The following is a 57,671-nucleotide window of genomic DNA, read 5'->3' as shown; positions in this document are numbered from 1 at the left end:
ACGCGGCGAGGTCCTGCGCCGGCGCCGGGCGCGGAGGGAACCGGGGCCCGTGCGGGGGTCTCGGCTCGATCCGGTCGGCGCGGAAGGTGCGCCAGTCCTCCCGGTCCAGGTCCCAGGCCACCAGGTACCAGCGCCGCTCGCTGCACACCAGCCGGTGCGGCTCGACCACCCGGCGGCTGACCCGGCCCTCGTGGTCCCGGTACCCGAAGCGGAGCCGCTCGCCGTCCCGGCACACGGCGGCGAGCTCGGTCAGCACGGACGGGTCGACTCCGGCCGGTGCCGGGTCGCGCAGCATCGGCACGGTGAACTCGTTGAGCGCGGACACCCGCCGGCGCAGCCGGCCGGGGAGCACCTGCTCCAGTTTGGCCAGCGCCCGTACGGAGGCCTCGCCGATCCCCTCGACCCCGTTCCCGGCAGCCGTCCGCAGCCCGACGGCGACGGCCACGGCCTCGTCGTCGTCGAGCAGCAGCGGCGGCAGCTCGGCACCGGCGCCCAGCTGGTAGCCGCCGCCGGTGCCGGGGCTGGCGTTCACCGGATAGCCGAGCTCCCGCAGCCGGTCCACGTCCCGGCGCACCGTCCTCGGGGTGACGCCGAGCCGCTCCGCGAGGTCGGCGCCGGTCCATTCACGGTGGGCCTGCAGGAGCGACAGGAGACGCAGCAGTCGGGCGGAGGTATCCAGCATGCCGAGCAGTCTGCCAGCGCCACTTCACCCCACCGCCTGCCGCCCGCACCGCCGCAGCCGCCGCTCTCACCGAGGCCAGGGGAGCCGGGGAAGCCACCGGAGCGCCGGTCCCACCGGGGCCACCGGCCTCGCGTGCCTCGCGGCAGCCGCCGCTCCGGCCGGACCGGCCGGCTTCGCCGGGGTCGCCGGGGCCGCCGGCCTCGTGGGGGGCGGCGGTTTCGGCGGAGCGGTCACCGAAGCCGTCGGCACCGGGGCCTGGGTCGCCGGGCCCGCCGGTGCCACCGGATTCGGCGGAGCCGTTGGGGGCGGCGGTGGGGGCAGGGTGAGCAGGGTGCCCACCGTCAGCGTCTGCGGGTCCGGGCCGATCAGCTCCCGGTTCGCCTCGTACAGCGCCTGCCGCCCGCCGTTGACCCGGCGGCGTCGGGCGATGCCGTCCAGGGTGTCCCCCGCCCGGACCACGTGCATCCGCCCCGCCAGTCCGTACCGCTTCGAGCAGACCGGCCAGGCTTCCCATCCCTGGAGTCCCAGCACCTCCTCCCCCACCCGGATCTGCTGTTCCCGGGTCGCCAGGTCGGCCCGCGCCGCGAAGACCAGGCCCCCGTGCCCCTCCCATGTCGGCTGCCGGAACTGCAGGCCTCCGTAGAAGCCGTTACCGGTGTTGACCGACCAGCGGCCGCTGCTCTCGCAGTCGGCCACACAGTCCCAGGGCCACTCCCCGCCCGGACCGCAGTCCCCCGGCCCGCTCCCGATCATCCCGGGCGAGCCGGGGTGCGCCGCCCCGGCGGGTCCGGGCGCCGGGGGCGGCGGAGCCGCGCCGGCGCCCGACGGGAGTACGAGGACGAGCGCCAGCGCGGCAGCGGCAGCGGCGGCCGCCGGGACGGCCCGCCGGATCCGGAGGTCGGGCATCGCGTCACGCTACGCAGCCGCGTACCTCCTGCCCTCCCCTGCCACGCCGCCCGCCGCACGGCCCACCCGGTCGGCCGACCCGCCACCGCCCTCCCACCCCGTCCAAACGGCCAGCACCGAGCATCAACTGGGCACAAAGAGAAAAGAGTTGACAGGAAAGCGAAGCGGCGGTCGGACCGTTCACCCCTCCGGGGGCCAGGTTCGATTCCGTTCCCTCAAACGGCGTGACCCCGGCCGCCGCTCCGCCGTTGAGCCCGGCGAGCCGGGAACCGCCCGGCCGCCCCTGCTCGCCTAGTCCGAGGAGCCACCCCGTGCCCCGCATGCTCGACGTCAGTGATGAGGTACGTGCCGAGATCGGTGACGAAGAAGCCGAGAGGCTGCTCACCGGCGACGACGCACCGCGCAGCTACGACTGCACCTCCTGCCGCACCCCGGGGGACCCCGAGACCGACCGCACCAGCACGGTGCTGTTCGTCGGCGAGGAGACGGCCGTCCTCGCCTTCGCGCACGCCGGATGCATTCCCTCGCAGGTGGTCTCCGTCTCGGAGGAGCAGCTGCAGGGCGCCGTGCGCAGCATCACCGGTGACAGCCCGGCCGCCGCGGGCGAGGCGCCCGGCGGCGGCGCCCCGCAGAACGTCCCCGGTGGCCAGGCCGTGCTCGGCATCACCAGCGGCCTGATCCTGATCGGCGGCGAGCTGCACCCGGCGCTGGTGGTCGAGCCGACCGCGCCGATCGCCCGCCCCGGCACCACCGGGCCCGGCGACGACTTCCTGCCGCTCCTCATCGAGCAGGGGTTCATCCCCGTCACCGACACCACGGAGCTGCCCTCCCCGCTCGGCGGCTGGTCGATCCTGCTCGCCGCCGGGCAGCTGCACGCCGTACTGCAGCCCGGCTCCGAGGGCGGCGGCCAGGTCGCCTGGTGGCAGGCCCACCAGGCGCTCTCGGTGACCGACGGCTGGCGGGCCGCCGTGAACAAGACGCAGCGCGTCCTCGTCTACGCCGCCCCGGTCGGCTCCATCGGCCAGCAGCCCCGCGAGGACCTGCTGCGCGACGCCCTGGACAAGGCCGCGGCGGCCGGCAAGCTGGTCGCCGCGTCGATGCCGCTGGCGGGCACCCCTGGCGCCTGACCCGCGGAACTTCGGGCCCCGCTCCCCGACGGCCGCCCCGCCCCCTGACGAGGGAGTGGGGCGGCGTGCGTCGGGGGGCGGGGCCCCGTCCCGTACTCCCCCGGCGACCGCCCGGACAGGCCCCGGCGATCTGCGTTTTCTGCTGCCTGCCCCGCATCCGCAGGGCGCCGGGTTCGTTGGCTGATACGTGCATTCATACGACCCCTCCCGCGCCCCTGCCCATCCGAGCACCGTCTCCCCGATGCGCTCCGCACGGGACCGGGACACCGCTCCGGCCGCCGTCTCGCACACCCCGATCTACGACACGCTGTACTCGGAGTACCTGCGGGCCTTCCGGGCCCTGCCGGGCGACCGCACGGGCGAGGAGGACCTCGGCTTCACGGCGTTCTCCTACGGGGGCGCGTACGCCGGCGGCAACGCCTACGGCAATGGTGCGTACGGAAGCGGATGGAGCGGCTCCGGCAGCTCCGGCGCGTCCGGCAGCTCGTCGTGGCAGCCGGAGCCCTGGCAGCCCGCGTACACGCCCGCGCCGCAGCCCTCGTACGCCTACGCCGGCAGCACGACGAACGGGCGGCAGCACCAGACCGGGATGCAGCACATCCCGGCGGCCCTGCCGCCCGCTCCGCGCCGGGGCTACTGACCCCGGACCGCCCTACCGCACGACGGCGCCACCGCCGTCCCGCGCGCTACTTCTTCTTGTGCTGCGCGCCGCGCTTCTCGCGCACCCGGACGGAGATGTGGATCGGGGTGCCCTCGAAGCCGAACTCCTCGCGCAGACGGCGCTCGATGAAGCGCCGGTAGCCGTGCTCCAGGAAACCGGAGGCGAAGAGGACGAACCGCGGCGGCTTGCTTCCCGCCTGGGTGCCGAACAGGATGCGGGGCTGCTTGCCGCCGCGGATCGGGTGCGGGTGGGCGGCGACGACCTCGCCGAGGAAGGCGTTCAGCCGGCCGGTGGGGACGCGCGTCTCCCAGCCCGCGAGAGCGGTCTCGATGGCCGGGACCAGCTTCTCCATGTGACGGCCGGTCAGCGCCGAGACGTTCACCCGGGGCGCCCAGGAGACCTGCTGCATCTCGGTCTCGATCTCGCGCTCAAGGTAGTAGCGGCGCTCCTCGTCGAGCTCGTCCCACTTGTTGTAGGCGATCACGATGGCGCGGCCGGCCTCGACGGCCATGGTGATGATGCGCTGGTCCTGGACGCTGATCTTCTCGGTCGTGTCGATCAGGATGACCGCGACCTCCGCCTTCTCCACGGCGGCGGCCGTGCGCAGCGAGGCGTAGTAGTCCGAGCCCGTCTGGAGGTGGACCTTCTTGCGGATGCCGGCGGTGTCGATGAACTTCCAGGTGACACCGCCGAGCTCGATCAGCTCGTCGACAGGGTCGCGGGTGGTGCCGGCCAGCTCGTTGACGACGACCCGCTCCTCCTTCGCGACCTTGTTGAGCAGCGAGGACTTGCCGACGTTGGGGCGCCCGATGAGCGCGATCCGGCGGGGCCCGCCGACGGGAGTGCCGCCGAAGGTCTGCTCGGGCGCCTCCGGGAGGGCCTCCAGAACGGCGTCGAGCATGTCGCCCGTACCGCGCCCGTGGAGGGAGGAGACCGGGTGCGGCATGCCGAGGCCCAGCGACCACAGGGCGGCCGCGTCGGACTCGCCGCTCTGGCCGTCGACCTTGTTCGCGCACAGGACGACGGGCTTGCCGGCCTTGCGCAGCAGCTTGACGACGGCCTCGTCGGTGTCGGTGGCGCCGACCTTGGCGTCGACGACGAAGACGACCGCATCGGCGGTCTGGATGGCGTACTCGGCCTGGGCGGCGACGGAGGCGTCGAGGCCGAGCACGTCCTGCTCCCAGCCGCCGGTGTCGACGACCTTGAAGCGGCGGCCGGCCCATTCGGCCTCGTAGGTGACGCGGTCGCGGGTGACGCCGGGCTTGTCCTCGACGACCGCCTCGCGGCGGCCGATGATCCGGTTCACCAGGGTCGACTTGCCGACATTGGGGCGGCCGACGACGGCGAGCACGGGCAGCGGCCCGTGGCCGGCCTCCGCGATCGCGCCCTCGACGTCCTCGACGTCGAAGCCTTCCTCCGCGGCGAGCTCCATGAACTCCGCGTACTCGGCATCGCCAAGCGCTCCGTGGTCGTGCTGGTCGTTCATGAAGTCCGTTCCTCGTCGTTCGTGGTGGTCGGTGGTGCCCGCGCAGCGCGGTTCCACTACTGGGTTACTGGGTCAAGTCTCGCTCAGCGCCCGGTGAGGCGCTTGGCGTCGGCCAGGTGGGCGCTCAGCCGGCTCTGGATGCGCACGGTGGCCTCGTCCAGGGCGGTACGGGTGCGGCGGCCGGTGCCGTCGCCCGCGTCGAAGGCGGAGCCGAAGACGACGTCGACCCGGCTCTTGAAGGGCGGCAGCCCCCGTACGAGCCGTCCGCGGCGTTCGGTGCTGCCGAGGACGGCGACCGGCACGACGGGTGCGCCGCTGCGGACCGCGAAGTACGCGAGGCCGGCGCGCAGCGAGGCGAAGTCGCCCTCGCCGCGGGTGCCCTCGGGGAAGATCCCCAGGGCGCCGCCGTTCTCCAGTACCGCGAGCGCGCGGGTGATGGCGGTCCGGTCGGCCCCGGAGCGGTCCACCTTGACCTGCCCGATCCCCTCCAGGAAGGGACCGAGCGGGCCTATGAAGGCTTCCTTCTTGATCAGGAAGTGCAGCGGCCGGGGCGCGGTCCCCATGAGCATGGGCCCGTCGATGTTGTGCGCGTGGTTCACGGCGAGGATGACGGGGCCCGAGGCGGGGACGCGCCAGGCACCGAGCACCCGGGGCTTCCACAGCCCGTACATGAGCCCGATGCCGATCCGCCGGCCGACCGCCGCACCCTTGGCGGAGGGCGTTGCGCTCACGAGCGCTCCGCCCGCTTCTCCTCCACCAGGGTGACCACGCACTCGATGACCTGGTCGAGGGTGAGCTCGGTGGTGTCGACCTCGACGGCGTCGTCGGCCTTGGCGAGCGGGGAGGTCTTGCGGCCGGAGTCGGCCGCGTCCCGCTTGATCAGGGCTTCCCTGGTGGCCGCGAGGTCCGCGGCCTCCTTGCCGCGCAGCTCGCCGCTGCGGCGGGCGGCACGGGCCTCGGCGGAGGCGGTGAGGAAGATCTTCAGGTCGGCGTCGGGCAGCACGGTGGTGCCGATGTCCCGGCCCTCGACGACGATCCCGCCGTCGGCTTCGGCGGCGATGCTGCGCTGGAGCTCGGTGATGCGGGTGCGCACCTCGGGGACGGCGCTGACGGCGCTGACCTTGGAGGTGACCTCCTGGGTGCGGATCGGGCCGGACGCGTCCAGCCCGTCGACCGTGATGGTCGGTGCGCTCGGGTCGGTCCCGGAGACGATGCCGGGCTTGCCCGCGGCCACGGCGATGGCGTGCGGGTCGTCGGTGTCGACGCCGTTGGTGATCATCCACCAGGTGATGGCCCGGTACTGGGCACCGGTGTCCAGGTAGCGCAGCCCGAGCTTGGCGGCCACGGCCTTGGAGGTGCTGGACTTGCCCGTGCCGGAGGGACCGTCGATGGCGACGATCACGGCGGACGGAGCTGCGGTTTCCACGGTGCGGGCACCTTCCTGGTTGCGCGTACGTGTCCGGGCGCGCCAAAGCGCCCCTGCCCAAGGTTACCGGGCCCGGGCGCACCCGCCGCCCAAACGGTCCCGCCCCGCTCTCCGGCGGCCCGGCAGCGGCCCTACTGCTGGCGCAGCGCCCAGCCGCGCTCGCGGAGCTCGGCCGTCAGGGCGGCCACCGCCCGCGGCTCCACCATCAGCTGCACGAGCCCTGCCTGCTGCCCGGTCGCGTGCTCGATCCGGACGTCCTCGATGTTGACCCCGGCCCGCCCCGCGTCCGCGAAGATCCGCGCCAGCTCGCCCGGCTGGTCGCTGATGAGCACGGCCACCGTCTCGTACGCCATCGGCGCCGCCCCGTGCTTGCCGGGCACCCGCACCCGTCCGGCGTTCCCGCGCCGCAGCACGTCCTCGATGCCCTCGGCGCCCCCGCGGCGCTTCTCCACATCGGCCGACTGGAGCTTCCGCAGCGCGTCCACCGTGGCCTCCAGGTCGGCCGCGATCCCGGCCAGGACGTCCGCCACCGGCCCCGGATTGGCCGACAGGATCTCCACCCACATCCGCGGGTCGGAGGCCGCGATCCGCGTCACGTCGCGGATCCCCTGCCCGCACAGCCGCACCGCCGTCTCGTCCGCCTCCTCCAGCCGGGCCGCGACCATGCTCGACACCAGCTGCGGGGTGTGGGAGACCAGCGCCACCGCCCGGTCGTGCGCGTCCGCGTCCATCACCACCGGTACGGCCTTGCACAGCGCCACCAGCTCCAGCGCCAGGTTCAGCACCTCGTGGTCCGTGTCCCGGGTCGGCGTGAGCACCCACGGCCGGCCCTCGAACAGGTCCGCCGTCGCCGCCAGCGGCCCCGACTGCTCCTTGCCGGCCATCGGGTGGGTCCCGATGTACGCCGTGACGTCCACGCCGAGCGCCTCCAGCTCCCGCCGCGGGCCGCCCTTGACGCTGGCCACGTCCACGTACGCCCGGGCCAGCCCGCGCCCGATCGCGTCGGCCAGCGCCGCGGCCACGTGGGCGGGCGGGACGGCGACGACCGCGAGGTCGACCTGGCTCTGCGGCGCCTCGTCCGTACCGGCGCCGAGCGATGCGGCCGTACGGGCCTGGGCCGGATCGTGGTCGGCGAGGTGGACGGTGATGCCGCGCGCGGACAGGGCGAGCGCCGCGGAGGTGCCGATCAGTCCGGTTCCGATGACGACGGCGGTTCTCACGGGGCGCTCCAGGGGTGCGTGACGTAACGGCAGCTCACGGTCAGGGTAGCCAGCTCGGGCCGCGCGGGGCCCCGGCGCCCCGCCCCGCGGGGCTGCGGCGCGGCCGGGCACGGCGGGACTGCGGCACGGTCGGCGTGGCTGCGGCGCGGCGGGGCGGGACTGCGACAGGCAGAGGAGGGCGCGCGGCACCGGGGACGTCACCCGATCCACCCCAACCTGCCACCCGACCCGGGACCGGACGGACCGGCCGGGGTACAACACTGGACATGATCTTCCACCTGGTTCCGCTCGCCGACTGGAGCGCCGCGCCCGAGCTCCCCTACGCCCCGCCCTCGCTCGACTCGGAGGGCTTCGTGCACTGTTCGGCTGACCGCCCGACGGCGCTCGCGATCGCCGACGCGCACTACCGGGACGTACCGGGCACCCTGCTGGCCGTCGAGCTCGACGAACGGGCCCTGACCTCGGAGGTCCACCGGGAGGGTGAATCCGGCGGCCGCTATCCGCACGTCCACGGGCCACTGGACCGTGCGGCCGTGGTCCGCGTGTGGGAGGTCGTCCGTACGGCGGGCAGTCCGGCGCGACTGGCCCCGTGGGCCTCCGGCTCCTGAGCCGGGCGGCGCGGCGTTGCTTCACCTGGGGCGCGGGAAACGCCAGGATGCCTCTCGCCGACCGGCCCCGAACGAGGAGCAGCCCATGAGCGATACCACGCCGACCGCCCGCCGTACGCTCCTGGCGGCAGGCGCCGCCGCCCTGGCGGGCGGCACGCTCACCGCCTGCGGCGGCAAGGAGGAGACGAAGCCCGGGCAGAGCGAGCCCGGCAGCGCCCCGCCGCCGGTGGCCCAGTCCGCCGAGGCCGCGGCCCCCTCGGCCGCTCCGTCCCCGGGCACGGGGAAGGCCCTGCTGAAGTCGTCGGCGGTGCCGGTGGGCGGCGGCACGGTCCTCAAGGAGGAGAAGCTGGTGGTCACCCAGCCGACGTCCGGCTCCTTCCGCTGCTTCACGGCGGTCTGCACCCACCAGGGCTGCATCGTGTCGAAGGTGGAGAACGGCACCATCGACTGCCCCTGCCACGGCAGCAAGTTCGCGATGACGGACGGCGCGGTGACCCACGGCCCGGCCACCCGCCCCCTGGCGGAGAAGAAGATCACGGTGGCCGCGGACGGCAATATCTCGCTCGCGTAGCGCCGGGGCGGGCACCTACGCTCCCCGGATGAACGAGCTGACGACGCCCGGGGAATCCCTCGACGAATCCCCCGACCTCACCCTGGTACGGGACCACACGGTCTACGCGTGCGTCATGGGCTCCCGGGCGTTCGGCCTGGCGACGGAGGCGAGCGACACCGACCGGCGTGGTGTCTACCTCGCCCCGACCCCGCTGTTCTGGCGCTTCGAGAAGCCGCCGACGCATGTGGAGGGCCCTCGCGAGGAGGAGTTCTCCTGGGAGCTGGAACGCTTCTGCGAACTGGCCCTGCGCGCCAACCCGAACATTCTGGAGTGCCTGCACTCCCCGCTGGTGGAGCGGCTGACCCCGGTGGGCGAGGAACTGCTCTCCCTGCGCGGGGCCTTCCTCTCCCGCCGGGCCCACACCACCTTCACCCGGTACGCGGGGTCCCAGCACGCCAAACTCGCGGCGGACGTCCGCCTGCACGGCGCCCCGCGCTGGAAGCACGCCATGCACCTGCTGCGCCTGCTCCTGTCCTGCCGGGACCTGCTCCGCACGGGCCGCCTGACGATCGACGCCACCGCGCACCGCGAGCGCCTCCTGGCGGTCAAGCGCGGCGAACTGACCTGGTCCGAGGTGGAGGCCTGGATGGCCCGCCTCACGGAGGAGTCGGAGGCGGCCCTGCAGAGAAGCCCCCTCCCGGAGTCCCCGGACCACGCCCGCGTGCAGTCCTTCCTGACCCGCACCCGCCGCGCCAGCGCCTTCGCCTGAACGGCCGACCTGCCCTCCGGTCGTCGTCGGCTCGGGAGGTTCGAGCAGCCCTGCCTCATACACCTTGATGATGTCGTTGATGAAGTGCCGGGAGTCGTCGGGGTTCAGGGCTTGCGCTTGGAGGTGGGCGTACATCACGTGGTACGGGTGCCGGTCGATGTACTTCTCCAGGTAGGGGTCGCTGGTGAAGCGTTCCAGAGAAACGACTCCCGCATCGTCGTCGGGAAACCCGAGGATGGAGAACTGTCCCAAGAGCCCGGGATGGCTCCGGCGGAGTGCGGCAGGACCTGCACGGTGATGTGCGGTTGTGCGCCGAGAGTGTTCAGGTGCTCCAGTTGTTCGCGCATGACGTCGCGGTCACCGACGGTTCGGTGCAGTACGGATTCGTCCAGGACCGCCCATAAGCGGAAGGGGCGGGCCGGGTGGTGTGCCCGGTGTTGGCGCCGCAGCCGCACCTCCAGATTGACGGCGGCCTGTTCGTCCGTGATGCGGGGGACCGTCTCAGCGGTGACCACGGCCGCGTAGGCACGGGTCTGCAGGAGGCCGGGGATCACCAGCGGCTCGTAGGTGTGAATGGAGGCGGCCGGGGGGGGCGGCACGACGGCAGAACAGCCGTCGGGGAGGAGCGCGGAGTGGGGCGCCATCTCGGCCCGGATGGTCCGCGAGCGCGGCCGAGCCGTGTCTTCCCATGGCCGGTCCCGCTCGCACGGGTAGCGGTCCGTTGCCGTTCCTGCGGCGACCCGTACGTGAGGGCCGCGGGCACCGGAGGTGGTGCACGTCATGGGGGCTTCGGCGCTGCGCTGCCCAGCCGGGTCAGGGCCTGGTCAGTGCGTGCTGGTGATCCATCGTCGAACGGCCGCGTAGGTGGTGTCGTCGACCGTGGCGAGCACCTCGATGGCGTGAAGGTCGCCGGCACGTGGGGGCACGCCGGCGGTGGTCAGGCAAGCGTGCAGGTCAAGGCGCCGACGGTCTGCGGGGTCCACACCGCCCGGAGGGCGACCCAAGGCGGGGAGGGGATCGGACAGGGGGCCCAGGGGGCTCCGGGCGCCGGCTTCCGCGTCGTCCGGGAGGGCCCGGATGCCGGGGAACCGGTAGGGGTCAGACCGCCATGCATTCATGCAACGACTCCGAATTCATCACGGGCGGCGGGGAGTTGCGTTGCGCCCTTCGGCTCGGGGGTGGTGAGGGCGCCGACCGGATGGCCTCCGGTTCGACCATGGGGCTCACAGCCGCTGACCTTGCAGGGCGTGGGCGCCGGCGGCGATGACTTCGGCGAGCCGGTTGGCGAGGGCCACGCTGCACCCTCCGAGCCGGACGAAACCCCGACAGCCCACCGGTCCGTCGTTGGACAGCGAGGGAAGGGCCAGGTCAGCGAGCGCGAGTGCGGCCTGCAGGTTGGTGACCGCTTCCTCGCCGGCCTGGTACGCGGCGTCCTGGTGCCGCTTGTACCGCAGGCGCTCGGCGTGGGTGAGCTCGTAGGCCATGATGTCGTCCTCTCGGTCTGGGTGGAGTGGATGAAGCGCGCCGCCGACCGGGCGGTCAGGGGCCGTTGACCGGGGTGCGGTCGTTGAAGCCCGGGGCGTGGCTGGTCAGCGCGGGATACTCGTAGGACTGAGGCTGTGCACAGCCCGTGACTTATGGGTTTCGATCTTCGTTCCTGAGATGCACGTGATCACGATCATTGACATCCGGGGGAAGGACCGAGGTGCCCGAGAAGTTAGCGACGCTCGACTGCATCACGTCGGGTGCCGACAGCGCCGCTCTCGGCGATGCTGCTGTTCCGGACTCCTACGGCACCGCCCCGCCCGCGCCCCTCGATCCGCCGCAGGCCCCCTTGCGGGGTGAGCGGGCCGATCCGAGACGGCGCCCGCAGCTGCGCTGGGCGAACTCGTCCCGCTCGTCGTTCCCGGTACGAACCGGCCCGGCCGGCGCCTGGCAGGACTGCACCACCCTCATGATCCGTAGCGGAATCTGTACCCGGTGGAGGCGCGGAGGGGATCACTTCGCTCCCCCACCGTGTAGTCGGAGGGGGCGGACCCGGGGCTGCCCACAGTGGCCGTCGGGCGGAGCGGGGAAGGCCGGCGGCTGCGGTGTCGTGGGGCGGGTTGGCGGGGCGGGCGGGTCAGGGTGATCTGCCGGACGAGTTGTTGGAAGCAGGCCAGCGCGGCGATGGGGGGAAGGGTGGCCGCCGCTTGCGCTGCCAGCGTTCTGGGCGCCTGCGCCACGCAGAGGAGGGTGGCCAGGGTGGAGAACAGCAGGACGATGGACCAGGAATGCACGGCTCGGCGTTGATGTAGGGCGGCCCGCAGGATGGACAGGGAGGCGACCATCCAGGGTCCGTAGATCAGCAGGGGCCACCAACTCGCCACGCTGTGTGCGGTGCGCGGTCCGGCGCTGTGTCGCAGGGCTTCGCAGATGGCCAGACCGCTGAAGATGCTGACCACGGCGGCGATGACGGCGACCAGCACGGCGGTGCAGACGCTTCCGGTACGCAGGAGGGTCACCACCGACGTCTTCGCCGGGCTCCCCCGACGGTGCCCGCCGGGGGCTGGTCTGCGCGGTCGCTGGCCGGTTCCCTGGGACAGCCCGGTGGCAAGGCCGACGCCACTGACGGTCTCGCCGGTTTCGACGAAGGCGACGTGGTCGACCGGCGCTGCCCCCATCGAGCCCATGGCCTCCTGACAGAGATAGGCCAGCTCCTCCGACGGATCCCACGATCCGTTCATCTCGCCCAGCCCGAGGAGTGGCTGCCCGTAGGCAGCGTGCTGCTCCTGGTCCGACTCCGGCCAGAACGCCTGGGGTTCCGGCTGGGGCAGGGAACCGTTCCCGGCATAAAGCCCGTACTGCTCATACACGGGACATCCACCCGGAGCACTCGCCGACAGGCGCCTTGAGCGCTGCGACCTCTTGCGACCTCCGGTTGAACTCTTCCTGGATCCGGCGCACGGCGTCCAGGAAGTCCTCGAAGATCGCGGACGAGTAGTGGAGGTCGACCTCCTGCCCCTCGTGCTGAAGCGTCGCGCTCCCGTCCGAGGCCGAGCCAGTCGGGACGGACGTGTACGTCCATTTGCCCACCCTTGCGGCCCGGGTTTGACCGTGCGGCACGTCGCTCTCTGCGCTCTGCCGGATCATTGCTTTGTGCTTTGCAGATGTCATAGTCCACCCAACGCTCCGGATACCGGGGAGGGTGTGCGCCGTACAGGTGATGCTGGCGAAGTAAAGGAGTGTTGACCAGTGTCTTTTATCGGTTCTGCACTCACTGTTGACGCGTCAGGGCAGCAGTCCGCACCGGGTTGCACAGCAGTCCTTCCAGCTCGAACCGGGGAAGACGGAGTTCGATCAGTTACGCGTCCACGACAGGCGCCCGCCTGGTGCATGCAGATCATCGGACAGCCGACCGGCGCCGCGCACTGAGCCGCACCACGGCGCTCGCTCACGGCCGCACGCCCCTGCTCGGGAACGTGCGTCGCTCCCCCGACTCGCCGTAGGAACGCCACCGGTCGGGCTCCCGCCTGCACGCCGGCCGGGACGCATGGCCGGGCGTGCGGTTGGAGAAGCCCGCAGCCTGCGGCGGTACTCAGCGGCCGCTTGTGCACTCCGACCGGAACCTGCGCTTGGCGGCAAACGGCTGACAAAGCGCAACCCGGCATATGCCCTCGCGTTATGTCGAGGTGTCGCCGGGGGCCGCAGCGGCCCCCTTGATCACCTTCACCGGAGAGGACCCCCCATGACAGACACCCTCGTGTGGTTCGCGCTGATCTGCTCTGTACTGGGCACGGGCGTCACGGCCTGGACCTCGTCAGGCGTCGGCCGCATGCACCACTTGGACATCCGCGAACTGCGGCGCCAGCAACGGTTCGGGCATGTCCTGTCCCTGCATGTCGAGGCGACGAAGCCGCCCCGGAAGAGCACGCCCACGGCCCCGCCAGAAGCGGTTCGGCATCAGGCCTGCGCCGAATGCGGTGCCTCGCTGGTTCGACTCTGAGCCCTCAGGCTGACCGGTTTCGTTGCCTCCTTCAGAGCCAAATCAGCAGGGCGAAATTACAGGGCTCATTGCACACCGCCGGCGCGCAGCACAAACAAACCGGCGCCAACCATTCCCACTGGAAGCGCAAGAGGTATACCAGCCGAAAGAAGGCGCTTATCTCGTCTAGCCCACCGACACCTCTCGCCCCTGCCCCTTAGACCCTCACCATGTGATTCCCGCCCTGCAACGGGGCCCGACTCCATCCTTCCACCTCACCCGCTCCACCCGCTCCCACCTGCAGATTTGCGTGTAATTGACACAGGTGCCCCTTTTGGCAAACAAGATCATCTTTGCAGTTCATTGAGCATAAATGAAGCAATTGCTGCACTCTGACGGTGTAGCAGCCCTCGCCGGTCACCCCCTGTTATTCTGCGCTCCGATAATTTCAATAGAGCAGTTGAGGTGGGGTGGGGTGGGGTGGAGACGATTTAGCATGCGAGGACTTTCGGCAGCTTTTGCTGCCGCAGTTCTCGCCGGCGTACTGCCGGGCACGGCGGTAGCGGCGGATGCCAAGAACGGCCCGTCGTTGCCCGGGCTCAAGCAGCCAAAAGCAGTTCCGGTGACGAAGGTTTCCCCGGGCGGCGCGAAGCGCACGGACACGGTTGCCGACCAGTCACGCAAGAAGGAAAAACCGAAGGCCAGCTGGCCTGCCGCAGGCTCGGCCGAGGTGTCACTGGTCACAGGGGGACGAGCGGGCAAGCTGCCCGTGACCGTCACCCCGGCCGACTCCGGTTTCTCCAAGTCCGTGGTCGGCAGGAGCAGTTCTGCCGCCGGAGTCACCGACCCGGGCCGGGTCAAGGTCTCGCTCGCCGACCAGAAGACAGCCCGCAAGGCCGGCGTCGACGGTGTCCTGCTCTCGGTGGGCCGCTCGGACGGTGTGGCGACTTCGGCCCCCGCCAAGGTCGAGGTGGCCCACAACGCGTTCCGCCAGGCCTACGGCGGCGACTACGCGGCCCGCCTCCACCTGGTGGAGCTCCCGGCGTGTGCGCTGACGACTCCCGAGCGCGCGGAGTGCCGTACGCAGAAGCCGCTGAAGACGAGAACGACACCCGCACGGGCAAGCTGTCCACGCAGATCAGCGCTCCGGGCGCGACGGGGGCCGCGAGCAAGTCGGCCCAGATGCCGATGTCCGCGGCCGCCGCCGCGTCGGGCGCCACGGTCCTCGCGGCCACGGCGGGCGCGTCCGGCCCGACCGGCGACTACAAGGCGACCTCGCTCCAGCCGTCCGGCTCCTGGAACGCGGGCGGTTCGACCGGCGCCTTCTCCTGGTCCTACAACGTCGACATACCGACCGTACCCGGCGGCCTGGACCCGAAGATCTCCCTGGGCTACAGCTCGCAGTCGGTGGACGGGAAGACCTCCGCGTCGAACACGCAGGCCTCGTGGATCGGTGACGGCGGGAACTGGGAGCCCGGCTTCATCGAGCGCAAGTACAAGTCCTGCGAGGACGACAAGACGGGTGGGACGAACACCACCAAGGTCGGCGACCAGTGCTGGTTCAACGACAACGCGACGTTGTCCCTGAACGGCAAGTCCACCGAGCTCGTCTTCGAGCAGGGCAAGGGCTGGCACCCGGCGTCCGACTCGAACGAGAAGGTGGAGAAGCTCACCGGCGCGGTCAACGGCGACAAGGGCACCGCCGGTGTCGACGGCGTGGGCGAGCACTGGAAGGTCACCACGGCCGACGGCACCCAGTACTTCTTCGGTCTGAACCGCCTGCCCGGCTGGAAGGACGCGTCGACCCCGACGACGAACTCCACTTGGACCGTACCGGTGTACGGCAACCAGGCCGGCGAGCCCTGCTACAACGCCTCGTTCGCGAGCGGCTGGTGCCAGCAGGCCTGGCGCTGGCAGCTCGACTACGTGGTCGCGCCCGGCGGTGACGCGATGGCGTACTACTGGAAGACCGAGACGAACAACTACGCCCGCAACGTCTCCACCACGACGGGCAAGGGCACGGTCACCCCGTACATCCGCGGCGGCTGGCTGGACCACATCGACTACGGCCTGCGCTCCGACACGGTCTACACCGCGAAGGCGATGGGCCAGGTCACGTTCGACGTCTCCGAGCGCTGCCTGAGCAACTGCGGCACGTTCGACGAGACCAACGCCAAGAACTGGCCTGACAGCCCGTACGACCTGTTCTGCAAGGACGGGTCGACCGAGTGCAAGGACCAGTTCTCACCGACGTTCTGGTCCCGGGTGCGCCTGACCGGGATCAACACGAAGATCCTGACCGGTGGTGCGTACAAGGACGTCGACTCCTGGGCCCTGGACCAGAACTTCCCGCCCTCGGGCGACGGCATCTCCACCCCCATGTGGCTGAAGTCGATCACCCGCACGGCCAAGGCCGGCGACGCCGCGGACATCACGCTCCCTCCCGTCACCTTCGCGGGCGAGCAGCGTGCGAACCGCGTGGATGCGACCGGTGACGGACTCGCGCCGTTCATCCGCCTGCGGATGTACCAGGTGACCACGGAGACCGGCGGCACCATCGGCGTCACCTACTCCCAGCCCGAGTGCACGGCGACGACCCTGCCGAAGCCGGACGAGACGAACACCACCCGCTGCTACCCGGTGAAGTGGACCTTCGAAGGCGACACGGCCAAGCTCGACTGGTTCAACACCTACGTCGTCACCCAGATCGTGGAGGGCGACAACCTCGCCGACTCCCCGGACAAGGTGACCTCGTACGACTACCTCGGCGGGGCCGCCTGGGCCAAGAGCACGGACGAGTTCGCCAAGGCCGAGAACCGGGTGCACTCCGTCGCCCGCGGCTACGAGCGGGTCCAGACCCGCACCGGCGCGGCGAGCGACCCCAAGACGCTCTCGGAAACGCGCTACTTCCGCGGCCTGGACGGCAAGGAGGTCAAGGACTCGGCCGGTGTCGCGGTCATCGACCGCGACGAGTTCTCGGGCATGGTACGCGAGACGGCCAGCTACAACGGCGACGACACCACCAAGCTCGTGTCCGCCACCTCCTCCACTCCGTGGCGCTCGACCGCGGTGGCGACCAGGAAGCGCGACGGCCTGCCGGATCTCGTGGCGTACAAGACGGGCACGGAGAAGCAGTCCACCCGTACGACGGTCACCGGCGGTGTCCGCACCGTGGAGTCGGCGAACCACTTCGACGACTACGGCATGATCGACTCGGTCTCCGAGAGCGGCGACACGGCCAAGACCGGCGACGAGAAGTGCACCGCCACGTCCTACGCGCGCAACACCGGCAGCTGGATCCTAACCAAGATCAGCCGTGTGGAGACGGTCGCCGTCGCATGCGGTTCGCCGGTGTCGCGTCCGGCGGACGTGGTCAATGACGTCCGTACGTACTTCGACAACGGCGCCCTCGGCACGGTTCCCGGTCAGGGTCTGATGACCAAGATCGAGAAGATCAACGGCAAGGGCGACAACTACGACCCCGTCTCCTCGGTCCCCAGCACCTGTGGTCCTGCCAAGGACCAGCTCTGCTACGACGTCCACGGCCGGCAGCTGGCGGCAGCCGACGCGTACGGCAAGGTGTCGACGACCGCGTACACACCGGCCACCGGTGAGGCGCCGACCGCGATGGCCGTGACCAACCCGTTGGGGCACGTCACGACCTCGTCGGTCGATCCTCTCCGGTCCCGGCCTCGTCAGGTCACCGATGCCAACGGCAAGGTGACGACCACGGAGTACGACGCCCTGGGCCGCCTCACCAACGTGTGGCTGCCGAACCGGCCGGCCGCCACGTTCCCCACCTCGCCGAGCCGCGTCTTCGAGTACCTGATCCGCAATGACGGCCCGATCGTGGTGACGTCGAAGTCGCTCACGCACGACTACAAGTACGGCGTGACCTACAGCATCCAGGACGGTCTGCTGCGCGACCGGCAGAGCCAGACGCAGTCGCCCGACCTGGCGGGACGCCTGATCAGCGAAGTGTTCTACGACACCCGCGGGCTGGCGTGGCGCAATTCCGGCACCTACTACGCCGACGGAGCCCCCGAGGCGCAGCTCGTCGTGGGCCAGCAGACGGCGTACCCGTCGTCCACGGACACGGAGTACGACGGGGCGGGACGCGTCACCGCGGTGATCGCCAAGAAGTACGGCACCGAGACCAAGCGCAGCCTCACCAGCTACACCGGTGACACGATCACGGTCGTCCCGCCGCAGGGCGGCACGGCGAGCACCACCGTCGTCGACGCGCTCGGCCGTACGGTCGAGCTCAAGCAGTACACGGACGCGGCCCGCACCGCGTCCCAGTCGACCTCGTACACGTACAACAAGCTCGGTCAGCTGGCCCAGGTCACCGACCCGGGCAACGCGAAGTGGACGTACACCTACGACGTCCGCGGTCTGCAGACGGAGTCGAACGACCCCGACAAGGGCATCACCAAGACCACCTACGACGTGGGCGGCCGGGCCACCGATGTGACCGACGCCCGCAACGTCACCCTGCACACCGACTACGACGAGCTCGGCCGCGTCACCGCGACCAAGCAGGGCGCGACCCTGCTGACTTCGCAGCTCTACGACACCGTGGCCAAGGGGCAGCCGACCAAGTCGACCCGCTACGTGGACGGCAAGGCCTTCGAGTCGGAGGTCACGCTCTACAACGACTTCTACCAGCCCCTCGCCTCGAAGGTGACCGTCCCGTCCACCCCCGACACCGGGGTGCTGGCAGGCACCTACAACTGGTCGAACACCTACAACATCGCCGGCCAGCTCCTGACGACCAAGCAGCCCGCCATGGGTGACCTGCCGGCCGAGACCGTCGGCAGCACGTACAAGAGCGTCTCCGGCCTCCTCAACAGCATGGCCGCCGGCAGCAGCCGCCTCGTCTCGGCCATGACGTACGACCACTACGGCCGCAGCATCCGTCAGGAGCTGGGCGCGCTCGGCCAGCGTCTGTACCGGTCCGCCGAGTACGACGAGCACACCGGCGCGGTTGCCCGTGCGTACACGGACCGCGATGTGGCACCTCAGCGCATCGAGGACACCAAGTACGGCTACAACCCGGCGGGGGCCATCACCTCCATCGCCACGGCCTACGGCCAGGACGCCACCCGTACCACCGACACGCAGTGCGTCAACCTCGACGCCCTCAACCGCATCACCCAGGCCTGGACCAACAAGGGCGAGACCTGCGCCGCAGCCCCGTCGACCACGGTCATCGGCGGCGAGGACCCGTACTGGACCACCTACACCTACGACGCGGTCGGCAACCGCAAGACCGAGACCAAGCACACCACGGCCTCGGGCCCGACCGCCGACACCGTCCGCACCTACACCGCGCCGACCGCCGGCAAGCACGACCTGCCGAAGGTCACCCAGGCCGGCACCGACCCGCACGAAGAAACCTTCACCTACGACGCTTCGGGCAACACCAAGACCCGGAAGTCCGGCACCAACGAAACCCAGTACCTGGACTGGGACGCCGAAGGCCACCTGAAGACCCTCAACCAGGGCACCTCCAGCGACTCCTTCAAGTACGACGCGGCCGGCCAGCGCCTGCTCCGCAAGGACACCACCGGCACCACGCTCTACCTGCCCGGCGGCAACGAACTCCGCCTGGACAAGACCGGCACGGTCAAGGGCACCCGCTACTACGGCGATGTCGCGATGCGGGAGAACGGCAAGCTGACGTTCCTCCTGGCCAACTACCAGGGCACCGGCACCACCCAGATCACGGCGGACGCCGCCCAGGCCGTCACCCGCCGCAAGACGGGGATCTTCGGCGAGGAACGCGGCCCCAAGCCCACCACCTGGGCCGGCGACAAGGGCTTCGTCGGCGGCACCAAGGACACCGACACCGGCCTCACCCACCTCGGCGCCCGCGAATACGACCCGTCCACGGGCCGCTTCATCTCGGTCGACCCGATCATGGACCTGACGAACTCGCAGCAGCTGCACGGGTACGTCTACTCCAGCAACAACCCGGTCTCCCTGAGCGACCCCTCAGGGCTCCAGGAAGCGGACTGCTACAACGGCCATTGCGGCGGCCACTTCAACCCCCGCGACGACAAACTGCCGGCTTCAGACCCCAACCGCCCCAAGAACAACCTCAAGGGGGGGTACGGAACCGATAACAGCAACACTTACCGCCCGCCGACCATCTTCGAAAAGGACAACGGCGACGGAATTGTCTTGCCCAAGAAGAACAAGGAGGTATTCATTGCGACTTACATCAAGGAATATCTCAAGCTCACAGAGCGGCAAGGCGCGTTTGTCCCCGACGAAGATTGGATCAACAAGACCCAGGCGATGATGCTCGCCTGTGAGGAAGCGGAGTGCTCCGGGGGGGAGAAGGCGTACTATCTGGCCGAGCACACGATGGCCGTCGTCATAGTCTATGGCCTCGGTTACGGCGAAGGCGGCGGGAAGAGGGTCCCGAGTAAGCCCTCGATGAACGGTTCGCGCAAGATTCCCGTCACCGGCTGCAAGTGCTTCCTCGCCGGAACGGAAGTTTTGATGGCGGACGGCAGCAGCAAGAAGATCGAAGAAATTGCTGTCGGCGATGAGGTTCTGGCGACGGACCCGCGCTCAGGGCAAACTTCCAAGCGCCCGGTAACGCGACTCATCACCACTGAGGACGACAAACAGTTCAACAAACTGTCGATCGCAACAAAGAACGGCATCGAACAGCTCACCGCCACCCACGAACATCCGTTCTGGTCCCCGTCCCAGAATGCTTGGTTGGAGGCTGGCACCCTGGTCGCAGGGATGTCGTTGCTCACCAGTACAGGCGACACGGCAATCGTCACCGAGAATGAGCCGTTCACTCAACGCGCCAAAACATACAACCTCACGGTGGCCGACCTCCACACGTATTATGTGCTGGCGGACAAGACGCCGATTCTGGTTCACAACAGCAACTGTCTCTTCGGCACCCCACTCAAAGAGGGGATTTTCGGGGAGAGCAAGGCCACCACTCGGGACCGAATACAAGAGGTCGTTGACTTCTACGACATGAATGGGCGGCCGCCCGCCATGACGCATCAGGGCGGCAGGAGTGGTCGACCTCCCGGCGAGTACGGAAACAGCAACGGACAGCTCCCGACTCGACCGCTCGGCTACTACACGGAAAGCGATGTTTGGCCTTCTGCCAACGGGACGGGAGGTAGAGGCGCGGAGCGTCTCGTGTTTGGAAAGAGGGGCGAGGTGTACTACACCACCAGCCACTACGACAATTTCATCCGGCTTCGATAGAAGTTGGCGAAGGTTGAGGAAACATGCAGTGGCAATCAATCTCCCGCGTCATCCCAGGATTGTCGGCCCCGCCCTACCTGCTGCCAGATGTCGACCGAGATGAGATCACGCGTCGTGTAGAGGGGCAAGGATTCGAAGTCCGCTGTGTCGATGCCTCGCCCTTCGAATCGGAGCGCGACTCCTCCCTAGCGGTTGGGCAGGAGCTTGGCTTCCCGGACTACTTTCGTGGTGGCTGGGACGGGTTCTTCGACTTGCTTTCTGCCGAGTTTCAGGAGAAGCCGCGCCGATTGATCGTGGGGCTTCTGAACTCGGATGTGCTTGCAGGTCGGGATTTGCGCCTGTTCGTGAACATGTCGTGGCATCTTCAGAATGCGACGGAAACTATCGAATCCGAGGGCGGAGGTGAATGGCAGCTGGAGTTCTTCTATTGGGGGACTTGGCGCCCCACGAGGGAGTAAGGTTGGCCGTCTGCCCGTGATCGCGTCGTGATAGCTACAGGTCCCACCAGAACCTTCTGGTGGGGCCTGTGCGGTGCCTGGCAGAGAGCGGTCGACGGCAACGTCAGCAAATGTGGCCGTGCGGCGCAGCGGTTGCCAGCCCTCGGCGATGCCGGTTTGGCCTACGCCAACCGTCAAGTGCCACGCTAAGGGTGTCGATGGCGTCTCGGTTCCTGGTCAGATGAAAGGTGGGTCCGCGAAGCCGGTGGTGTCGGCTTCCAACACTTACGGGTGCGGATGCGGGTGTAGCAGTGGCGGCCCTGAATGTTTGTCGGGGCCGTTGTGGATCTCGTCACGAGCGCGGTCGCTGCGGCTTTCGTGGTCTTCTGCCCGAAGGACAGCTTGTACGGCGCAGACGCAGGACTCCAAACCCGTAGCCTCGCCATCAGAAGGCCCGCCGAGAGAACTTCTCGGCGGGCCTGTACGCGTTACCGCAGGGGCCTGAGGCACGTCAGGGCGGTGGGCCAGCCAGCTGTGTACAGCCAAGGCTGGCCGACGGATCACGCGTCCCAGAAGGTGGCGAAGGTGAGGAGGTCCTCGCGGTATTCGATGCGGGCGTCCCAGTCGCGGGGCCAGACGGCACCGCCGAGGTGGGCGCCCGCGAAGGCGCCCGTGAGGCAGGCGATCGAGTCCGAGTCGCCCTTCGTGCAGGCCGCGCGGCGCAGGGCCGTCAGGGGGTCCTCCGGGAAGAGGAGGAAGCACTGGAGGGCCGTGGCGAGGGCCTCCTCCGCGATCCAGCCGTCGCCCGTCGTCAGGCACGGGTCCGTTTCCGGGGAGGGGGTCCGCAGGGCCGCCGTCAGGCGGTCCAGGGCGGACAGGCAGTCGTCCCAGCCGCGGGCGATGAAGGACTCCGGTGTCGCGTCCGAGGCCGTGCGCATCCAGAGGTCGCCCAGCCAGCGCTCGTGGTAGCGCGTGCGGTTGTCCAGGGCGTACGAGCGGAGCCGGCCGACCAGGCCGGTCACCTCCGTGCCCTGGGCCAGGAGGAACACCGCCCGGGCCGTGAGGTCCGAGGCCGCCAGGGCCGTCGGGTGGCCGTGGGTCAGGGCCGACTGGAGCTGGGCGGCGCCGGCCCGCTCCTCCTCCGTCCAGCCGGGGACCAGCCCCACCGGCACCACCCGCATGTTCGCCCCGCAGCCCTTCGAGCCGATCTGGCCGGCGTCCCGCCAGTCCCGGGCCGGGTCGTCCAGCAGCCGGCATGCCGTGAGGCAGGTGTTGCCGGGGGCGCGGTTGTTCTCCGGGGAGTGGTACCAGGCGACGAACTCCTCCCGGACCGGGCCCGCCAGCCCCGCGGGGTCGACGCGCCCGCCGACCGTCGCCGTTCGTATCCCGCGGGCCAGGGCCAGGGTCATCTGGGTGTCGTCCGTGACGATCGCCGGACGGGGCAGCGGCATGGAACGCCACGGGCCGGTCTTCGCCAGGATCGACGGGACGTCGTTGAACTCGGTCGGGAAGCCCAGGGCGTCACCCAGGGCGAGGCCGAGGAGGGCTCCCGTCGCCGCCCGCTTCTTCGCAGTCATTTCGCTTGTCCTTCCGTGGGGCGCAGCAGCGGGGGGTGCAGGGCGGTCGCCGGGCCCGCCCGGTAGAGGGCGGCCGGTTTGCCGCGGCCGCCGGTCAGGCGGGCGGCTCCGGGCGCGGCTTCGACGAAGCCCGGGGTGGCCAGCACCTTGCGGCGGAAGTTGGGGCGGTCCAGGGCGGTGTCCCAGACGGTCTCGTAGACCGACTGGAGCTCGCCGAGGGTGAATTCGGGCGGGCAGAACGCCGTGGCCAGGCAGGTGTACTCCAGCTTCGAGCCCACCCGGGAACGGGCGTCCGCCAGGATCGCCGCGTGGTCGAACGCCAGCGGCCCGGTCTCCCCCACCGGCACCCACCGCGCCCGGTCCGCGTCCCCGCCGCCCTGCGCCGCCGGCTCCGGCATGTCCGGGACCAGGGCCGTGAAGGCGACGGAGACCACCCGCATCCGCGGGTCGCGGTCCGGATCGCTGTAGGTGCGCAGCTGCTCCAGGTGGAGCGCGGCGACGACCGCCTCCGACAGGCCGGTCTCCTCGGCCAGTTCCCGGCGGGCCGCCGTCTCCGCGGACTCCCTCGGCAGGACGAAGCCGCCGGGGAGCGCCCAGGCCCCCTCGTACGGCTCCTGCCCCCGCCGGATCAGCAGGACGTGCAGCGCCCCGCCGCGGACGGTGAACACCGCCAGGTCCACCGTCACCGCGAACGGCTCGAACGCGTGCGGGTCGTAGGCGTCCGTCGTCATCGGTGCTCCGGCAGGGGGTCCGCGAACTGCCATCCCGCGGCCAGCAGTTCGTCGACCGCTGTGACCGCCGTCGCCAGCCTCGCCTCGCGGTCCCCGCGCACGGTCAGGAAACGCTTGCCGGTGCGCGTGAGTTCCTCGCGGAAGCGGTCCGTCATCCAAGGTCTCAGCTGCGGTCCGTCGCGCAGCCCGTCGTCCTCGAACGGCACGTCCGCGTGGTCCGTGAGGAGGTACAGGTCCCTGTGGGTCAGCGCGGCGATCTTCTCGACCTCCTCGCTGCGCCCTCCCATGTACCGCTCGTGCCAGATACCGGTCGCGAAGGAGTCGGTGTCGCAGATCAGCACCGGCGAACCCGACCGCGCCGCCCGCTCCTCCTCCGCGTCCTGGCGCCGCGCGATCACCGGGAACTCCGCCGACGTGAAGGACACGTCCTCCCAGGTCGCCGCCGGGTCCGCCGTCCGCGCGGCCGCCAGCTTCTCCTCGCTGTACGTGCGCCCGTACTCGGCGACCCAGCCCGTCCGGGCCCACACCCCGCCGCGCGCCCGGTAGTGCGCCGCCAGCGCCCGCGACAGGGTGGTCGTACCGGTCGACTCGGCGCCGAGTACGACGATCCGCCGGGTCAGGGCCGCCCGTACGGCCGGCCCCAGGAACTCCCAGGCGCCGACCGGGTCCGCCCGGACCGCGGTCCCGGACACCGGGAAGCGGGTCCGCTCCGGGTCCACGCAGACCTCCTCGGCCCCGAACCGCCGCGCGAGCTCGGTCCCGTACGCCTCCGAGGTGAAGACGGCGTCCACACGGCCCGTCACCGCGCCGCGGAAGACCGCCATGTGGGCCTCCCAGACCGCCGGGTCGTGCAGGTCGACCGGGATGTCGTCCACCGCGCCGACGACCTCGGCCTCCGGGTGGGCCTCCCGCATCCAGGCGACCCGGTCGGCGAGCGGCACCGACTCCACCGAGGCCGCACAGACCAGTACGGTCAACCGCTCGCACTGCTCCTGGGCGGTGCGCACCAGGTGGTGGTGGCCGGCGTGCGGCGGGTAGAACTTGCCGAGCACCAGCCCGTGGCCGAAGCGCCTCATGCCGTGGCCTCCGCGGCAGCGGCCGTACGGGCGCCGCGCGCCGGCAGCGTACGCCGCCAGCCGAGCAGGCCGACCACGCAGAGCGCGAGGAAGCCGACGTACAGCCCGGAGGTCAGGTACAGGCCCTTGTAGGCGTAGAGCGGGATGTAGACCAGGTCGGCGGCGATCCACAGCCACCAGGATTCGACGAGCTTGCGGCACTGGCCGTAGGTGGCCATCAGCGAGAGCCCGGTGGTCAGCGCGTCCCAGAAGGGGACGGTGGAGTCGGTGAACCGGCTCAGCAGGAGCGTGAGCCCGAGCACCCCCACCGCCCCCGCCGCGGCCAGCCAGGCCCATTCGGTGCGTGTGGTGCGCCGCACCGGCAGGGCTTCGGCGGTTCCTGGTCCACCCCCGTGGGTCCAGGACCACCAGCCGTACGCGGCGAGGGCGATGAAGACGAACTGCAGTCCGGCGTCGGCATACAGGCCGGACTGCGCGAACAGCACGATGAAGAAGACGTTGTTGGCGATGCCGATCGGCCAGTTGGCGACGTGCTGCCGGGCGACGAGCCAGACGCACAGGGCGCCGGTGGCGAACCCCAGGATTTCGGTCCAGCTCATGACGGCCGGCCCCCCTCGTTCCGTTAATAGTCATGATGACTATAAACAGAGGGCGGGGTGGCGGGCAAGCAAAAAGCCCGCAGTGCCACACGGGCACTGCGGGCTCGGTCCCCCGAGCAGAGAGGGGGACGGAGGAACTGGGGGTTACAGACCGACCTCGCGCATGAGCATGCCGACCTCGGTGTTGGTCAGGCGGCGCAGCCAGCCGGACTTCTGGTCGCCCAGCTCGATCGGCCCGAAGGAGGTCCGCACGAGCTTCTCGACCGGGAAGCCGGCCTCCGCCAGCATGCGGCGGACGATGTGCTTGCGGCCCTCGTGGAGGGTCACTTCGACCAGGTAGTTCTTGCCGACCTGGTCGATCACCCGGAAGTGGTCGGCTCGCGCGTAGCCGTCCTCCAGCTCGATGCCGTCCTTGAGGCGCTTGCCGATCTCCCGCGGCAGCGGGCCGGTGATCGCCGCGACGTACGTCTTCTTCACGCCGTACTTCGGGTGCGTGAGGCGGTGGGCCAGCTCGCCGTGGTTGGTGAGCAGGATGATGCCCTCGGTCTCCGTGTCGAGCCGGCCGACGTGGAAGAGACGGGTCTCGCGGTTGGTGACGTAGTCACCGAGGCACTGGCGGCCGTCCGGGTCCTCCATGGTGGAGACGACGCCGGCGGGCTTGTTCAGCGCGAAGAACAGGTACGACTGGGTGGCGACGGTCAGGCCGTCCACCTTGATCTCGTCGTTCGGCTGGACGCGCTTGCCCTGCTCCAGCACGATCTCGCCGTTGACCTCGACGCGCGCCTGCTCGATGAGCTCCTCGCACGCGCGGCGCGAGCCCATGCCGGCGCGGGCGAGCACCTTCTGCAGGCGCTCGCCTTCCTGCTCGGCCCCGGGGAAGGTCTTCGGGGTCTTGATCACGGGCTTGTCCGCGTACCGCTCGCGCACCCGCTCCTCGATCCGCGCGTCCAGCTCGCGGGGGCGCGACTGGCCGCTGCGGCTGCCGGGGCCGCGGCGCGGGCCGCCGGCCCCGCCGACGCCCGGCGTACGGGAGGTCTTGGGGCCGCCCTTGGCACCACCGCGCGCAGCCGCGCCGCGGGCGCCGCCCGAACCGCCCCGGCCGCCGTCGGAGGCGCCGCGGGCACCGCCGCCGCCCGCCTTGGGGCCGCTGCGGCCGGACCGCTCGCCCTCGGGGCCCACGTCGTAGCGCCGCTCCTCGGGGCGGGGATTGCGCGGACGCTGGGGCGCCTGGTCGCGGTCACGGTCGCGGGAGCCGCCCGCGCCCGAACCGCCGCCGCGGTAGCCACCGCCACTGCCGGAGCTGCCGCCGCGGTAGCCACCGCCACCGCCGCTGCCGGAGCTTCCGCCGCGGTAGCCACCGCCGCCGGAGCCGGCGCCGCGGGAGTTCCCGCGTCCGCCACCACCGCCGCCGCTGTTCCTGTTGCCGCCGCCGTTGCCGTTACCGCTGCTTCGCATCAAAGTTCCGTCGTCTTGTCGTCTTCATCGGTGTCCGGTGCGTCCGGATCGAACGACGGAACACCCTCTTGCGTCTCGGCTTCGATCGCGTCCGCCTCGGGGAGGAAGGGCGCGAGCTCCGGGAGCTCGTCCAGGCCGCGCAGGCCCATCCGCTCCAGAAAGTAGTTCGTCGTCCTGTACAGGATCGCACCTGTTTCGGGTTCCGTGCCCGCCTCGGCCACCAGACCCCGCTGGAGGAGGGTGCGCATGACCCCGTCGCAGTTCACTCCGCGCACCGCGGAGACCCGCGAACGGCTCACGGGCTGGCGGTACGCGACCACCGCCAGGGTCTCCAGCGCGGCCTGGGTGAGCCGGGCCTGCTGCCCGTCCAGGACGAAGGCCTCGACGGCAGCCGAGTACTCCGCGCGCGTGTAGAAGCGCCACCCGCCCGCGACGAGCCGCAGCTCGAAACCGCGGCCCTGGACGGTGTACTCGTCGGCGAGCTCGCGCAGGGCGTCCGCGACCTCGCGGGGGGTGCGGTCGAGCACCTTGGCGAGGTGCGCCTCGGTCGCGGGCTCGTCCACGACCATGAGGACGGCCTCCAGGGCGGGCTTCAGCGCGACCGCCCGTACGGACGCCGCCGGGCCGCCGCCGGCCTGGGTCTCCTCGCTCATTCCTCGGCCTCCACGATCTGGTCGAACTCGTCGGTCACGGTCGGCATGCCGTCGCCGTCCCCGCCGCTCCAGCGGACGGTGAGCGTGTGCAGCGCGTCCTCCTGGTCGAGGATGACCGCCTTCTCCCGGTAGAGCTCCAGAAGGGCCAGGAAGCGCGCCACGACGGTGAGGGTGTCCGCGGCGTCCTCGGTGAGCTCCTGGAAGGTCGCCGAGCCGCGCGCCTTGAGCAGGGTGACCACCAGGGCCGCCTGCTCGCGCACGCTGACCAGCGGTGCGTGGATGTGGTCCACGTAGACCTGCGGTGCGGCCCTGGGCTGCATGGCCTTGACGGCCAGCCGGGCGAAGCCCTCGGCGCCGATGCTGATGACGACCTCGGGGAGCAGCTCCGCATGGTGGGGCTCAAGGCCCACGGTGCGCGGGTAGCGCTTGCCCTCGCTCTGGGCGCGGTCCTCGAAGATCTCCGCGATCTGCTTGTACGCCCGGTACTGGAGCAGCCGCGCGAACAGCAGGTCGCGGGCCTCCAGGAGGGCGAGGTCGGCCTCGTCCTCGACCTCGGCGGCGGGGAGCAGCCGGGCGGCCTTCAGGTCGAGCAGGGTGGCCGCTACGACGAGGAACTCGGTGGTCTGGTCGAGGTCCCAGTCGGGACCCATGCCGCGGATGTACGCCATGAACTCGTCGGTCACCTGGGAGAGGGCCACCTCGGTGACGTCGAGCTTGTGCCGGGAGATCAGCTGGAGCAGGAGGTCGAAGGGGCCTTCGAAGTTGGCCAGCCGCAACGTGAACCGCCCGTCGCCCGGCCCGGCGGCCGTACGCTCCGCCTGAGCGGCCTCCGGACGCTGCGGGGGCTCCGGAGCCTCCCGGACCTCCGTGGCCTCCCGGACCTCCGTGGCCTCCGGGGCCGGTACGGCATCATCCGGGGCCGCCGGAGCCTCCGGGGCCGGTACGGCCTCCGGCGCGCCCGGCAGGACGGCACCCGCCCCCGCAGGCTGTTCCCGGGGCTCCTGCACCGCCGGTGCGGGCTCTTCCCGGTCCGCCACGGCCCCTTCCCGGTCGGTCCGGGCTTCGGGCGGGGCGGGAACACCGGGGCCGCGCCCCAGGCTCCGGCGGGTGGGGCGGCCGGGTTCGGCGGGAAGGGGCATGGAAGTCCAGGGTGGTACGGAGGAGGTTGCGGACGGGCCACCTCCAAGGCTGCCACGCCCGGGACCCCCCGCACCGCACGGACCGCCGGTGCACCCCCACGAACCGGAACCCGGCCCTACCCGCGCCGGCGGCCGGGGGCAGGGGCCCCGCGGGGTCGGTCAGCGGCCGCGGAGGCGGCGGACCAGGATGCTGGCGTCCCCGCGGGATTCGAGGTCCGCCAGGACCACCGCCACCGCCTCGCGGACGATGCGTCCGCGGTCGACGGCCAGGCCGTGCTCCCCGCGCAGCACCAGCCGCGCGTGCTCCAGGTCCATGAGCTCCTCGGCGGAGACGTAGACCGTGATCTTCTCGTCGTGCCGTTCCCGCCCGCTGGGGCGGCGGTTCGCTCCGCGCCCCTGGTTCTTCGGCGTGGCAGAACCTTCCTGCGGCCGCCGCTGCGGACCCACCGCGGACCCCGCCGTGCCCTCCGCCTGCGCCGCGGCGTGTTCCGGCGGGGCCGGGGTCAGGGACTCCTCGGCACCCCGCCGCGGCGAGGAGGCCTGGAGCGCCGTCCCCCCGGTCGTACGGAACAGTTCGTCGGCTCCGGGCAGACTCACTCGGCGTGACACCGGGCGAGCACCTCCCTGGCCAGCTGGCGATAGGCGGCGGCCCCGACGGAGTTGGAGGCGTACGTGGTGATGGGCTCACCGGCGACCGTGGTCTCCGGGAAGCGCACCGTACGGCCGATGACCGTGTGGTAGACGTGGTCGTCGAAGGCCTCGACGACGCGCGCCAGCACCTCGCGGCTGTGCACCGTACGGGAGTCGTACATCGTGGCGAGGATGCCGTCGAGCTCCAGCTCGGGGTTGAGCCGCTCCTGCACCTTCTCGATGGTCTCGGTCAGCAGCGCGACGCCGCGCAGCGCGAAGAACTCGCACTCCAGCGGGACGATGACCTTGTGAGCCGCCGTCAGGGCGTTCACGGTCAGCAGACCGAGCGAGGGCTGACAGTCGATCACGATGTAGTCGTAGTCGTTCATCAGCGGCTTCAGCGCCCGCTGCAGCGTCGACTCGCGCGCGACCTCGCTGACCAACTGCACTTCCGCGGCCGACAGGTCGATGTTGCTCGGCAGCAGGTCCATGTTGGGGACCGCCGTCTTCAGCAGCACCTCGTCGGCCGACATGCCCCGCTCCATGAGCAGGTTGTAGACCGTCAGGTCGAGTTCCATCGGGTTCACGCCGAGGCCCACGGACAGAGCGCCCTGCGGGTCGAAGTCGACGAGCAGCACCCGGCGCCCGTACTCGGCGAGTGCGGCGCCCAGGTTGATGGTCGACGTGGTCTTGCCCACGCCGCCCTTCTGGTTGCACATCGCGATGATCTTCGCCGGACCGTGGTCGGTCAGCGGACCCGGGATCGGGAAGTACGGCAGCGGCCGTCCGGTCGGGCCGATCCGCTCGCGGCGCTGGCGGGCAGCGTCGGGAGCGAGGGTGGCCGCGTACTCGGGGTCGGGCTCGTATTCCGCGTCGGGGTCGTAGAAGTGCCCCTCGGGCACCTGGTCGTAGTCGGCGAAACCAGTGGGCGTGTCGCCGCTCAGGTCGCCGGCCCTGGAGTTCACGTCTAGGCCGTCCATGCTCTTTTGGGGCGTCGTCATGTGCTGGTGGTTTGCGAAGGTGCGGACTGCGACGGAGCCGACAGCCTCGCGCCCGGCGGGTCCTTGGCCCCGGTCTGGCGTCCCTGCTCGACCACCCCCAGGAGCAAATGTCGACTCATTCACAAGTCGTCTTACCTCCTCGGACGTGACCAGGACACTTATCGATAGGTCAGCGTGGCACCATGCCGACGGTTGGCGACTCTATGGCGTGTCACCACTCAGCGGCAACACAATCCGCCGGACCGGCAACGATGTGTCGGCAACCGAACACCTCTCTGTCAAGGGCGTCCGGGCTGTCACTCTGAAGTTTCGCGGGTGCGCGAAAGGGCTAAAGGGCTACGTTCGAGGCGAGTTGAGGCGCGCCCGTCCGTATCCCGCAAACACGTCCGGCCGGACCTTGCGGGCAAGGTCCGGCCGGATACGTGAGATTGACGTCAGTCGTTGACGCTTCAGCCGAGCAGCGTGCTCAGCTCAAGGGTCGCCAGGCCGTGCGCCTCGGCGACCGGACCGTAAACGACCTGGCCGTCATGGGTGTTGAGGCCGAGCGCCAGCGCGGGGTCACGGCGCAGCGCCTCGACCCATCCGAGGTTCGCGAGCTGCACGATGTAGGGCAGGGTCGCGTTCGTCAGCGCGTAGGTGGAGGTGTTCGGCACCGCGCCCGGCATGTTGGCGACGCAGTAGAAGACCGAGTTGTGGACCTGGAAGGTCGGCTCGGCGTGGGTGGTCGGACGGGAGTCCTCGAAGCAGCCGCCCTGGTCGATCGCAATGTCGACAAGGACACTTCCGGGCTTCATCTTGGCGACGAGCTCGTTGGTGACCAGCTTCGGGGCCTTCGCACCCGGGATCAGCACCGCGCCGATGACGAGGTCGGCCTCGATGACGGCCTTCTCCAGCTCGTAGGCGTTGGAGACGATCGTCTTGATCTTCGTGCCGAAGATCTTGTCGGCCTCGCGGAGCTTGTTGATGTCCTTGTCGAGCAGGGTCACGTGGAAGCCCATGCCGATGGCGATCTGCGCGGCGTTCCAGCCGGAGACGCCACCGCCGATGACCACGCACTCGCCGGCGTGGGTGCCGGGGACACCGCCGGGGAGCACGCCGCGGCCGCCGGCCGAGCGCATCAGGTGGTAGGCGCCGACCTGCGGGGCCAGGCGGCCCGCGACCTCGGACATCGGGGCGAGCAGCGGAAGCGCGCGGTTCGCGAGCTCGACCGTCTCGTACGCGATGGCGGTGGTACCGGACTCCAGCAGCGCGTCCGTGCACTCGCGGGAGGCCGCCAGGTGCAGGTAGGTGAAGAGGGTCTGGTCCTTGCGGAGGCGGTGGTACTCCTCCGCGATCGGCTCCTTGACCTTCAGCAGCAGGTCAGCGGTGGCCCAGACCTCGTCGGCGGTGCCGAGGATCTCGGCACCGGCGGCGACGTACTCGGCGTCCGTGATCGAGGAGCCGACACCGGCGTTCTGCTCGATGAAGACCTGGTGGCCGTTACGGACCAGCTCATGCACGCCGGCGGGCGTGATGGCGACCCGGAACTCGTTGTTCTTGACCTCGCGGGGGATGCCGACCTTCATCGTCGATCACGGTCCTTGGCTCAGGGGATGTTACGGGGCACTTTCATACATACCCGTCCACAAGAGCGCGCAACGGGATGCACCACGAGATGACGTGGTGAAGCCAGTCTAATGAAGGATGAGGCGCTGTCTAGCCTTGCAAACCAATAATCTCAGTCGGAAGTACTGCGGATTTCGCAGGCTGCGGGGTCGTCTCCCAGCAATCTGTCGGCTGCGGACCTGTGCAGTCTGGCGGCCGCCGGGTCGCCCAGCCGGTCGAGCGTGTCGGCCAGCCGGACCTGCAGAGCGGCCTGGAGCCGCAGATCCCCGGCCTTGCGGGCCAGCTCGACGGCCTCCCGGCAGGTGTGCAGCGATTCCTCGGGCCGGCCGGCGTACTCCTGAATACGCGCCATCTCGCTCAACGCCTTTGCCTGGCCCGGCACATCGGCCAGCTTCCGGTAGCCCGCGGCGGCGGCCCGCCAGTTGCGCAGCGCGTCCCCGTACCGGCCCGCGTACGTGTGCACATTGCCGAGCCGTCCGTACAGCCGCGCCTCGTCCGCCCGCTCCCCCCGGGCGAGGGCCTGGGCCAGTGCTCGGCCGAACCAGTCGGAGGCCCGGTGCCAGTCCTCCAGCTCCTGGTACGCACCGCCTACGGATTCCATCGCGCGGCCGGTCGCGTACGGGTCGTTCGCCGCCCTTCCCGCATCGAGCGCGGCCCGGTAGCGCTCCAGCGCCTCCTCGGTCCGTCCGGTCGCGGCGTCCAGGTCGGCCAGGTTCAGCAGGGCCGCCGCCTTCTCCCGGTGCAGGTCGCGGCGCTCGGCCACGTCGAGGACCAGGCGGTGCAGCCCGTACAGCTCGGGGGCGGCCTCGGCGGTGCCGCGGTGCTCGGCCAGCGCCCGTACGAGGGCTGCGACCAGGCGGCGGGCGAGGGTGTCCAGCCCGCCGTCGGCCACGGCCGCGGAGGCGGCCGCGGACAGCGCGGGCAGCCGGGTCTCCAGCCAGGTCGCGGCGGCCCGCCGGTCGGGGAAGCGCAGTGCCCGCGGGAAGCCCTCCAGCTTCTCGCGGACGTCGTCGTCCTCCGCGGCGGTCATGACCCGGCAGGAGTGCAGCAGCCGTACGGTGCGCTCCAGCATCCGGGCCCGTGCGAGCTGGACCTCCCCGGCGCGCTCCCTGGTCTCCAGCAGGGCCTTCAGCAGCGGCGCGAGGCAGCCCGGCAGCAGGAAGAGGCCGTCGGACGCGTGCCGGACGAGGCCCAGCCCCGCGAAGTCCTCCAGGGTGGACTGCGCGGCGGCCACCGAGCAGCCGGCGAGGGCGGAGGCGGTGTGCGAGTCGACGATGCCGGCGGGGGCGAGGGGCAGCAGGCGCAGGGTCCGCTGGGCGGGCTGCGGCAGGGACTCGTAGACGAGCCGGAAGGCGCGGCCGAGCGGGCCGCCGGGGGCGGGCGGCATCTCGTGCAGCTGCTTGGCCACGTCGACGACGGAGGCCTTGGGGTGCGCCGCGAGCCACCCGCCGACCAGGGCGAGCGCGGCGGGCTGGCCCCCGCACTCCTCGACGAGGGACTCGGCGGCGTAGGGGTCCGTGGTGATCCGGGTGTCGCCGATGCGCTGGGCGAGCATCTTGACGGCGGAGGGCGTCTCCAGGCCGCCGAGGGTGCAGGGGCGGACGTCCGGGATGCCGGTCAGCGGGCCTTCGGCGGTGACGACGACGAGGCACTCGGGGGTGTCCGGGAGCAGGGCGTCGACCTGGAAGGGGTCGGCGGCGTCGTCAAGGAGGAGGATGGCCCGCCGGTCGGCGAGGGCCGCGCGCAGGTGGGAGCTGAGCTCGTCCTCGGCGGCCCCCGGCGGGGTGGCCTGGCCGAGGCCCTCCAGCAGGGTCCGCACGGCGCGCTCGGTCGGGACGGTCTGCCCGCCGGGGGAGGTCAGCCGGACCCGGTGGATCCCGTCGGGATAGTCCTCGGCGACCTCGCGGACGAAGGCCTCGGCGAGGGCGGTGCGGCCGGAGCCGGGGCGGCCGGCGACGAGGAGCACCCGCGCGCGGGGGGACTTGGCCTTGCGGCCGGAGAGAGTGTCGAGCCCGGTCCGCACGATGTCCTCGCGCAGCTCCTTGAGCTCACGCCGCCGCCCGACGAAATCCGCCACGGATCCGCTCCTCTCCCTGCCTTCGGGTTGCGAGCGTAGTTCACGCAGAGCGACGACCCGTGGGGAGCGCGGCGGGTACATCGCCCGATCGGATCAGCCGATGTTCACACCACGGGCCCCACCGCCGACCCCACTCGCCCGGCCCGGCTGCACCCGTTGCGGGCAGGCCCGCTGCCCTCGTACGGGCCGGCCGGCTCCGGTCCCGTACGGGCCGGCGCTCCGCTCGTACGGGCGGGCCCGCTCCCGTCCGTACGCGCGGACCCGCTACGCCTCGTACGGGCGGGCCGGCCACGGCGCCGAGGAGGGCCGCAGCTCCTCCAGGCCGGAACCGGAGGCGAGGGCCGCGGACAGGGCCAGGACGCCCGTCACCAGACCCGGGTTGCCCAGCTCGCCGGAGAGGACCCCGCGGACCAGCTCCGGCAGCGGGATCCTCGCCAGCTCCATGTCCGCCTCCTCTTCCGAGGCGGCGTAGCGCTCCCCCTCCGCCGCCGACAGGCCGCGCGCGAGGAAGATCCGGATCGCCTCGTCCGAGCCGCCGGGGGACGCGAAGAAATCGGCCAGCACCCGCCAGTCCTCCGCCTTGACGTGCGCCTCCTCGTACAGCTCCCGCTGCGCCGCGTGCAACGGATTCTCCCCCGGCATGTCCAGCAGCCCCGCCGGGAGCTCCCACAGCCGGTGCCGTACGGGGTGCCGGTACTGGCGCAGCACCAGCACCCGGCCCTCCTCATCCAGCGCCAGTACGCAGACGGACCCCGGGTGCACCTGGTAGTCGCGGCGCACCACCGACCGGTCCGGCATCCGTACCTGCTCCGAGCGGACGGCCGTCTTCGCGCCCTCGAAGGGGGTCCGTGAGGCGACGACCTCCCACGACTCGGCGGTGTCTGCGATGCGCATGGTCATGACCGGTACCCTTCCGAAAAACGCGACAGCCGGGACAAGATCCTTGCCCCGGCTGTCTACGTTATGCGGTTATGCCGTCACTTGGCGGCCTGCTGGCGCTCCACCGCCGCCTTGACCAGGCCCGCGAACAGCGGGTGCGGCCGCGTCGGACGCGAGCGCAGCTCCGGGTGGGCCTGGGTGGCGACCAGGTAGGGGTGGACCTCGCGCGGGTACTCCACGTACTCGACGAGCTTGTTGTCCGGGGAGGTGCCGGAGAAGACGATGCCCGCCTTCTTCTCCAGCTCGCCGCGGTAGGCGTTGTTCACCTCGTAGCGGTGGCGGTGGCGCTCGTCCACGTACGCCTGGTCCCCGTAGACCTCGCGCACGATCGAACCCTCGGCGAGCTTCGCGGGGTACATGCCGAGGCGCATCGTTCCGCCCAGGTCTCCGGCGCCCTCGACGAAGGCCAGCTGCTCCTCCATGGTCGAGATGACCGGGTGCGGGGTGGAGGCGTCGAACTCGGTGGAGTTGGCGTCCTCGATGCCCGCGAGGTTGCGCGCGGCCTCGATGACCACGCACTGCAGACCCAGGCACAGGCCGAGCAGCGGGATCTTGTTCTCGCGGGCGTAGGTGATCGCGCCGACCTTGCCGTTGACGCCGCGGTCGCCGAAGCCGCCGGGGACGCAGATCGCGTCCACGTCGCCGAGCTGGGCCGCCGCGCCCGCGGGGGTCTTGCAGTCGTCGGAGGTGACCCACTTGATCTGGACGCGGGCCTTGTTGGCGAAACCGCCGGCGCGCAGGGCCTCGGTCACCGACAGGTAGGCGTCGGGCAGGTCGATGTACTTGCCGACGAGCGCGACCTTGACCTCGTGGTCGGGGTTGTGGACCCGGTCCAGCAGGTCCTCCCACACCGTCCAGTCCACGTCGCGGAACGGCAGGTCGAGCTTGCGCACGACGTAGGCGTCCAGGCCCTCGGTGTGCAGCACCTTGGGGATGTCGTAGATCGACTTGGCGTCGATCGCGGCGACGACCGCGGCCTCGTCCACGTCACACATCAGCGAGATCTTGCGCTTGATGGAGGTCGGGACGTCGCGGTCGGCGCGCAGCACGATCGCGTCGGGCTGGATGCCGATGTTGCGCAGGGCGGCGACCGAGTGCTGGGTCGGCTTGGTCTTCAGCTCGCCCGAGGGGCCGATGTAGGGCAGCAGCGAGATGTGCACGACGAAGACGTTGTCGCGGCCGACCTCGTGGCGGACCTGGCGGACGGTCTCCAGGAAGGGCAGGGACTCGATGTCGCCCACGGTGCCGCCGACCTCGGTGATGACGACGTCGACGTCCTCGGTGGCCATGCGGCGGATGCGGTGCTTGATCTCGTTGGTGATGTGCGGGATGACCTGCACGGTGTCGCCGAGGTACTCGCCGCGCCGCTCCTTGGCGATGACCGTCGAGTAGACCTGGCCGGTGGTGACGTTGGCCGAGCCGTCGAGGTCGACGTCGAGGAAGCGCTCGTAGTGGCCGATGTCCAGGTCGGTCTCGGCGCCGTCATTGGTGACGAACACCTCACCGTGCTGGAACGGGTTCATGGTGCCCGGGTCGACGTTCAGGTACGGGTCGAGCTTCTGCATCGTGACCCGCAGGCCGCGCGCCTTGAGCAGCGCGCCCAGGCTGGAGGCCGTCAGGCCCTTGCCGAGGGAGGAAGCGACACCCCCGGTGACGAAGATGTGCTTGGTCGTCATGGATTTGGGCGGCATCGCCAAGAGGGGGCTCCCGTGGTCGCGAAGTGAGGTGCGTCCGGCGCCGGCCACCGTCGAACCGGAGGGTCTCAGGGGGCGCCGAAGCTGCGGTTTCGGGGCTCCTGATTCGCACAGGCAGACCACCGGTCCACGGGGTACCAGCCTATCAGCGCCCGGGGCGGACCGCCTCCGGCAACGCGGTGCGACGGCACCGCGACGGCGCGCCACCGCCCGCCCGGCCAGCACTCACTCCGGCATTGCCACCGGTCACCCGTTTGGCCCAGACTCGCTGTCCTGGGCCTCAAGGAGATCACTAGGGTGCCGTCATATCCTGCTCGGATATTGCTTCACATCGCCGCCGAGCAGACCGGCAGTCGTCGTAACCCGGCCGCATCCGGAATCATGAGCTCAGTGCGGGGAACCGAACCACCACGGAAGACCGCGCAAGGGAAGCGCCCCTCGGGGCGGCCGCTGTTCGACTGGAGATGCAACGTGTCCGGGCGCATCGAGGATTACGCACTGATCGGCGACACGCAGACCGCCGCACTGGTCTGCCGGGACGGGTCGGTGGACTGGCTGTGTCTGCCCCGTTTCGACTCGCATGCCATCTTCGCGGGCCTGCTCGGCACCGAGGATCACGGATTCTGGCGGATCGGTCCGGCCTTCCCGGAGGGGACGGAGGCGCCGAACGCCTCCCGCCGCCGCTACCAGGGCGACTCGCTGATCCTGGAGTCCGAGTGGGACACCCCGCGCGGCACGGTCCGGGTGATCGACTTCATGCCGCCCCGCGAGGACCACGCCCCGCAGCTGATCCGCATCGTGGAAGGCGTCAGCGGACGCGTACGGATGCACTCGGCCCTGCGGATGCGGTTCAGCTACGGGCGGGTCGTGCCCTGGGTGCACAAGGTGGACGGGCGCACCGTCGCCGTCGCCGGCCCCGACTCGGTCTGGCTCGACACCGATGCGCAGACCTACGGCAAGGACCTGACCACGTACTCCGACTTCACCGTCGGGCCGGGTGACCGGGTGGCCTTCTGCATCAGCTGGCAGCCCTCGCACAAGGGCACGCCGGAGGCTCCCGACGCCAAGGCGGCCCTCGCGGCCACCTCCCAGTTCTGGCGCGAATGGGTCGACCACTGCACGTACCACGGCCCGTACCGGGAAGCGGTGATCCGCTCCCTGATCACGCTCAAGGCGCTCACCTACGGGCCCACCGGCGGGATCGTCGCCGCCCCGACCACCTCCCTCCCGGAGGAGATCGGCGGCGTCCGGAACTGGGACTACCGCTACACCTGGCTGCGCGACGCGGCCATCACCCTCTCCTCGCTGCTGCGCACCGGCTACCGCGAGGAGGCCCAGGCCTGGCGCGAGTGGCTGCTGCGCGCGGTGGCCGGCGACCCGGAGAACCTGCAGATCATGTACGGGATCGCGGGCGAGCGGGAACTCGGCGAGACCGAGCTGGACTGGCTGCCAGGGTACGAGAACTCGCGCCCCGTCCGGGTCGGCAACGGAGCCGCCCACCAGCTCCAGCTGGACGTCTACGGCGAGGTCACCGAGGCCCTGCACCTGGGACACATGACGGGTCTGGCCCGCAACGACTACGCCTCGCTGCTCCAGCTGAAGCTGATCCGCTACCTGGAGCAGCACTGGGACCAGCCGGACGAGGGCATCTGGGAGGTGCGCGGCCCGCGCCGCCACTTCGTGCACTCGAAGGTGATGGCCTGGGTGGCCGTCGACCGCACGATCAAGCTGATCGAGAGCGGGGACGCGGACGGCCCGCTGGACCGCTGGCGCGAGCTGCGCGACGAGATCCACCAGGACGTGTGCGAGAAGGGCTACGACAAGGAACGCAACACCTTCACCCAGTCCTACGGCTCTCAGGAGCTGGACGCCTCCCTGCTGCTGATCCCGCAGATGGGCTTCCTGCCGCCGGACGACAAGCGGGTCATCGGCACGATCGAGGCGATCCAGCGCGAGCTGTCCACGCCCGACGGCTTCATCCTGCGCTATCCGACGGCCGGCACGGAGGCCGGGGTGGACGGTCTGGAGGGCGACGAGGGGGCGTTCCTCGCCTGCTCGTTCTGGATGGCCGACGACCTGGCGATGATCGGCCGGGTCGACGAGGCCCGCCACCTCTTCGAGCGGCTGCTGGCGCTGCGCAACGACCTGGGGCTGCTGGCGGAGGAGTGGGACCCGCGCCTGCAGCGGCAGGTCGGCAACTTCCCGCAGGCCTTCAGCCACGTCCCCCTGATCGACACGGCGCTGCGGCTCACGGCGAGCGGGGCGTACGGGGGCTGACGGCCGCCCGCGGCGGCGCCACGGCGCCGCCGCGCCCGCCCGGGGGTGGCCGCCTACGCTGGAATGGTCCTACGCCCCTCCCTGCGGAAGGGGGCAGCCATGGCGCCCCTCTCGAAGGCGGGCACGGCGCTTGCCGCGCTCCGCGAGGACCTGTCCGGCGAGGTCTTCGCCCCTGACGATCCCGGGTACGACGAGGCCCGCCGGGTCTTCAACGCGATGATCGACCGCAGGCCGGCCGTCATCGCCCAGTGCGAGAGCGTGGCCGACGTGGTCACCGCCGTCCGCTTCGCCCGGGAGCTGGACCTGCCCGTCGCCGTGCGCGGCGGCGGGCACAGCGTGGCCGGGATGTCGCTCAACGACGGCGGTGTCGTGGTGGACCTGCGCCGGATGCACGAGGTGACGGTCCATCCCGCGGCCAAGGCGGTCCGGGTCGAGGGCGGGGCCGTGATGAGCCACCTCGACCGGGCCTGCGAACCGTACGGGCTGGCCACCACCGGCGGCCGGGCCTCCACGACGGGGGTCGGCGGCTTCGTGCTGGGCGGCGGCTCGGGCTGGCTGGACCGGGTCTGCGGCCTGGCCGTCGACAACCTCCTCGGCGTCGAGCTGGTGACGGCCGACGGAACGGTCCTGGAGGCGACGGAGCAGGAGCACCCCGAGCTGTTCTGGGCCCTGCACGGCGGCGGCGGGAACTTCGGCGTCGCCACCTCGCTGACCCTGCGGCTGCACGACCTGCCCGCGATGTCGATCGCCCTGCTGCTGTACCTGCCGGAGAACGGGCCCGAGGTGGTCCGTACGTACCGGGACGTCATCGAGGCCGGCCCGCCCGAGGCGAGCGGCGCGGCCCTCTACATGACCGGCCCGCCCGAGGAGTTCGTCCCCCCGCACCTCGTGGGGCGCCTGCTGGCGGGCGCGCTGCTGACGTACGCGGGTCCCGAGGACGAGATGCGCAAGCTGGCCCAGCCGCTGCTGGCGATACCGCACGAGGCGGAGGTGGTGACGGCCATCCCGTACGCCGATCTGCAGTGCATGATCGACGACCCGCCCGGGATGCGGAACTACTGGTCGGCCGAGTACCTCACCGGTCTGCCGGACGAGCTGGTCGACGTCTTCTGCGCCCGCGCCGACACCATGCCCGTCCCGACGGGCACCCAGCACCTCGTCTGGCCCCAGGGCGGCGCCGTCGCAGCCGGGCCCTCCGAGTACCCCGTGGCGTACCGGGACGCGCCCTGGGCGGTGCACCCCTTCGGGATCTGGGAGGACCCGGCCGACGACGAGCGGTGCAGGCAGTGGGTCAAGGACGTCCGCGCCGACGTCCGGCCGTGGAGCACCGGCGCGGTCTACCTCAACTTCACCGGGGACGAGGGTCCCGAGCGCGTCGCCGCGGGCCTCGGCGAGGAGAACCTGCGGCGGCTGGCGGCGGTGAAGCGGGAGTACGACCGGGACAACGTCTTCCGCTTCAACCACAACATCAAGCCGGCGTAGGCGCCCGGCGGTTCACGACAGGGCGGCGATCACCTCGCGCGCCGCCCTCTCGCCCTCGGTGGCGCCGCCTTCCATGAAGCCCTGGAAGTCGTAGCTGCAGTGCTCGCCGCCGATGTGGATGCGGCCCTGGGCGGTGCCCTCGTACTTGGCGTACCGGTGCAGGTAGCCCACCGGCCAGTACGAGTACGCGCCGTACGAGTACGGGTTCTTGTGCCAGGCGGACAGCTGCGCCCGCCCGTTCCAGACGGCCTTGGTGCCCGGGAAGAAGGCGTCGACCCCGGTGAGCACCCGGCCCGCGAGCTCGCGTACGTACGGGTCGCTCTCGGTGGAGAACGGCGCCCCCGGGGTGAGTGCACCGGCGAGGCTGCCGCCGCCGTACTGGAGCAGGATGCCGCCGGTGCCCGGCTGGACCTTGGTGGTGTCCCAGACCTGCTGGACCGGGGAGTCGGTGAAGCAGTCGCCGGCGGAGACCCCGGGCCAGGGGCCGGTGCCGCGCCAGGGGCGGGCGGTGAACTGCATGTTGAGCTTGGTGCAGAAGCCCATGCGGGCGTCGCGCAGCAGGTTCTTCATCAGCGGGTCCAAGCCGGCGCCGCCGAGGTCGATCCGCTGGAGGATCGGCAGCGGCAGGCACAGGATGGTGTGGTCGGCGGTGACGGTGCGCAGGGAGCCCGCGTCGTTGAAGGTGAGCGTCTGGGTGCCGTCGGAGGCCACGCGCACGGCGACCAGCTCGCGGCCCATCACGAGGGAGCCGGCGGGCAGGGCCTTGGCGATGGCGTTCGGCAGCTGGTCGTTGCCACCGGTGATGTGGTAGCGCTCGTTGGACAGGCCCCAGACGTTGAAGTTGCCGGGGTTGGGCTGGTAACCCATCAGCAGGACCAGGGCGAGCGCGGACTGCCGGTCGGTGTCGGCGCCGTACTCGACGTTGTAGGCGACGTCGATGAAGCGGCCGAGCTGCGAGCCGTGGCCGCCGGGGACACGGGTCTCGATCCACTCGTACAGGCTCATGTTGTCGAGGGCGGTACCCGCCGGGGTGGCGGAGTTCCAGGAGACCTCGCCGGCTTCGACCAGGTCGCGGTGCAGCGCCTGGTAGACGGCCTTGAAGTCCTCGTCCGCCTGGGCGCGCGAGTAGTAGGTCCCGTTGAACCACAGGACTTCCTCCGCGCCGTTGGGGCCGCCGCCGAGGAAGTCCTCGGTGGGCAGGTTGAAGCGGCGGCAGAGCTCCAGGATCTTCTTGTGGCTGGTGTCGATCAGCTCACCGCCGATCTCGGAGGTCTGCCCGTACGCCCAGTGCGAGCGCTGGCTGTACATCCGGCCGCCGACCCGGCTCGGGTTGGCCTCGTAGAGCGTGCAGCCGACGCCCGCGTCCTGGAGGGTGAGGGCGGCGGTCAGGCCCGAGATGCCGGCGCCGACGACCACGACGCGGGCGGGGGTGACGGGCTTCTTGTCGGGGAGGGCTCCGGCGGCGTGGGCGGTCTGGGAGGAGCCGAGCCCGGAGGAGGCGAGGGCGGTGCCGAGCCCGAGGGCGGCGGCGCGGCCGAGGAGCTCGCGGCGGCCGAGGCCGCGGACCTCGGCGACGGGCAGGGAGAGGCGGCGGGCGGCGGCGTGTTCGGCGGCCAGCTGCCGGAGCGCGTGCATCAGGGGCGTACGGGCCATGGCGGTGCTCCTGTCGGATTCAGCGGGTGGCGGACGCGGGGGCGGGGTCCTCGGTGCGTTCCGCGGAGTCCTCCAGGACGACGCGGCCGATGATCTCGTAGCGCTCGGGGGCCTTGAACTTCAGCCACAGGCCGAGCCCCAGCCCGCCGAAGAAGACGACGCCGACGATCCACGGGATCAGGGTGAAGAAGAAGGAGTCGGCGGCGAGACCGGCCGCGGTCTCCATGTTGACGACGAGCAGGACGACGACGGCGGCCATGGCGATCCCGCCGAGGAGCGGGGCGGTGAAGGTGCGGAACCAGTGCCGGTCCTCGGGGTGGTTCCTGCGGAAGTAGCCGATCACGGCGAAGGAGCAGAGGGTCTGGACGATGAGGATCGCCATCGTCCCGAGGATCGCGAGCAACGTGTACAGGTGGATGTACGGGTCCTGCCCGGTGAGCCAGAACAGCGCCACCAGGGCGGTGGCGATGGCGGTCTGCACGACCGAGGAGAGGTACGGGGAGCCGTGCCTGGGGTGCGTGCGGCCGAGCGCCGGGTGCAGGAAGCCCTCGCGGCCGATGGCGTACAGGTAGCGGGCGGCGCACTGGTGGAAGGCCATGCCGCAGGCGAAGGAGCCGGTGAGCAGCAGCCACTGGAAGGCGCTGACGGCCCAGCCGCCGATGAAGGTCCGGGTCGGCGCGAAGAAGAGGTCGAGGGGGCTGCTGGAGGCGGACAGTTCGACGGACGCGGCGAGGCCGTTGCCCGCGATGGTCATCCAGGAGACGTAGATGTAGAAGAGGCCGACGCCGATGACGGAGATCAGGGTGGCCCTGGGGATGACCCGCTTCGGATTGCGGGACTCCTCCCCGTACATGGCGGTGGACTCGAAGCCGACCCAGGACCAGAAGGCGAAGAAGAGGCCGAGTCCGGCGGAGGTGCCGGTGAAGGCGTTCTTCGGGTTGACGGGTTCGAGCGGGATCCCGTCCGGGCCGCCGCCGGCGAGGAGCACCGCGGTGGCGACGGCGAACAGGACGGCGATCTCGGCGACGAGCATCACGCCGAGGGCCTTGGCGGTGAGGTTGATGTCGAAGTGCGCGAGGACGGCCGTGACGGCCAGCATGCCGGCCGCGTAGGCGATCCACGGCAGGTCGACGCCGAGCTGGTCGTGGACGGTGGTCTTGGCGAAGTAGGAGAAGACGCCGACGATCGAGGCCTCGAAGACGATGTAGGCGAGGACGGCGAGCATGCCGGAGGCCATGCCGGCGATCCGGCCGAGGCCGTGCGAGATGTACCCGTAGAAGGCGCCGGCGGCGGTGATCCGCTTGGCCATGGCGACGTAGCCGACCGCGAAGACGGTCAGGACGGCGGTCGCGAAGAGGTATCCGGCCGGGGCGCCGGTGCCGTTGCCGAATCCGACGGCGATGGGGAGGTTGCCGGTCATGGCGGTGATGGGGGCGGCGGTGGCGACGGCCATGAAGACGACGCCGACCAGGCCGACGGAGTTGGCCCTCAGCCGCTGTACCCGGGGAACCTGCCCCGCTCCGGTGGCCTGGGGCGGTGTGTCGGCGGTGTCTGCGCTCATCGCTTCCTCGTTCCTGTCGGGAGGGGCGCCACTCTCCCCGTGCGTGACGCACACCACAATCGGCACGCGGTCCGATAATCTCCGTGCAGAGCCGACGAGTTGTCGGGCCGGACGGGGGCAAATCGGGCCCCGTAACCGTCCGGTGATGTGCGGGGAACACGCAGGCCGGTAGCGTCCGGCGCTATGGAGAACCAGGGCGGGATCACCGTTCAGCGGGCACTGGAGCTGCCGGGGCTGCGCAGCGGGCTGCCGGAGGTCGTGGCCTGCGCCGACCGCCTCGGCCGGACGGTGCGCTGGGTGCACGCGGGCGAGGTGCCAAACATCGCGTCCCTGCTCAAGGGAGGGGAGCTGCTGCTGACCACGGGGCTGGGGCTGGGCACCCGGCCCGCGGAGCAGCGCGCCTTCGTACGCCGCCTCGCGGACCGGGGCATCGCCGCGCTGGTGGTGGAGCTGGGGCCGCGCTTCACCCGCCTTCCGGCGACCCTCGTCGACACCGCCCGCGCGGCCGGGCTGCCGCTGGTCCAACTGCACCGCGAGGTCCCCTTCGTGACGGTGACGGAGGAAGTCCACACCGAGATCGTCAACGGCCACTACGCGCTGCTCCAGCGGGCCGAGGAGGTTCACCGGCGCTGCACGGAGGCCCTGTTGGGCGGCGGCGGGATCCCGCAGGTGCTGCGCATCCTGGCCGACTTCACCGGGAACCCGGTGTTCTTGGAGACTCCGGACGGCCAACTCCTCTACGGGGCGGGCCCGGTCTCCGGGGAGGCCGCCGCGGACCCGCTGCAGGTCTGGGAGGGGCTGCGGGGGCAGCGCGAGGCGGAGCCCTCGGCCAACACCGTGGTGGTCGACGTCCCCGGCGGCGGCCACGGGGCGGGCTCGGTGCGCGCACGGGTCGTCCTGCTGGGCGTCTGCGCCCCTCTGCTCCCGGTGCACCGGATGGCGGCTGAGCGGACGGCCGGGGTGCTGGCCGTCGTCCTCATGCAGGCCCGCCAGGAGGAGGAACTGGCCGCGCGCGGCCGCGGCGACTTCCTGACGGACCTGGCGGAGGGCCGCATCTCGGCCGAGGACGCCCCGGCGCAGGCCCGCGTCCTCGGCTTCAAGCCCGGACCCGGCCCGCTGCTCCCGGTCGTCATGCGGCTGTCCGCCGACCTCGGCCCGGCGGGCAACTGGGCGGTCCTGGCCCGCGCGGTGCTGGAGGAGCTGTCCTCGGTCGGCGTACCGGTGCTGCTGGGCGTGCGCCCGGTGGAGGGGCGGGTGCCGCTGCTGGTCTCCCTGCGGGCGGAGTCGGAGCGCACGGCGGTCGCGGACCGGGTGGCTGCGGCGCTGCGCGCGGGCGTGGAGCGGGCCGGCCTGGACCGGGCCGCGGCCCCGCCGGCGGTGGTGGTGGGCGTGGCGGGCGGCTGGGCGGCGGCCTCGTCGGGCCTGCGCCATGCGGCCGAAACGGCGACGGCGGCCCACGGCTTGCCCGCCCGGCCCTGGTACGACGCGCGGCGCCTGGACATCGACCTGCTGCTGTGGCGTCTGCGCGAGCACCCGGACCTGGCGGCGTTCGTGGACCGCGCGATCGGGGCCCTGCGGGTCCACGACACGACGTCCCGCCCGCCGCTGCTGCCCACCCTGGAGACGTACCTGGCCCATGCGGGCCGCAAGGCGGAGACGGCCCGCGAGCTGCACCTGAACCGGCAGACGCTGTACAACCGGCTGGCGCGGATCTCGGAGCTCCTGGGCACGGACCTGGACGACCCGGAGACGGTGCTCTCCCTCAGCCTGGCCCTCCGCGCCCGCCGCCACACGCCGTCACCTTCTTGACGCGCCGCTCGCGCGGCTGCGGCCGCAGGCGGCCTTCCCGGCTTCACGCCGCTGCGGCGGACTCCGCCCGCCGGACCTCCGGCGGCAGCTCCGAGCCCTGCGACGGCCCCTGCTTCGCAAGGCTGCGGCCGACTCCGCCCGCCGAGGGCGGGGCTCCGGGACCGGCCCGGGGTCCGTTCGGTGCCCGCGAGTACGGCCGCTGCACGGGGCCGTCCCCTACCCGCCCTTCCACCGTTCCCGCCTGATACGCCGGCGGGCCCGGCCCGCCGCCTCCCGGCCACCGGCGGAGCTACTTGCGGCGTTCCGTCAGCTCGTCGTACACCGACAGCACCTGCGCCACCGTGTCGTCCTCCGACGGCCAGGTCGCCGCCTGCGCGCGCCCCGCCGCCGACAGGGCGGCCCTGCGGTCCGGCTCCGCCAGCAGTTTCACCACCGCCGACGCCAGTGCACCCGCGTCCCCGTACGGGACCAGCACGCCCGCGTCGCCGACCAGTTCCGGCATGCCCCCGACCGCGGTGGCGACCAGCGGCACGCCGGTGCGCAGCGCCTCCTGCGCCAGCAGCGACCGCGCCTCCCACCGGCTCGGCAGCACCGCCAGGTCCGCCGCGCCGAGCAGCTGAGCGGCGTCGCGGCGCCGCCCGAGCAGCCGCACCGGCAGGCCCTCCACCTCGATCCGCCGCGACAGCTCCGGCCGTTGCGGGCCCTCCCCCGCGATCACCACCAGCGGCGCCGGCTCCAGCACCCGCCAGGCCCGCGCCGCGTCCAGCAGGTCGGAGTACCCCCGGTGCGGCACCAGGCTCCCGACCGCGACGATCAACGGGCGTTCCACCGCGCCGAGTTCCGCCCGCACCTTGCCGGGGTCCACCGGCCTCGCGGGGCCCGAGGGAACCGCCACCGGCGCGAGCCGCGCGTCCCGCGCCCCCCGCGCACGCGCCAGCGCGACCTGGTCGGAGGAGGCCCCCAGCACCACCGCCGCCGCCCGCGCCACGTGCCGTTCCAGCAGCCGGCCCAGCCGCCCGAGCGGCCCTTCGGCGGCGGGGCCGCCCCCGTGCCAGGTCACCACCAGCGGCACCCGGCGCCCCCGCAGCGCCAGCGCGGCCCGCATCCCGGCCCGCACCCCGTGCGCGTGCACCACGTCCGCGTGCGCGCACACCGCTCGCAGCGCACTGCCGGCGTCGGGCGTGAACTGCGCCCCGGCGCCGGTGAAGTCGTACTCGCCCTCCGCCTCGGGCGACGCGCACACCGTGACCCCCACGCCGCGCGCGGCAAGCCCGGTCGCCAGCGACCGCACATGCGCACTACTGCCCGCCCCGGCACCCCCGAGCACCTGGACGGTACGCAGCGGCGGCCGCCCGTACGACTGCGCGGGGACCGGGGTCGAGACCGGGGAGCTGCTCACGGGCCGAAGCTCCAGGGTGAGGGAGGCAGAGTCGACGCCCAGAATGCCAGTACGCACGCGCGTTCCGGGACCATACGGGCACGGATCCGGTACGAGATGCCGCCACACGCCCCCCAGCCTCACCCACATGGAGTACAGGGGCGGGCCGCAGGCCCGGCAGCGTCCCCGCGCCGGGCCCGTCCGCTACGCGTCGGCGCGGGCCGCCGCGAGGAGTTCCTCGGCGTGGGCGCGGGCGGACACCGAGTCCTCGTGGCCCGCCAGCATGCGTGACAGCTCGCGGATGCGGTCCTCGCCTTCCAGGACGGTCACGCCGCTCCTGGTCACCGAGCCGTCGTTGGTCTTCTCCACCAGCAGCTGCCGGTCCGCGAAGGCCGCCACCTGCGGGAGGTGGGTGACGACCACGACCTGCGCGGACTTGGCCAGCTTCGCCAGACGCCGCCCGACCTCGACCGCCGCCTTGCCGCCGACGCCCGCGTCGACCTCGTCGAAGAGGTACGTAGGCACCGGGTCGGAGCCCGCGAAGACGACCTCCACGGCCAGCATCACCCGGGACAGCTCACCGCCCGAGGCGCCCTTGGCGATCGGCCTCGGCTGGGCACCCGGGTGCGGGGCCAGCAGCAGTTCGACCTCGTCCGCGCCCGAGGGCCCGTAGGCCACGGTTCGGCCGGCGACCTCCACCCCGTCGGGGTCCTCCACCTGCCGGATGTCGATCGTCACCCGCGCGTGCGGCATCGCGAGCGAGGCCAGCTCCTGCGTCACCGCGGAGCCGAACCGCGTCGCGGCCTCCACCCGGGCGTCGGTCAACGCCTGGGCCAGCTGCGAGAGTTCGGCGCGCAGGCCGTCCCGTTCGGCGGTGAGCTCGGAGATCCGCTCGTCGTCGCCGTCCAGTTCCAGCAGCCGCGCCGAGCCCTTCTCGGCCCACTCCAGTACGGAGTCGATCGAGTCGCCGTACTTGCGCGTCAGCTGGCTCAGCGCGGCCCGCCGCTCCTCCACGGCCGCGAGGCGCAGCGGGTCGGCGTCCAGGTTGTCGGCGTAGCCCGCCAGCTCCCCGGCCACGTCGGACAGCAGGATGCCCAGCTCGCCGATCCGCTCGGCGAGCGCGCCGAGGGCCGGGTCGTGGGAGCGTACGGCTTCCAGGGCCCGGTGCGCGCCCGCGACGAGCGTGTTCGCGTCGACGCCCTCGGGGTCCTCCACGTCGCCGGCGAGCGCGGCGTGCGCGATCTGCGCCGCCGAGGCCAGCGATTCGGCGTGGCCGAGCCGCTCCGCCTCGGCCGCCAGTTCGGCGTCCTCCCCGGCCAGCGGCTCCACGGCCGCGATCTCCTCCAGGCCGAAGCGCAGCAGGTCCGCCTCCTGGGCCCGTTCCCGGGCCCGGGTGGTGATCTCCTCCAGCTCGGCGGAGACCGCGCGCAGCCGCCGGTAGGCGGCCCCGTACTTCTCCAGCGGGACCGCGACGGCGTCCCCGGCGTACCGGTCGAGGGCCTGCCGCTGCCGGGCGGGCCGCAGCAGGCCCTGCTGGTCGGTCTGCCCGTGCACGGCGACGAGGTCGTCCGCGAGTTCGCCGAGCAGGCCGACGGGCACGGAGCGGCCGCCGACGTGGGCGCGCGAGCGCCCCTCGGCGGAGACGGTCCGGCTGATCAGCAGGGCGCCGTCGTCGAGCTCGGCCCCGGCCTCCTCGGCCCGTACGGCGGCGGGCGCGTCGGGGCGCAGGACGATACGGCCCTCCACGACCGCCGCCTTGGCCCCGATCCGTACCAGCGCCGGGTCGGCACGCCCGCCGAGCAGCAGTCCGAGGCTGGTGACAACCATCGTCTTGCCGGCGCCGGTCTCGCCGGTCACCGCGGTGAAACCGGGCGACAGCTCGACCACCGCGTCGTCGATGACCCCGAGCGACCGTATCCGCATCTCCTCAAGCACGGGACGACCATACCGAGGTTTCCCCGGTGCCATGTGACGTCACCCGCGAGGAAATCTTCGTACGGGTGTGCTATTAGCGACGCGCCGGCTCCCTCTCGGCCGGTCTCAGTGCGGCGCCCCGCGCCACCCCGACACGGGCAGCGCGAACTTCGCCACCAGCCGGTCCGTGAACGACGCGTGGTGCAGCCGGGCGAGCCGCACCGGCACCGCACCCCGCCGGACCTCCACCCGCGCCCCCGCGGGCAGCTCCAGCATCCGGCGCCCGTCGCACCACAGCACCCCGTGCGGGACCCCGGCCTGCACCTCCACCGCGAGCACCGACTGCGGCGAGGTCACCAGCGGCTTCGCGAAGAGCGCGTGCGCACTGATCGGCACCATCAGCAGGGCCTCCACCTCGGGCCAGACCACCGGCCCGCCCGCGGAGAAGGCGTACGCCGTCGAGCCGGTCGGGGTCGCGCAGACGATCCCGTCGCAGCCGAAGCCGGACACCGGCCGCCCGTCGATCTCCAGGACCACCTCCAGCATCCGCTCGGGGGACACCTTCTGGACGGCGGCCTCGTTCAGCGCCCAGTCGCGGTGGACGACATCGCCGTTGGACCGGACGACCACGTCGAGGGTCATCCGCTCCTCGACCTCGTACGCGCGCGTCACCACCCGGTCGACGACCTTGTCCAAGTCGTCCCGCTCGGCCTCGGCGAGGAAGCCCACCCGGCCCAGGTTCACGCCCAGCATCGGCACGCCCGAGCTGCGCGCGTACTCCGCACCGCGCAGCAGGGTCCCGTCGCCGCCCAGCACCACCAGCAGCTCGCAGCCGTCCAGCACGTCCGGTGTGGTCTCGGTGACCAGCTCCACCTCGGGCGGCAGCGGCAGGTCCTGGGCCTCGTGCTCCAGGACCCGTACCCCCAGACCGCTCTTCAGCAGCCCCTGCACGACCAGCTCGGCACTGCGGATGGCCGCCGGCCGCCCGGTGTGCGCGAGCAGGAAGACGGTCCGCCCCCGCCCGGTGTCCGGTGCGTCCGGTGTAGACGTACCCGTCGTAGATGTACCTGTTGTAGATGTACCTGTCACTGCGGCCCCTCCACCACTGCACGGTCGACATCCGCCGGGTCGAGTGCCGGTGCCCCCGCCCGCAGCCACAGAAAGTACTCGACGTTGCCCGAGGGTCCGGGCAGCGGACTCGCGGTCACCCCGAGAACGCCCAGCCCCAGCTTCGCGGCCTGCGCCGCGACCTCCCGTACGGCCTCCGCCCGCAGCTCCGGACTGCGGACCACGCCGCCGCTGCCTAGCCGGTCCTTGCCGACCTCGAACTGGGGCTTGACCATCAGCACCAGATCCGCGTCGGGGGCGCAGCAGCGCACGAGCGCCGGCAGCACCAACCCGATCGAGATGAAGGACAGGTCGCCGACGACCAGGTCGACCGGAATGCCGTCGATCTGCTCCAAGGTCAGCTCCCGGACGTTCGTCCGGTCCTTCACGGTGACCCGGTCGTCGCTCTGCAGCGACCAGGCGAGCTGCCCGTAGCCGACGTCGACGGCCATCACGTGGGCGACGCCCGCCCGCAACAGCACATCGGTGAAGCCGCCGGTGGAGGCGCCGGCGTCCAGCGCCCGGCGGCCCTCGACGACCAGCCCCTGCGGCTGGAACGCCGCCAGCGCGCCCGCGAGCTTGTGGCCGCCCCGGGAGACGTAGTCGGGGTCGCTGTCGTCCTTCAGGACCACCAGGGCCGCGCTGGTCTCCACCTGGGTGGCCGCTTTGGTCGCGGTGGCGCCGCCGACGGTCACCCGGCCCGCGGCGATCAGCTGGGCGGCGTGCTCGCGCGAGCGGGCCATGCTGCGGCGTACCAGTTCGGCGTCCAGGCGGCGGCGTGCCACTCCTGCCACGTTCGGTTCAGCTCCTGTTTTCGTACGGTCCCGGGACGGGCGGTGCGTCCAGCGCGGTCAGCGCGTCGCGCAACCCCCTGTGCACATCCTCGTACACCTCGACGTGCCCGTCCGCCGGGAGGTGGTCGGCATCCGCCAGCCGCTCCAGGTGCGCGTCCACGTCCGGGTGCCCGGTGGGCGTCCGGACGAGCCCCAGCGGCGCGGGATCGGCGGGGCCGGCGGCCTCAGCAACCCCTCCGGCCCCGGCAGCCCCGCCGGGCTCGGCAGCCCCTGCGTCCCCGGCCTCGGGCCGGGATCCCCCGGCAGCCTCCTCGGGCCCTGCGGACAGTTCGTCGGTCATGCCCCGACGCTACCGCGAAGCGCGGGGGCGACCACCCGCGGCTCTGCGGTACGGTCGAGATCACGATGGCTACGATCGAGGAGTGCCGGGCGGCACTCGACCAACTCTCCGAGAACCTGGCGCAGGCCGACAGCGGCGTGCGCGGCGCCGCCGCGCTCGACCGCTCCCTGAGCTGCCACATCACCGACCTGGACCGCACCTTCACGGGCCGTCTCGACGGCGGCCGGATCCGGGTCGACGCGCTCACCCCCGGCCCGCCCGCCGCCAAGGCCGACATCCGGCTCGCCATGACCGGCGACGACCTCGTCGCCCTGGTCGCGGGAGAGCTGCGTTTCGCCAAGGCCTGGGCCTCCGGCCGCGTGAAGCTGGAGGCCGGCCTGCGCGACCTGCTCCGGCTCAAGAGCCTGCTGTGACCCCCGCCCCGGGGCGCGCCCCGGCGCCCGTGCCGCGCCGGCGGGCCGCGGGGACCACCAGCGGGGTGCCCGTCTCGGGGTCTTCGATGACCTGGCAGCGCAGCCCGAACACCTTCTCCACCCGTTCCGCCGTCACCACCTCGGCCGGCGGCCCCTCCGCGACGACCTCCCCGCCGCGCATCGCGATCAGGTGCGTGGCGTAGCGGGCGGCGTGGTTGAGGTCGTGCAGCACGGCGACCAGGGTCCGCCCCTGCGTCTCGTGCAGTTCGGCGCAGAGGTCCAGCACGTCGATCTGGTGCTGGATGTCCAGGTACGTCGTCGGCTCGTCCAGCAGCAGCAGCGGCGTCTGCTGGGCCAGCGCCATCGCGATCCACACCCGCTGGCGCTGCCCGCCCGACAGCTCGTCCACCGCCCGGTCCGCGAGATCGGCCACCCCGGTGGCGGTCATCGACTCGACGACGATCCGCTCGTCCTCGGGCGACCACTGCCGCAACAGCCCCTGGTGCGGGTGGCGGCCGCGGGAGACCAGGTCGGCGACCGTGATCCCGTCCGGCGCGGTCGAGGACTGCGGGAGCAGCCCGAGCGTCCGCGCGACCTTCTTCGCCGGGAGCGTTCCGATGGCCCGCCCGTCGAGCAGCACCCGCCCGGAGGAAGGCTTCAGCATCCGCGACAGGGCGCGCAGCAGCGTGGACTTGCCGCAGGCGTTCGGGCCGACGATCACCGTGAAGGAGTGGTCGGGGATCTCCACCGACAGGTTCTCGGCGATGACCCTCCGCTCATAGCCGAGGGTCAGGTTCTGCGCGGTCAGCCGCTGCACGTGCGTACTCCTTGAGTCGGTCATATCCGTCCCGCCCTGCGCTCGGCGACGAGCAACCACAGCAAGTAGACGCCGCCCACCAGCCCGGTCACCACACCCACCGGCAGCTGGTCGGCGCCGAAGACCCGCTGCGAGGCCCAGTCGGACACCAGCAGCAGGACGGAGCCCATCAGCGCGCCGGTGAGCAGGTTCGACCCGGGAGACCGGGTCAGGCGCCGGGCCAGCTGGGGTGCGGCCAGGGCGACGAAGCTGATGGGCCCGGCCGCGGCGGCGGCCGCGGTGGTCAGCAGGACGGCCGCCAGCATCAGCAGCATCCGGGTGCGTTCCACCCGCACCCCGAGGGCGTACGCGGCGTCGTCGCCCATCTCGATCAGCCGCAGGGCCCGGCTCTGCCCGAGGACCAGCGGGAACAGCACCGCGCAGGCCGCCAGCAGCGGCCACACCTGGGCCCAGTCCCGGCCGGAGAGCGAGCCGGTCAGCCAGACCATCGCGCGAGTGGCGTCGACCAGCTGCGAGGTGGTCAGCAGGTAGTTGATGGCGGCGACCAGCAGGGCGGATGTGCCGATGCCGACGAGGACCAGCCGGTAGCCGTGGATGCCCCGCTTGTACGAGAGCAGGTAGACGGCGGCCCCGGTGAGCAGCCCGCCCGCCAGCGCCCCCGCCGCCACCGCCGAGGCACCCCCCTTGAACACGATGATCACGGTGAGCGCGCCGACGGCCGAGCCGTACCCGAACCCGAGCAGGTCGGGCGAGCCGAGGGGGTTGCGGGAGACGGACTGGAAGACCGCTCCGGCCATGCCGAGGGCCGCGCCGACCAGCAGGGCGACCAGGACCCGCGGCAGCCGCAGGTCGCGTACGACGAATTCGTGCGCGGGCGTGCCGTTGCCCAGCAGGGTCCGTACGACGTCCCGCGGGGCGATCTCGAAGTCGCCGGTGCCGATCAGCAGCACGGCCATGGCCAGCGCGGCGGCGGCGAGCAGCACCCCCACCGCCAGCGCACGCGGCTCCACCCGCAGGGACGTGCCGCCGGGGCCGCGCAGCACCCGGGATCCGGGCCGGTGCACGGGCAGTCCCACCCTCACAGCTGGGCCGTCCTCTTGCGCCGGACGAGATGGATGAAGACGGGCCCGCCGACGAGCGCGGTGACGATGCCGACCTGGAGCTCGGCGGGCCGGGTGACGACCCGGCCGATGATGTCGGCGCCGAGCAGCAGGACGGGCGAGAGCACCGCCGAGTAGGCGAGCACCCACCGCATGTCGGGTCCGGTCAGGAGCCGCACCAGGTGCGGGATCATCAGGCCGATGAAGACGATCGGCCCGCAGGCCGCGGTCGCCGCCCCGCACAGCAGGGTGATGGCGGCCATGGCACCGATCCGGGTGCGCGTCAGGTGCGCGCCCAGCGCCCGCGCGGTGTCGTCGCCCATGGCCATCGCGTTGAGCGGCCGGCCCAGCGACAGTGCGAGCACCGCGCCGGCGAGCAGGAAGGGCGCCACCTGGCGGACGGTGTCCAAGTTCGCGGAGGCCAGTGAACCCACCGTCCAGAAGCGGAGCTTGTCCAGTGCCTTGCTGTCCACCAGCTGAACGGCGTTGATGTAGCCGACCAGGGCCGCGCTGGCCGCCGTACCGGCGAGCGCGAGGCGTACGGGCGTCGCGCTGCGGCTGCCGCCGAGGACGTACACGACGACGGAGACGACGGCGGCGCCGAGGAAGGCCCACCAGACGAACTCGCGGAGCGTGGACGCCCCGAGGAAGCTGACGGCCGAGACCACGGCGGCGGCGGCGCCCGCGTTGACGCCGAGGATGCCGGGCTCGGCCAGCGGATTGCGGGTCAGCGCCTGCATCACGGCGCCGGACAGGCCGAGTGCCAGGCCCACCATCAGCCCCAGCAGGGTGCGCGGGATCCGCAGATCGCGCACGACCACGTCGGAGGGCGTGCCCGAGTAGTGGAACAGGCCGTGCCAGACCTGGTCGAGGGGCATCTGCCTGGCGCCCACGGCGATGCTCGCCACCGCAATGGCGGCCAACACCGCGAGGGCGCCCAGCAGACCGGCAGCGCGCGCAGTACGGCGCGCGCGGAGGGCGGCGACGGGCGCCGCGCTCTGTTCGGGGAGACTCTCGACCAACACGCAACTTAGGTTAGCCTACCCTGTGTACACCTTCGTCCGGGCGGAGGCGTGGGAGGCTCAGCCCCCTGGGCCGCGCCGGCTAAAGCCCCAGCCTGGCCAGCGCCTTGCCGCCGTCCAGACCGCAGGACCCCTCCCCCGCCTCGGTCCAGGCCGCCGCACACAGCGCCCGCAGCCCGTCGAGCGCCTCGCCCTCGCCCCGCAGTTCCAGTACGCCGTCCTGCGCGGCCGCGGTCCAGCCCCCGCACCGGAAGCCGTCGGCCACCGCCTCGACCTCCGGCTGCGGGGTGAGCAGCCCGCGCAGGTCCCGGTCCACGTAGGTCGGCCGGTGCTTCGGCTCGGCCCGCAGCAGCTCCGCGCCGTCCGCGATGCCGGTCAGCACCAGAAGCGAGTCGACGCCCCCGTTGAACGCGCCCTCGATGTCGGTGTCCAGCCGGTCGCCCACCACCAGCGGCCGCTTGGCACCGGTGCGCAGGACGGTCTCGCGGTGCATCGGGGGCAGCGGCTTGCCCGCCACCTGCGGCTCCGCGCCCGTGGCGATCCGTACCACCTCCACCGCGGCACCGTTGCCCGGCGCGATCCCCCGCGCCTGCGGGATCGTCAGGTCCGTGTTCGACGCGTACCACGGCACCCCCCGGTTGACGGCGTACGAGGCCTCCATGAAGCGCCCCCACGGCAGATCGGGACCCCCGTAGCCCTGGACGACCGCCGCGAGGCCCTCCTCGTCGGCCGAGTCCACCGGCACCAGCCCCCGCTCGCGCAGTGCGACCCGCAGCCCCTCCCCGCCGACCACCAGCACCTTCGACCCCGGCTCCACCTGCTCCGAGATCAGCCGGGCCACCGCCTGCGCCGAGGTGATCACATCGCCCGCCCCGGCCGGGACGCCCAGCTCGCACAGGTGCTCCGCCACGACGTCCGGCGTCCGCAGCGCGTTGTTGGTGACGTACGCGAGGTGCATCCCCCCGGACCGGGCCTCGGCCAGCGACTCCACCGCGTACGCGATCGCCTCGCCGCCCGCGTACACGACTCCGTCCAGGTCCAGCAGGGCCGTGTCGTACGCCTGGTGCAGGCTCCGCTCGCTGCCTGCCGGACTGGTCCTGCTCTGCCGGGTCATCCTGTCCGCTCCCTCTCCGCTTCGACCGTCGACCGATCGGTGACCGGTGTTCGGCCGGAATTCAACCGCTCTCGACCCTGTGTGCACTGCCGCGTTGCTCCCCCGATCATCCCGCATCGCGAGACGCGTCTTACCATGCACCAATGACCACATCTGGCACCGCGGAGCACGGACTGCGCCTGATCCCCTTCCCCGGACTGCGCTATGTCCCGGAGCGTGTCGGCAGCCTGGCGGCCGTCACCTCACCGCCGTACGACGTGGTCGTACGCCCCGACGGAGTCGACTACCTCGAATCCGCCGACCCGCACAACATCGTCCGCCTGATCCTCCCCCAGGCCGACACCCCGGCCGCCCGCAACGAACAGGCCGCCCGCACCCTGCGCGAATGGATCGACAAGGGCGTCCTCAGCGCCGATCCCGAGCCCGCGCTGTACGTCTACGAGCAGCGCAGGGCCGGCCTGCTGCAACGCGGCATCATCGGCGCCCTCGCCCTCTCGAAGGCCGACGCCGGGATCGTCCTCCCCCACGAGGACGTCATGCCCGACGTGGTCACCGACCGGGCCGGGCTGATGCGGGCCGCCTCCGCGAACCTCGAACCCCTGCTCCTCACCTACCTCGGCGACGACCAGGATGCCGGAGCGGCGGAGGTCGTCGAGCGCACCGCCGCGGGAGCCCCGCTGCTCGCCACCACCACCGAGGACGGCATGCAGCACCGCCTCTGGGCCGTCACCGACCCCGCCGACCTGGCCGCCGTCACCCGCGACCTCGGCCACCGCCAGGCCCTCATCGCCGACGGCCACCACCGCTGGGCGACGTACCTGCGCCTCCAGGAGGAGCACCGCTCCCCCACCGCCTGGGACTTCGGCCTGGTCCTCCTCGTCGACACCGCCCGCTACCCGCTCCAGGTCCGCGCCATCCACCGGATGCTGCGCCGCCTCCCCGTCGCGGACGCCCTGGCGAGCGTCGAGGGACACTTCCGGGTCCGCCGCGTCGAAGGCCCGCTGCCGCTCGCGCTGGAGGCCCTCGCGGACGCCGCGGAACGGGGCAACGCCTTCCTCCTCACCGGCGACGGCACCTTCCACCTGGTCACCGACCCGGACCTGGACCTCCTGGAGCGCACCGTCCGCCACGACCGCCCCGAGGCGTGGCGCCGCCTCGACGCGACGGTGCTGCACGCGACGCTGCTCGATGCCCTGTGGCAGATTCCCGACGCCCCCGACCAGATCACCTACATCCACGACGCCGCGGCCACCGTGGCGATGGCCGAACGCCACGGCGGCACCGCGGTCCTGCTGCATCCGGTGCGGGAGGCGGTCGTACGGGACCTGGCCCGCCAGGGCGTCACGATGCCCCGCAAGTCCACCTCGTTCGGCCCGAAACCGGCCACCGGCCTGGTGCTGCGCAGCCTGGACTGAGCAGCCGGGCCAGGACATGGAGAAGGGCGGCACCCCTGGGGGGTGCCGCCCTTCTCCATGTCACATCACGTCACGCCACGGCTCAGGCCTTGTCGTCGGCCTCGTCCACGTCGTCTTCCTCGACGTCGGCGACGACCTCGTCGGTGACGTCGACATCGACGTCCGCCTCGGACTGCTCCAGCGGCTCGTACTCGTCGTCGTCCTCGTCGTAGTACTCCGCCTGGTCGGAGGCACGCTCGGCGGCAGCCACCTCGGCGGCGTCCTGCTCGTCGTCGTCCTCGTCCTCGTCGGCCAGGTCCAGCGCGTCGACGAACTCGACCCCGTCCAGCTCGGCGAGCCGGTCGGAGGCGTCCATCGCCCCGTCCTTGTCCGCCTCGACGGTCTTGGCGAACCACTCGCGCGCCTCGTCCTCACGACCGGCGGCCAGCAGGGCGTCGGCGTAGGCGTACCGCAGACGCGCCGTCCACGGCTGGACGGCGTTCGAAGCCAGCTCCGGGCTCTGCAGGGTCACGATGGCGGCGTCCAGCTGCCCCATGTCCCGGCGGGCACCGGCCGCAACCAGCCGCATCTCGACCTGGCCGGCCTTGTCCAGCTTCTGCACCTCGGGCTCACCGGCCATGGCCAGCGCCCGCTCCGGACGGCCGAGGCCGCGCTCGCAGTCGGCCATGACGGGCCACAGCTCGACGGAACCGGTCATGCGCTTGGCGGCGCGGAACTCGGCGAGCGCCTCGCTGTACTTCTGGGTGGCGTACGCCGCGAAGCCGGCGGCCTCGCGGACGGCGGCGACGCGGGAGGCCAGCCGCAGGGCGATGCGCGAGTACGCGTACGCCTTCTCCGGGTCCTCGTCGATGAGCCGGGCCACCATCACCAGGTTGCGGGAGACTTCCTCGGCCAGCCCCTTGGGCAGGCTCAGGAGTTCCTGGCGCACATCGGAGTCGATCTCCAGACCGGTGACGTCCTCGTCGATCGGCAGCCGCTTGACCGGGTCCCGGTCACGGTCCGCCCGGAAGTCGCGGTCGCCGCCACGGTCGTCGCGACCGCCGCGGAAGCCACCCCGGTCGTCCCGCCCGCGGAACCCTCCGCGGTCGCCGCCGCGGTCGTCACGGCCGCCGCGGTGGCCACCGCGCTCGTCGTCCCGACGGGGGTAGGACGGACGTCCACCGCGGTCGTCGTCACGGCGGGGATAGGAGGGGCGCTCACCGCGGTCGTCAC

General features: G+C 71.8%; 45 protein-coding genes and 2 pseudogenes (1 of these 47 running past the window's edge). 13 read left to right on the top strand and 34 right to left on the bottom strand.

The features are described 5' to 3' along the window. Nucleotides 1–682: the 5' portion of a helix-turn-helix transcriptional regulator gene (locus AC0666_RS25485; RefSeq protein ID WP_478708358.1), read on the bottom strand. It extends 284 nt beyond the left edge of the window; the window shows 682 of its 966 coding nt (coding positions 1–682); its start codon is at nucleotides 680–682; its stop codon lies off the left edge, out of view. 66 nt (nucleotides 683–748) lie between these two features. Next, on the bottom strand, nucleotides 749–1,588 hold the full coding sequence (locus AC0666_RS25480; protein ID WP_478708357.1) for a transglycosylase family protein: 840 nt from the start codon (nucleotides 1,586–1,588) through the stop codon (nucleotides 749–751). A gap of 320 nt (nucleotides 1,589–1,908) precedes the next feature. On the opposite strand from AC0666_RS25480, the gene AC0666_RS25475 reads away from it, so the two are divergent. Both AC0666_RS25475 and AC0666_RS25470 read left to right on the top strand, forming a co-directional pair. Then, nucleotides 1,909–2,715 (top strand): hypothetical protein, encoded by an 807-nt coding sequence (locus AC0666_RS25475; RefSeq protein WP_468972278.1) that lies wholly within the window; start codon nucleotides 1,909–1,911, stop codon nucleotides 2,713–2,715. 241 nt (nucleotides 2,716–2,956) lie between these two features. Further along, nucleotides 2,957–3,355, top strand: a complete 399-nt coding sequence (locus AC0666_RS25470) for a hypothetical protein (RefSeq protein WP_468972171.1) — start codon at nucleotides 2,957–2,959, stop codon at nucleotides 3,353–3,355. A gap of 46 nt (nucleotides 3,356–3,401) precedes the next feature. On the opposite strand, the gene der is transcribed toward AC0666_RS25470, so the two are convergent. The 4 genes from der to AC0666_RS25450 all read right to left on the bottom strand — a co-directional run bounded on the left by der (nucleotide 3,402) and on the right by AC0666_RS25450 (nucleotide 7,508). Then, a complete protein-coding gene (gene der, locus AC0666_RS25465; protein WP_361715116.1) occupies nucleotides 3,402–4,862 on the bottom strand; it encodes a ribosome biogenesis GTPase Der in 1,461 nt (486 codons plus the stop codon). 83 nt (nucleotides 4,863–4,945) lie between these two features. Then, nucleotides 4,946–5,635 carry a lysophospholipid acyltransferase family protein gene (locus tag AC0666_RS25460; RefSeq protein ID WP_468972169.1) on the bottom strand — a complete coding sequence of 230 codons (690 nt, stop codon included), beginning with the start codon at nucleotides 5,633–5,635 and terminating at the stop codon, nucleotides 4,946–4,948. Continuing rightward, nucleotides 5,590–6,288 carry a (d)CMP kinase gene (cmk, locus tag AC0666_RS25455; protein ID WP_468585896.1) on the bottom strand — a complete coding sequence of 233 codons (699 nt, stop codon included), beginning with the start codon at nucleotides 6,286–6,288 and terminating at the stop codon, nucleotides 5,590–5,592. The genes AC0666_RS25460 and cmk overlap by 46 nt, the downstream gene beginning before the upstream one ends. 131 nt (nucleotides 6,289–6,419) lie before the next feature. After that, a complete protein-coding gene (locus AC0666_RS25450) occupies nucleotides 6,420–7,508 on the bottom strand; it encodes a prephenate dehydrogenase (protein WP_361715110.1) in 1,089 nt (362 codons plus the stop codon). A gap of 266 nt (nucleotides 7,509–7,774) precedes the next feature. Between AC0666_RS25450 and AC0666_RS25445 the strand changes: the two genes are divergently transcribed. The 3 genes from AC0666_RS25445 to AC0666_RS25435 all read left to right on the top strand — a co-directional run bounded on the left by AC0666_RS25445 (nucleotide 7,775) and on the right by AC0666_RS25435 (nucleotide 9,438). After that, a complete protein-coding gene (locus AC0666_RS25445) occupies nucleotides 7,775–8,116 on the top strand; it encodes a DUF952 domain-containing protein (protein WP_468972166.1) in 342 nt (113 codons plus the stop codon). 85 nt (nucleotides 8,117–8,201) lie between these two features. After that, entirely contained in the window at nucleotides 8,202–8,687 is a 486-nt protein-coding gene (locus tag AC0666_RS25440) for a Rieske (2Fe-2S) protein (RefSeq protein WP_468972164.1), read from the top strand. A 28-nt stretch (nucleotides 8,688–8,715) separates the two neighbouring features. After that, complete coding sequence (locus tag AC0666_RS25435) at nucleotides 8,716–9,438, top strand: nucleotidyltransferase domain-containing protein (protein WP_468972162.1); 723 nt, start codon at nucleotides 8,716–8,718, stop codon at nucleotides 9,436–9,438. A gap of 135 nt (nucleotides 9,439–9,573) precedes the next feature. Here the strand turns inward: AC0666_RS25435 and AC0666_RS25430 are convergent. The 3 genes and pseudogenes from AC0666_RS25430 to AC0666_RS25420 form a co-directional block, all read right to left on the bottom strand. Continuing rightward, nucleotides 9,574–10,082 (bottom strand): annotated as a pseudogene (locus AC0666_RS25430) (DUF5753 domain-containing protein); the annotation flags it as partial. A gap of 579 nt (nucleotides 10,083–10,661) precedes the next feature. Further along, the gene (locus tag AC0666_RS25425) at nucleotides 10,662–10,922 is read right to left on the bottom strand and encodes a hypothetical protein (protein ID WP_468972160.1); all 261 of its coding nucleotides are present in this window, start codon (nucleotides 10,920–10,922) and stop codon (nucleotides 10,662–10,664) included. A gap of 468 nt (nucleotides 10,923–11,390) precedes the next feature. Further along, nucleotides 11,391–12,293: a DUF2637 domain-containing protein gene (locus AC0666_RS25420; RefSeq protein ID WP_468972158.1), complete on the bottom strand. Its 903-nt coding sequence runs from the start codon at nucleotides 12,291–12,293 to the stop codon at nucleotides 11,391–11,393. Nucleotides 12,294–13,165: 872 nt separating this feature from the next. Here AC0666_RS25420 and AC0666_RS25415 point away from each other — a divergent pair. The 3 genes from AC0666_RS25415 (at nucleotide 13,166) to AC0666_RS25405 (ending at nucleotide 21,108) form a co-directional block, all read left to right on the top strand. After that, nucleotides 13,166–13,423 carry a hypothetical protein gene (locus AC0666_RS25415; protein ID WP_468585888.1) on the top strand — a complete coding sequence of 86 codons (258 nt, stop codon included), beginning with the start codon at nucleotides 13,166–13,168 and terminating at the stop codon, nucleotides 13,421–13,423. Between the two features lie 1,023 nt (nucleotides 13,424–14,446). Then, entirely contained in the window at nucleotides 14,447–20,650 is a 6,204-nt protein-coding gene (locus AC0666_RS25410; protein ID WP_478708356.1) for a polymorphic toxin-type HINT domain-containing protein, read from the top strand. 23 nt (nucleotides 20,651–20,673) lie between these two features. After that, entirely contained in the window at nucleotides 20,674–21,108 is a 435-nt protein-coding gene (locus tag AC0666_RS25405; RefSeq protein ID WP_478708355.1) for a barstar family protein, read from the top strand. 539 nt (nucleotides 21,109–21,647) lie between these two features. On the opposite strand, the gene AC0666_RS25400 is transcribed toward AC0666_RS25405, so the two are convergent. From AC0666_RS25400 to AC0666_RS25340, 13 genes and pseudogenes are all read right to left on the bottom strand, one after another. Continuing rightward, nucleotides 21,648–22,664, bottom strand: coding sequence for an ADP-ribosylglycohydrolase family protein (locus AC0666_RS25400; RefSeq protein ID WP_478708354.1), 1,017 nt, complete (start codon nucleotides 22,662–22,664; stop codon nucleotides 21,648–21,650). After that, nucleotides 22,661–23,428 carry an NUDIX hydrolase gene (locus AC0666_RS25395; RefSeq protein WP_468972149.1) on the bottom strand — a complete coding sequence of 256 codons (768 nt, stop codon included), beginning with the start codon at nucleotides 23,426–23,428 and terminating at the stop codon, nucleotides 22,661–22,663. Before AC0666_RS25395 ends, AC0666_RS25400 begins: the two co-directional genes overlap by 4 nt. Beyond that, nucleotides 23,392–24,471, bottom strand: coding sequence for an AAA family ATPase (locus tag AC0666_RS25390; protein ID WP_468972147.1), 1,080 nt, complete (start codon nucleotides 24,469–24,471; stop codon nucleotides 23,392–23,394). The genes AC0666_RS25395 and AC0666_RS25390 overlap by 37 nt, the downstream gene beginning before the upstream one ends. After that, a pseudogene (gene pnuC, locus AC0666_RS25385) lies at nucleotides 24,468–25,070 on the bottom strand (nicotinamide riboside transporter PnuC); the annotation flags it as partial. The gene AC0666_RS25390 and the pseudogene pnuC, both read right to left, overlap by 4 nt. 144 nt (nucleotides 25,071–25,214) lie before the next feature. Further along, nucleotides 25,215–26,525: a pseudouridine synthase gene (locus tag AC0666_RS25380; RefSeq protein ID WP_468972143.1), complete on the bottom strand. Its 1,311-nt coding sequence runs from the start codon at nucleotides 26,523–26,525 to the stop codon at nucleotides 25,215–25,217. Beyond that, entirely contained in the window at nucleotides 26,525–27,178 is a 654-nt protein-coding gene (gene scpB, locus AC0666_RS25375; protein WP_468585880.1) for an SMC-Scp complex subunit ScpB, read from the bottom strand. The genes AC0666_RS25380 and scpB overlap by 1 nt, the downstream gene beginning before the upstream one ends. Further along, complete coding sequence (locus tag AC0666_RS25370) at nucleotides 27,175–28,317, bottom strand: segregation and condensation protein A (protein ID WP_478708353.1); 1,143 nt, start codon at nucleotides 28,315–28,317, stop codon at nucleotides 27,175–27,177. Before AC0666_RS25370 ends, scpB begins: the two co-directional genes overlap by 4 nt. A gap of 159 nt (nucleotides 28,318–28,476) precedes the next feature. Beyond that, nucleotides 28,477–28,926, bottom strand: coding sequence for a hypothetical protein (locus AC0666_RS25365; RefSeq protein ID WP_361725592.1), 450 nt, complete (start codon nucleotides 28,924–28,926; stop codon nucleotides 28,477–28,479). After that, nucleotides 28,911–30,071: a ParA family protein gene (locus AC0666_RS25360; RefSeq protein WP_468585878.1), complete on the bottom strand. Its 1,161-nt coding sequence runs from the start codon at nucleotides 30,069–30,071 to the stop codon at nucleotides 28,911–28,913. The genes AC0666_RS25365 and AC0666_RS25360 overlap by 16 nt, the downstream gene beginning before the upstream one ends. 326 nt (nucleotides 30,072–30,397) lie before the next feature. Beyond that, nucleotides 30,398–31,513 carry an alanine dehydrogenase gene (gene ald, locus AC0666_RS25355; protein ID WP_361725596.1) on the bottom strand — a complete coding sequence of 372 codons (1,116 nt, stop codon included), beginning with the start codon at nucleotides 31,511–31,513 and terminating at the stop codon, nucleotides 30,398–30,400. Between the two features lie 152 nt (nucleotides 31,514–31,665). Then, nucleotides 31,666–33,711, bottom strand: a complete 2,046-nt coding sequence (locus AC0666_RS25350) for a tetratricopeptide repeat protein (RefSeq protein ID WP_478708352.1) — start codon at nucleotides 33,709–33,711, stop codon at nucleotides 31,666–31,668. 183 nt (nucleotides 33,712–33,894) lie between these two features. Next, nucleotides 33,895–34,524: an NUDIX domain-containing protein gene (locus tag AC0666_RS25345; RefSeq protein ID WP_468585963.1), complete on the bottom strand. Its 630-nt coding sequence runs from the start codon at nucleotides 34,522–34,524 to the stop codon at nucleotides 33,895–33,897. An 83-nt stretch (nucleotides 34,525–34,607) separates the two neighbouring features. Further along, nucleotides 34,608–36,260, bottom strand: a complete 1,653-nt coding sequence (locus AC0666_RS25340; RefSeq protein ID WP_361725602.1) for a CTP synthase — start codon at nucleotides 36,258–36,260, stop codon at nucleotides 34,608–34,610. A gap of 474 nt (nucleotides 36,261–36,734) precedes the next feature. On the opposite strand from AC0666_RS25340, the gene AC0666_RS25335 reads away from it, so the two are divergent. Together AC0666_RS25335 and AC0666_RS25330 are read left to right on the top strand one after the other, a co-directional pair. After that, nucleotides 36,735–38,540, top strand: coding sequence for a glycoside hydrolase family 15 protein (locus AC0666_RS25335; protein ID WP_468585875.1), 1,806 nt, complete (start codon nucleotides 36,735–36,737; stop codon nucleotides 38,538–38,540). A gap of 99 nt (nucleotides 38,541–38,639) precedes the next feature. Next, complete coding sequence (locus AC0666_RS25330) at nucleotides 38,640–40,022, top strand: FAD-binding oxidoreductase (RefSeq protein ID WP_468972134.1); 1,383 nt, start codon at nucleotides 38,640–38,642, stop codon at nucleotides 40,020–40,022. 12 nt (nucleotides 40,023–40,034) lie between these two features. On the opposite strand, the gene AC0666_RS25325 is transcribed toward AC0666_RS25330, so the two are convergent. Both AC0666_RS25325 and AC0666_RS25320 read right to left on the bottom strand, forming a co-directional pair. Continuing rightward, nucleotides 40,035–41,675, bottom strand: a complete 1,641-nt coding sequence (locus AC0666_RS25325) for a flavin monoamine oxidase family protein (protein WP_468972132.1) — start codon at nucleotides 41,673–41,675, stop codon at nucleotides 40,035–40,037. Nucleotides 41,676–41,694: 19 nt separating this feature from the next. After that, nucleotides 41,695–43,236 carry an APC family permease gene (locus AC0666_RS25320; RefSeq protein WP_468972130.1) on the bottom strand — a complete coding sequence of 514 codons (1,542 nt, stop codon included), beginning with the start codon at nucleotides 43,234–43,236 and terminating at the stop codon, nucleotides 41,695–41,697. A gap of 183 nt (nucleotides 43,237–43,419) precedes the next feature. Here AC0666_RS25320 and AC0666_RS25315 point away from each other — a divergent pair, with 183 nt between their 5' ends. Next, the gene (locus tag AC0666_RS25315; RefSeq protein ID WP_478708351.1) at nucleotides 43,420–45,045 is read left to right on the top strand and encodes a PucR family transcriptional regulator; all 1,626 of its coding nucleotides are present in this window, start codon (nucleotides 43,420–43,422) and stop codon (nucleotides 45,043–45,045) included. A 289-nt stretch (nucleotides 45,046–45,334) separates the two neighbouring features. On the opposite strand, the gene AC0666_RS25310 is transcribed toward AC0666_RS25315, so the two are convergent. The 5 genes from AC0666_RS25310 to AC0666_RS25290 all read right to left on the bottom strand — a co-directional run bounded on the left by AC0666_RS25310 (nucleotide 45,335) and on the right by AC0666_RS25290 (nucleotide 50,578). Beyond that, nucleotides 45,335–46,444 (bottom strand): glycosyltransferase family 4 protein, encoded by a 1,110-nt coding sequence (locus tag AC0666_RS25310; protein WP_478708350.1) that lies wholly within the window; start codon nucleotides 46,442–46,444, stop codon nucleotides 45,335–45,337. A gap of 183 nt (nucleotides 46,445–46,627) precedes the next feature. Beyond that, the gene (recN, locus tag AC0666_RS25305; protein ID WP_361725301.1) at nucleotides 46,628–48,346 is read right to left on the bottom strand and encodes a DNA repair protein RecN; all 1,719 of its coding nucleotides are present in this window, start codon (nucleotides 48,344–48,346) and stop codon (nucleotides 46,628–46,630) included. 117 nt (nucleotides 48,347–48,463) lie between these two features. Further along, nucleotides 48,464–49,426, bottom strand: a complete 963-nt coding sequence (locus tag AC0666_RS25300; RefSeq protein WP_468972126.1) for an NAD kinase — start codon at nucleotides 49,424–49,426, stop codon at nucleotides 48,464–48,466. Beyond that, on the bottom strand, nucleotides 49,423–50,238 hold the full coding sequence (locus AC0666_RS25295; protein WP_468972124.1) for a TlyA family RNA methyltransferase: 816 nt from the start codon (nucleotides 50,236–50,238) through the stop codon (nucleotides 49,423–49,425). Before AC0666_RS25295 ends, AC0666_RS25300 begins: the two co-directional genes overlap by 4 nt. A gap of 7 nt (nucleotides 50,239–50,245) precedes the next feature. Beyond that, on the bottom strand, nucleotides 50,246–50,578 hold the full coding sequence (locus AC0666_RS25290; protein ID WP_478708349.1) for a hypothetical protein: 333 nt from the start codon (nucleotides 50,576–50,578) through the stop codon (nucleotides 50,246–50,248). Nucleotides 50,579–50,643: 65 nt separating this feature from the next. On the opposite strand from AC0666_RS25290, the gene AC0666_RS25285 reads away from it, so the two are divergent. After that, a complete protein-coding gene (locus tag AC0666_RS25285; RefSeq protein WP_361725271.1) occupies nucleotides 50,644–50,991 on the top strand; it encodes an alkyl sulfatase C-terminal domain-containing protein in 348 nt (115 codons plus the stop codon). Here the strand turns inward: AC0666_RS25285 and AC0666_RS25280 are convergent. From AC0666_RS25280 to AC0666_RS25265, 4 genes are all read right to left on the bottom strand, one after another. Further along, nucleotides 50,975–51,832, bottom strand: coding sequence for an ABC transporter ATP-binding protein (locus AC0666_RS25280; protein ID WP_468972118.1), 858 nt, complete (start codon nucleotides 51,830–51,832; stop codon nucleotides 50,975–50,977). The genes AC0666_RS25285 and AC0666_RS25280 overlap by 17 nt on opposite strands. Further along, nucleotides 51,829–52,890: a FecCD family ABC transporter permease gene (locus AC0666_RS25275; RefSeq protein WP_468585865.1), complete on the bottom strand. Its 1,062-nt coding sequence runs from the start codon at nucleotides 52,888–52,890 to the stop codon at nucleotides 51,829–51,831. Before AC0666_RS25275 ends, AC0666_RS25280 begins: the two co-directional genes overlap by 4 nt. Continuing rightward, nucleotides 52,887–53,933, bottom strand: a complete 1,047-nt coding sequence (locus AC0666_RS25270) for a FecCD family ABC transporter permease (protein WP_468972114.1) — start codon at nucleotides 53,931–53,933, stop codon at nucleotides 52,887–52,889. The genes AC0666_RS25275 and AC0666_RS25270 overlap by 4 nt, the downstream gene beginning before the upstream one ends. 79 nt (nucleotides 53,934–54,012) lie before the next feature. After that, nucleotides 54,013–55,044 carry an HAD-IIA family hydrolase gene (locus tag AC0666_RS25265; RefSeq protein WP_468972113.1) on the bottom strand — a complete coding sequence of 344 codons (1,032 nt, stop codon included), beginning with the start codon at nucleotides 55,042–55,044 and terminating at the stop codon, nucleotides 54,013–54,015. Between the two features lie 143 nt (nucleotides 55,045–55,187). Here AC0666_RS25265 and AC0666_RS25260 point away from each other — a divergent pair, with 143 nt between their 5' ends. After that, nucleotides 55,188–56,459 carry a DUF1015 family protein gene (locus tag AC0666_RS25260; protein WP_468585862.1) on the top strand — a complete coding sequence of 424 codons (1,272 nt, stop codon included), beginning with the start codon at nucleotides 55,188–55,190 and terminating at the stop codon, nucleotides 56,457–56,459. An 82-nt stretch (nucleotides 56,460–56,541) separates the two neighbouring features. On the opposite strand, the gene AC0666_RS25255 is transcribed toward AC0666_RS25260, so the two are convergent. Then, nucleotides 56,542–57,387 (bottom strand): tetratricopeptide repeat protein, encoded by an 846-nt coding sequence (locus AC0666_RS25255; RefSeq protein WP_468972277.1) that lies wholly within the window; start codon nucleotides 57,385–57,387, stop codon nucleotides 56,542–56,544. Between the last annotated feature and the right edge of the window lie 284 nt (nucleotides 57,388–57,671).

This window comes from Streptomyces sp. NPDC043680 (genome assembly GCF_056436685.1).
This window is presented reverse-complemented; position numbering and strand designations above follow the sequence as displayed.

Excerpts from the sequence above, each read along its gene's own strand:
- AC0666_RS25480 (WP_478708357.1), bottom strand. The coding sequence starts at position 1,588 with ATGCCCGACCTCCGGATCCGGCGGGCCGTCCCGGCGGCCGCCGCTGCC.
- AC0666_RS25475 (WP_468972278.1), top strand. The coding sequence starts at position 1,909 with ATGCTCGACGTCAGTGATGAGGTACGTGCCGAGATCGGTGACGAAGAA.
- AC0666_RS25470 (WP_468972171.1), top strand. The coding sequence starts at position 2,957 with ATGCGCTCCGCACGGGACCGGGACACCGCTCCGGCCGCCGTCTCGCAC.
- der (WP_361715116.1), bottom strand. The coding sequence starts at position 4,862 with ATGAACGACCAGCACGACCACGGAGCGCTTGGCGATGCCGAGTACGCG.
- AC0666_RS25445 (WP_468972166.1), top strand. The coding sequence starts at position 7,775 with ATGATCTTCCACCTGGTTCCGCTCGCCGACTGGAGCGCCGCGCCCGAG.
- AC0666_RS25440 (WP_468972164.1), top strand. The coding sequence starts at position 8,202 with ATGAGCGATACCACGCCGACCGCCCGCCGTACGCTCCTGGCGGCAGGC.
- AC0666_RS25435 (WP_468972162.1), top strand. The coding sequence starts at position 8,716 with ATGAACGAGCTGACGACGCCCGGGGAATCCCTCGACGAATCCCCCGAC.
- AC0666_RS25425 (WP_468972160.1), bottom strand. The coding sequence starts at position 10,922 with ATGGCCTACGAGCTCACCCACGCCGAGCGCCTGCGGTACAAGCGGCAC.
- AC0666_RS25415 (WP_468585888.1), top strand. The coding sequence starts at position 13,166 with ATGACAGACACCCTCGTGTGGTTCGCGCTGATCTGCTCTGTACTGGGC.
- AC0666_RS25405 (WP_478708355.1), top strand. The coding sequence starts at position 20,674 with ATGCAGTGGCAATCAATCTCCCGCGTCATCCCAGGATTGTCGGCCCCG.
- AC0666_RS25400 (WP_478708354.1), bottom strand. The coding sequence starts at position 22,664 with ATGACTGCGAAGAAGCGGGCGGCGACGGGAGCCCTCCTCGGCCTCGCC.
- AC0666_RS25395 (WP_468972149.1), bottom strand. The coding sequence starts at position 23,428 with ATGGCAGTTCGCGGACCCCCTGCCGGAGCACCGATGACGACGGACGCC.
- AC0666_RS25390 (WP_468972147.1), bottom strand. The coding sequence starts at position 24,471 with ATGAGGCGCTTCGGCCACGGGCTGGTGCTCGGCAAGTTCTACCCGCCG.
- AC0666_RS25380 (WP_468972143.1), bottom strand. The coding sequence starts at position 26,525 with ATGCGAAGCAGCGGTAACGGCAACGGCGGCGGCAACAGGAACAGCGGC.
- scpB (WP_468585880.1), bottom strand. The coding sequence starts at position 27,178 with ATGAGCGAGGAGACCCAGGCCGGCGGCGGCCCGGCGGCGTCCGTACGG.
- AC0666_RS25370 (WP_478708353.1), bottom strand. The coding sequence starts at position 28,317 with ATGCCCCTTCCCGCCGAACCCGGCCGCCCCACCCGCCGGAGCCTGGGG.
- ald (WP_361725596.1), bottom strand. The coding sequence starts at position 31,513 with ATGAAGGTCGGCATCCCCCGCGAGGTCAAGAACAACGAGTTCCGGGTC.
- AC0666_RS25350 (WP_478708352.1), bottom strand. The coding sequence starts at position 33,711 with ATGTACCCGCCGCGCTCCCCACGGGTCGTCGCTCTGCGTGAACTACGC.
- AC0666_RS25345 (WP_468585963.1), bottom strand. The coding sequence starts at position 34,524 with ATGCGCATCGCAGACACCGCCGAGTCGTGGGAGGTCGTCGCCTCACGG.
- AC0666_RS25340 (WP_361725602.1), bottom strand. The coding sequence starts at position 36,260 with ATGCCGCCCAAATCCATGACGACCAAGCACATCTTCGTCACCGGGGGT.
- AC0666_RS25330 (WP_468972134.1), top strand. The coding sequence starts at position 38,640 with ATGGCGCCCCTCTCGAAGGCGGGCACGGCGCTTGCCGCGCTCCGCGAG.
- AC0666_RS25325 (WP_468972132.1), bottom strand. The coding sequence starts at position 41,675 with ATGGCCCGTACGCCCCTGATGCACGCGCTCCGGCAGCTGGCCGCCGAA.
- AC0666_RS25320 (WP_468972130.1), bottom strand. The coding sequence starts at position 43,236 with ATGAGCGCAGACACCGCCGACACACCGCCCCAGGCCACCGGAGCGGGG.
- AC0666_RS25315 (WP_478708351.1), top strand. The coding sequence starts at position 43,420 with ATGGAGAACCAGGGCGGGATCACCGTTCAGCGGGCACTGGAGCTGCCG.
- recN (WP_361725301.1), bottom strand. The coding sequence starts at position 48,346 with ATGCGGATACGGTCGCTCGGGGTCATCGACGACGCGGTGGTCGAGCTG.
- AC0666_RS25290 (WP_478708349.1), bottom strand. The coding sequence starts at position 50,578 with ATGACCGACGAACTGTCCGCAGGGCCCGAGGAGGCTGCCGGGGGATCC.
- AC0666_RS25285 (WP_361725271.1), top strand. The coding sequence starts at position 50,644 with ATGGCTACGATCGAGGAGTGCCGGGCGGCACTCGACCAACTCTCCGAG.
- AC0666_RS25280 (WP_468972118.1), bottom strand. The coding sequence starts at position 51,832 with ATGACCGACTCAAGGAGTACGCACGTGCAGCGGCTGACCGCGCAGAAC.
- AC0666_RS25265 (WP_468972113.1), bottom strand. The coding sequence starts at position 55,044 with ATGACCCGGCAGAGCAGGACCAGTCCGGCAGGCAGCGAGCGGAGCCTG.
- AC0666_RS25260 (WP_468585862.1), top strand. The coding sequence starts at position 55,188 with ATGACCACATCTGGCACCGCGGAGCACGGACTGCGCCTGATCCCCTTC.